Origin of the sequence: Paenibacillus sp. FSL R7-0652, assembly GCF_038595045.1 — a bacterium.
In the GTDB taxonomy this organism is placed as follows: Bacteria; Bacillota; Bacilli; order Paenibacillales; family Paenibacillaceae; genus Paenibacillus.
This window is the reverse complement of record NZ_CP152001.1, coordinates 748,701-806,371: the sequence shown is the minus strand read 5'-3', so window position 1 is coordinate 806,371 and position 57,671 is coordinate 748,701. Positions and strand designations below refer to the sequence as shown.

At 48.5% G+C, this 57,671-nt stretch carries 43 protein-coding genes, 3 rRNA genes, 2 riboswitches and 1 other annotated feature (2 of these 49 cut by a window edge); of the genes, 15 read left to right on the top strand and 31 right to left on the bottom strand.

The window, feature by feature from the left end:
- The 7 genes from purB to MKY97_RS03710 all read right to left on the bottom strand — a co-directional run.
- Nucleotides 1-456: the 5' end (the start) of an adenylosuccinate lyase gene (gene purB / locus MKY97_RS03740; protein WP_342554178.1), read on the bottom strand. It extends 843 nt beyond the left edge of the window; only the first 456 of its 1,299 coding nucleotides appear in the window; the start codon lies at nt 454-456; its stop codon lies off the left edge, out of view.
- Nucleotides 453-1,658 carry a 5-(carboxyamino)imidazole ribonucleotide synthase gene (gene purK, locus MKY97_RS03735; protein WP_342554177.1) on the bottom strand — a complete coding sequence of 402 codons (1,206 nt, stop codon included), beginning with the start codon at nt 1,656-1,658 and terminating at the stop codon, nt 453-455. Before purK ends, purB begins: the two co-directional genes overlap by 4 nt.
- Nucleotides 1,655-2,140 carry a 5-(carboxyamino)imidazole ribonucleotide mutase gene (gene purE, locus MKY97_RS03730; RefSeq protein WP_342554176.1) on the bottom strand — a complete coding sequence of 162 codons (486 nt, stop codon included), beginning with the start codon at nt 2,138-2,140 and terminating at the stop codon, nt 1,655-1,657. Before purE ends, purK begins: the two co-directional genes overlap by 4 nt.
- A gap of 154 nt (nt 2,141-2,294) precedes the next feature.
- Nucleotides 2,295-2,396: riboswitch (purine riboswitch) on the bottom strand.
- 292 nt (nt 2,397-2,688) lie between these two features.
- Nucleotides 2,689-3,123: a universal stress protein gene (locus MKY97_RS03725; RefSeq protein ID WP_342554175.1), complete on the bottom strand. Its 435-nt coding sequence runs from the start codon at nt 3,121-3,123 to the stop codon at nt 2,689-2,691.
- Nucleotides 3,124-3,339: 216 nt separating this feature from the next.
- Nucleotides 3,340-3,603, bottom strand: coding sequence for a DUF1294 domain-containing protein (locus MKY97_RS03720; protein ID WP_342554174.1), 264 nt, complete (start codon nt 3,601-3,603; stop codon nt 3,340-3,342).
- Nucleotides 3,604-3,811: 208 nt separating this feature from the next.
- Nucleotides 3,812-3,949 (bottom strand): hypothetical protein, encoded by a 138-nt coding sequence (locus MKY97_RS03715; RefSeq protein WP_342554173.1) that lies wholly within the window; start codon nt 3,947-3,949, stop codon nt 3,812-3,814.
- Nucleotides 3,950-3,970: 21 nt separating this feature from the next.
- Nucleotides 3,971-4,930 carry an ROK family protein gene (locus MKY97_RS03710; protein WP_342554172.1) on the bottom strand — a complete coding sequence of 320 codons (960 nt, stop codon included), beginning with the start codon at nt 4,928-4,930 and terminating at the stop codon, nt 3,971-3,973.
- 131 nt (nt 4,931-5,061) lie between these two features.
- Here MKY97_RS03710 and MKY97_RS03705 point away from each other — a divergent pair, with 131 nt between their 5' ends.
- A complete protein-coding gene (locus tag MKY97_RS03705; protein WP_342554171.1) occupies nt 5,062-6,258 on the top strand; it encodes an AraC family transcriptional regulator in 1,197 nt (398 codons plus the stop codon).
- Nucleotides 6,259-6,385: 127 nt separating this feature from the next.
- Here the strand turns inward: MKY97_RS03705 and MKY97_RS03700 are convergent, their stop codons facing one another.
- Nucleotides 6,386-8,518: a DNA topoisomerase III gene (locus MKY97_RS03700; RefSeq protein WP_342554170.1), complete on the bottom strand. Its 2,133-nt coding sequence runs from the start codon at nt 8,516-8,518 to the stop codon at nt 6,386-6,388.
- 436 nt (nt 8,519-8,954) lie between these two features.
- Here MKY97_RS03700 and MKY97_RS03695 point away from each other — a divergent pair, with 436 nt between their 5' ends.
- Nucleotides 8,955-10,895, top strand: coding sequence for an amidase family protein (locus MKY97_RS03695; RefSeq protein ID WP_342554169.1), 1,941 nt, complete (start codon nt 8,955-8,957; stop codon nt 10,893-10,895).
- 253 nt (nt 10,896-11,148) lie between these two features.
- Here MKY97_RS03695 and MKY97_RS03690 read toward each other — a convergent pair whose 3' ends face one another.
- The 13 genes from MKY97_RS03690 to MKY97_RS03630 all read right to left on the bottom strand — a co-directional run bounded on the left by MKY97_RS03690 (nt 11,149) and on the right by MKY97_RS03630 (nt 32,341).
- On the bottom strand, nt 11,149-12,147 hold the full coding sequence (locus MKY97_RS03690; protein WP_342554168.1) for a ketoacyl-ACP synthase III: 999 nt from the start codon (nt 12,145-12,147) through the stop codon (nt 11,149-11,151).
- Between the two features lie 309 nt (nt 12,148-12,456).
- Nucleotides 12,457-12,573 (bottom strand): 5S ribosomal RNA (gene rrf / locus MKY97_RS03685).
- Between the two features lie 152 nt (nt 12,574-12,725).
- Nucleotides 12,726-15,651 (bottom strand): 23S ribosomal RNA (locus MKY97_RS03680).
- Nucleotides 15,652-16,095: 444 nt separating this feature from the next.
- Nucleotides 16,096-17,650: ribosomal RNA gene (locus MKY97_RS03675) — 16S ribosomal RNA — on the bottom strand.
- The 16S, 23S and 5S rRNA genes sit together here, the layout of an rRNA operon.
- Before the next feature lie 640 nt (nt 17,651-18,290).
- On the bottom strand, nt 18,291-18,560 hold the full coding sequence (locus MKY97_RS03670; RefSeq protein ID WP_342554167.1) for a hypothetical protein: 270 nt from the start codon (nt 18,558-18,560) through the stop codon (nt 18,291-18,293).
- Between the two features lie 414 nt (nt 18,561-18,974).
- On the bottom strand, nt 18,975-20,351 hold the full coding sequence (locus MKY97_RS03665) for an NCS2 family permease (RefSeq protein ID WP_342554166.1): 1,377 nt from the start codon (nt 20,349-20,351) through the stop codon (nt 18,975-18,977).
- Between the two features lie 180 nt (nt 20,352-20,531).
- Nucleotides 20,532-20,632: riboswitch (purine riboswitch) on the bottom strand.
- 422 nt (nt 20,633-21,054) lie between these two features.
- On the bottom strand, nt 21,055-21,573 hold the full coding sequence (locus MKY97_RS03660) for a GNAT family N-acetyltransferase (protein ID WP_342554165.1): 519 nt from the start codon (nt 21,571-21,573) through the stop codon (nt 21,055-21,057).
- 194 nt (nt 21,574-21,767) lie between these two features.
- Nucleotides 21,768-22,850 carry a nucleotidyltransferase domain-containing protein gene (locus MKY97_RS03655; RefSeq protein WP_342554164.1) on the bottom strand — a complete coding sequence of 361 codons (1,083 nt, stop codon included), beginning with the start codon at nt 22,848-22,850 and terminating at the stop codon, nt 21,768-21,770.
- Between the two features lie 503 nt (nt 22,851-23,353).
- Nucleotides 23,354-24,892 (bottom strand): glutamine-hydrolyzing GMP synthase, encoded by a 1,539-nt coding sequence (gene guaA, locus MKY97_RS03650; protein WP_342554163.1) that lies wholly within the window; start codon nt 24,890-24,892, stop codon nt 23,354-23,356.
- An 862-nt stretch (nt 24,893-25,754) separates the two neighbouring features.
- Entirely contained in the window at nt 25,755-28,469 is a 2,715-nt protein-coding gene (locus tag MKY97_RS03645; RefSeq protein ID WP_342554162.1) for a transglutaminase domain-containing protein, read from the bottom strand.
- Nucleotides 28,456-29,937 (bottom strand): DUF58 domain-containing protein, encoded by a 1,482-nt coding sequence (locus tag MKY97_RS03640; protein ID WP_342554161.1) that lies wholly within the window; start codon nt 29,935-29,937, stop codon nt 28,456-28,458. Before MKY97_RS03640 ends, MKY97_RS03645 begins: the two co-directional genes overlap by 14 nt.
- Complete coding sequence (locus MKY97_RS03635) at nt 29,934-30,926, bottom strand: MoxR family ATPase (RefSeq protein ID WP_342554160.1); 993 nt, start codon at nt 30,924-30,926, stop codon at nt 29,934-29,936. Before MKY97_RS03635 ends, MKY97_RS03640 begins: the two co-directional genes overlap by 4 nt.
- Nucleotides 30,927-31,030: 104 nt before the next feature.
- Entirely contained in the window at nt 31,031-32,341 is a 1,311-nt protein-coding gene (locus MKY97_RS03630; RefSeq protein WP_342554159.1) for a polysaccharide deacetylase family protein, read from the bottom strand.
- Between the two features lie 250 nt (nt 32,342-32,591).
- Here MKY97_RS03630 and MKY97_RS03625 point away from each other — a divergent pair, with 250 nt between their 5' ends.
- The 6 genes from MKY97_RS03625 (at nt 32,592) to MKY97_RS03600 (ending at nt 38,660) form a co-directional block, all read left to right on the top strand.
- Nucleotides 32,592-33,248, top strand: coding sequence for a DedA family protein (locus MKY97_RS03625; RefSeq protein WP_342554158.1), 657 nt, complete (start codon nt 32,592-32,594; stop codon nt 33,246-33,248).
- Nucleotides 33,249-33,414: 166 nt separating this feature from the next.
- On the top strand, nt 33,415-34,929 hold the full coding sequence (locus tag MKY97_RS03620; protein ID WP_342554157.1) for a spore germination protein: 1,515 nt from the start codon (nt 33,415-33,417) through the stop codon (nt 34,927-34,929).
- 20 nt (nt 34,930-34,949) lie between these two features.
- Nucleotides 34,950-36,155: a Ger(x)C family spore germination protein gene (locus tag MKY97_RS03615; RefSeq protein WP_342554156.1), complete on the top strand. Its 1,206-nt coding sequence runs from the start codon at nt 34,950-34,952 to the stop codon at nt 36,153-36,155.
- 4 nt (nt 36,156-36,159) lie between these two features.
- Nucleotides 36,160-36,396: a hypothetical protein gene (locus MKY97_RS03610; RefSeq protein ID WP_342554155.1), complete on the top strand. Its 237-nt coding sequence runs from the start codon at nt 36,160-36,162 to the stop codon at nt 36,394-36,396.
- A 17-nt stretch (nt 36,397-36,413) separates the two neighbouring features.
- Nucleotides 36,414-37,511, top strand: a complete 1,098-nt coding sequence (locus MKY97_RS03605; protein WP_342554154.1) for an endospore germination permease — start codon at nt 36,414-36,416, stop codon at nt 37,509-37,511.
- Nucleotides 37,512-37,535: 24 nt separating this feature from the next.
- Nucleotides 37,536-38,660 (top strand): endospore germination permease, encoded by a 1,125-nt coding sequence (locus tag MKY97_RS03600; RefSeq protein WP_342554153.1) that lies wholly within the window; start codon nt 37,536-37,538, stop codon nt 38,658-38,660.
- 71 nt (nt 38,661-38,731) lie between these two features.
- On the opposite strand, the gene bcp is transcribed toward MKY97_RS03600, so the two are convergent.
- The 4 genes from bcp to MKY97_RS03580 form a co-directional block, all read right to left on the bottom strand.
- Entirely contained in the window at nt 38,732-39,196 is a 465-nt protein-coding gene (gene bcp, locus MKY97_RS03595) for a thioredoxin-dependent thiol peroxidase (RefSeq protein ID WP_342554152.1), read from the bottom strand.
- 106 nt (nt 39,197-39,302) lie between these two features.
- Nucleotides 39,303-40,088, bottom strand: coding sequence for an ABC-2 family transporter protein (locus tag MKY97_RS03590; protein ID WP_342554151.1), 786 nt, complete (start codon nt 40,086-40,088; stop codon nt 39,303-39,305).
- Between the two features lie 4 nt (nt 40,089-40,092).
- Nucleotides 40,093-40,887: an ABC-2 family transporter protein gene (locus tag MKY97_RS03585; protein WP_342554150.1), complete on the bottom strand. Its 795-nt coding sequence runs from the start codon at nt 40,885-40,887 to the stop codon at nt 40,093-40,095.
- A complete protein-coding gene (locus MKY97_RS03580) occupies nt 40,888-41,934 on the bottom strand; it encodes an ABC transporter ATP-binding protein (RefSeq protein WP_342554149.1) in 1,047 nt (348 codons plus the stop codon).
- Nucleotides 41,935-42,161: 227 nt separating this feature from the next.
- On the opposite strand from MKY97_RS03580, the gene MKY97_RS03575 reads away from it, so the two are divergent.
- On the top strand, nt 42,162-43,202 hold the full coding sequence (locus MKY97_RS03575) for an LCP family protein (RefSeq protein ID WP_342554148.1): 1,041 nt from the start codon (nt 42,162-42,164) through the stop codon (nt 43,200-43,202).
- Nucleotides 43,203-43,400: 198 nt separating this feature from the next.
- A complete protein-coding gene (locus MKY97_RS03570) occupies nt 43,401-44,717 on the top strand; it encodes a glutamate-1-semialdehyde 2,1-aminomutase (RefSeq protein ID WP_342554147.1) in 1,317 nt (438 codons plus the stop codon).
- A gap of 114 nt (nt 44,718-44,831) precedes the next feature.
- Here MKY97_RS03570 and MKY97_RS03565 read toward each other — a convergent pair whose 3' ends face one another.
- Nucleotides 44,832-46,226 carry a PLP-dependent aminotransferase family protein gene (locus tag MKY97_RS03565; protein WP_342554146.1) on the bottom strand — a complete coding sequence of 465 codons (1,395 nt, stop codon included), beginning with the start codon at nt 46,224-46,226 and terminating at the stop codon, nt 44,832-44,834.
- Between the two features lie 303 nt (nt 46,227-46,529).
- On the opposite strand from MKY97_RS03565, the gene MKY97_RS03560 reads away from it, so the two are divergent.
- The 5 genes from MKY97_RS03560 (at nt 46,530) to MKY97_RS03540 (ending at nt 52,930) form a co-directional block, all read left to right on the top strand.
- Nucleotides 46,530-47,465, top strand: coding sequence for a DMT family transporter (locus MKY97_RS03560; RefSeq protein ID WP_342554145.1), 936 nt, complete (start codon nt 46,530-46,532; stop codon nt 47,463-47,465).
- Nucleotides 47,466-47,492: 27 nt separating this feature from the next.
- Nucleotides 47,493-47,843: a binding site (T-box leader), on the top strand.
- A gap of 226 nt (nt 47,844-48,069) precedes the next feature.
- Complete coding sequence (gene trpS, locus MKY97_RS03555) at nt 48,070-49,065, top strand: tryptophan--tRNA ligase (protein WP_342554144.1); 996 nt, start codon at nt 48,070-48,072, stop codon at nt 49,063-49,065.
- A 151-nt stretch (nt 49,066-49,216) separates the two neighbouring features.
- A complete protein-coding gene (locus tag MKY97_RS03550) occupies nt 49,217-50,326 on the top strand; it encodes an endospore germination permease (protein ID WP_342554143.1) in 1,110 nt (369 codons plus the stop codon).
- A complete protein-coding gene (locus MKY97_RS03545; protein WP_342554142.1) occupies nt 50,307-51,776 on the top strand; it encodes a spore germination protein in 1,470 nt (489 codons plus the stop codon). Before MKY97_RS03550 ends, MKY97_RS03545 begins: the two co-directional genes overlap by 20 nt.
- Nucleotides 51,776-52,930, top strand: coding sequence for a Ger(x)C family spore germination protein (locus MKY97_RS03540; RefSeq protein WP_342554141.1), 1,155 nt, complete (start codon nt 51,776-51,778; stop codon nt 52,928-52,930). Before MKY97_RS03545 ends, MKY97_RS03540 begins: the two co-directional genes overlap by 1 nt.
- 133 nt (nt 52,931-53,063) lie before the next feature.
- Here the strand turns inward: MKY97_RS03540 and MKY97_RS03535 are convergent, their stop codons facing one another.
- The 5 genes from MKY97_RS03535 to MKY97_RS03515 form a co-directional block, all read right to left on the bottom strand.
- The gene (locus MKY97_RS03535) at nt 53,064-53,462 is read right to left on the bottom strand and encodes a sensory rhodopsin transducer (RefSeq protein WP_342554140.1); all 399 of its coding nucleotides are present in this window, start codon (nt 53,460-53,462) and stop codon (nt 53,064-53,066) included.
- 884 nt (nt 53,463-54,346) lie between these two features.
- Nucleotides 54,347-55,456: a rhamnogalacturonan acetylesterase gene (locus MKY97_RS03530; RefSeq protein WP_342556220.1), complete on the bottom strand. Its 1,110-nt coding sequence runs from the start codon at nt 55,454-55,456 to the stop codon at nt 54,347-54,349.
- Nucleotides 55,457-55,729: 273 nt separating this feature from the next.
- Nucleotides 55,730-56,569: a carbohydrate ABC transporter permease gene (locus tag MKY97_RS03525; RefSeq protein WP_342554139.1), complete on the bottom strand. Its 840-nt coding sequence runs from the start codon at nt 56,567-56,569 to the stop codon at nt 55,730-55,732.
- A 2-nt stretch (nt 56,570-56,571) separates the two neighbouring features.
- Entirely contained in the window at nt 56,572-57,474 is a 903-nt protein-coding gene (locus tag MKY97_RS03520) for a sugar ABC transporter permease (RefSeq protein WP_342554138.1), read from the bottom strand.
- A 142-nt stretch (nt 57,475-57,616) separates the two neighbouring features.
- Nucleotides 57,617-57,671, bottom strand: the 3' portion of a protein-coding gene (locus MKY97_RS03515) for a sugar ABC transporter substrate-binding protein (protein WP_342554137.1). Its footprint extends 1,235 nt past the window's final position; 55 of the gene's 1,290 nt are visible here — the last part of the coding sequence; the start codon falls outside the window, past its right edge — the gene reads right to left on this strand; the stop codon is at nt 57,617-57,619.

Here is a 57,671-nt window from a genome sequence, read left to right as displayed (position 1 = left end):
CAATCCGAATGTTGTCGGCTCGGCATGCACACCATGTGTACGTCCCATCATAGGCGTATGCTGGTACGTCAGTGCTTTTTCACGCAAAATTTCGATGAAATTAATGATGTCCTTTTCCAGAATCTCGTTTGCTTGACGCAATACATAACCCAGTGCCGTATCCACCACGTCCGTGGAAGTCAGACCGTAGTGTACCCATTTCCGCTCTGCACCCAGGCTCTCGGATACTGTACGTGTGAACGCAATAACGTCATGACGTGTTTCCTTTTCAATCTCATAGATACGATCAATGTCAAAAGAAGCGTTCTGGCGAAGCAAAGCTGCGTCTTCCTTCGGAATAACACCAAGCTCGGCCCATGCCTCGCATGCACAAATTTCAACTTCCAGCCACGATTGGAATTTGTTCTCTTCCGTCCAGATGGCTCTCATTTCGGGTCTGCTGTAACGTTCAATCATGAATTTGTATGCCTCCATAGATTAGTTTGTTCGATCCATTGCAATGCTTCTTCTACATCCTGACAGAGCAGGTTCACATGCCCCATCTTCCGTCCTGTCTTCGCTTCGCTCTTGCCATATATATGAAGCTTAGGGATAACACCAAGTTCCATCGCTTCTTCATCAGGCTGCCCTGTTCTAGCGATGATGCCTTCCAGATGCTCACCAAGCACATTGACCATAACAACAGGGCTTAACAACGTTGTATCCCCCAGCGGTAATCCGCAGATGGCACGAATATGCTGCTCAAACTGTGATGTAGCGCAGGCCTCCATCGTATAGTGTCCGGAATTATGCGGCCTTGGGGCCAGCTCGTTCACATAAAGTCTGCCGTCAGCAGCAGCAAATAACTCTACCGCCAGCAGCCCCACGGCCTTCATCGATTCAGCGACAGCTGCGGCCAGCTTCTGTGCTTCAAGCTGGATATCTGCAGCCACTCGCGCAGGTACGATCGACGCATGCAAAATGTTGTTTACGTGAATGTTCTCCGCAGGCGGGAACGTTTTGATTTCTCCATTCGTGCTGCGAGCAACAATAACGGAAATTTCGCACTCAAACTTGATAAATTGCTCCAGCACCAGCTCTGCTCCTGTCGATGCAAGCTCTTGATACGCCTCTTCAGCTTCCGATGCGACCCGGATCACACGCTGCCCTTTGCCGTCATATCCACCTGTCACTGTTTTCAGAACACATGGAACACCGAGTTCGCTCACCGCAGCATTCATCGTATCCAGACTTGTAATCTCGCGGTATGGAGCAACCCTTACACCCGCTGCTTCAATCGCACGTTTCTCACGCAAGCGATGCTGGGTCGTGTATAAAAGAGAACTCCCTTGCGGCACGGATGACTCACGCTCAAGTAAAGCCGCCACTTCTGCATCCACATTCTCGAATTCATACGTGATCACATCGCACTGCCGCGCGAGTTCTCTTGCTGCCTGTACATCATCGTATCCAGCTTCAATCTGCTTCGCAATCTGACCACAAGGTGAATCCGGTGTTGGATCAAGAGTCACGAATCGATACCCCATCGCCGTTCCGGCCAGCGTCATCATTCGTCCGAGCTGTCCGCCGCCAAGAATACCGATTGTAGTATGTCCAGGTAATAAGATAGGTTGTCCCTGCCCTGTTCCATTATCCTGTCTGGTTGCCTTGTTACTCATAGCTCATCACTGCTTTCCAGTACTTCTTGTTTGATCCGTTCTCTGCGGGCTTCGGAGCGGCGCTGCACCTCCGGGTCAAATGCGCCAATGATCTGTGCCGCGAGCAGACCTGCATTTGTCGCGCCCGCTTTGCCAATGGCAACTGTGGCTACTGGGATGCCGCCAGGCATCTGCACAATGGACAGCAGGGAATCGAGGCCGTTCAATGCTTTGGATTGAACCGGAACACCGATGACTGGAAGCATCGTTTTGGATGCCACCATACCTGGAAGATGAGCCGCTCCGCCTGCACCAGCGATAATGACCTTGAATCCGCGGTCCGTCGCCTGTTCTGCATATTCAAACATCAAATCCGGAGTACGATGTGCAGAGACGACCTTTTTTTCATACCCAATCTCCAGCTCGTCCAGCACCTCGCACGCATGTTTCATCGTTTCCCAATCCGACTTGCTGCCCATAATTACAGCGACTTGCACTGACATGAATACATCCCACTCCCATCTGAGCATTTTAAAAACGAAAAAGTCCGCTACCCGCGAAAATATCACATTTTCTCCGGACACCGGACTACAAGAAATACGTATCCCTCATTTGGGCATGCCAAAAGGGGCTTGCTGTCCGCATTCATGCATGCGACTCTCAGCCGTATCTCCTCGTAGTCCGGAAATTTACGGTTTCCGGGTAGATACTTCCGGGCCCTATTCCCGGCGTTATACGAGCAAATATCTATTCAACACATTTCGTTACTATGTTCCATGAACCTACAGCTTTCGTTCCTACTCGACCATATTTTTTGACCTGATCGACACATCTAACATTTTAACAATCCCCTACAGCGAATGTCAACTTAAAGACGAACATTTAACATCTTGACAAAACTAATGTTCGGGAATCGGCATAATAATTTCAATTTAATCCCAAATCCAATTCAAACATCCTATCCTGCTGCTGCAAAATAAAAAAAGCCGGCTCCTCTTCAATCTCTCGAAGACAGCCGGCTTGTTTGTCACGGGAATGGAGTAATCCCCATTTATTTTACGATCAACACAGGAACCTGAGCATGCTGTACCACATTGTGGCTGACACTGCCCAGCACAAATTCACGGATTCCACCCAATCCACGGGAACCAATCACAATAATATCTGAACCGTTCTCTTTGGCATAGTCCAGCAGCACCTCAGCCGCAGCGCCTTGAATCAGATCCACATTTGCCGTAACACCGGCAGTCTGAATCCGTTCTTTGGCTTCATCCGTCGTCTGCACCGCAAGATTGTAATAATCATTGTTGAGTGAAGGCGGCAGCGGTGCCAGACCTTCCCCAATAAATACGCGCGGAAAATCAAAGGCATGAATCACATCCAGTACAGCCCCTGGTGATGCTTTGGCCAGCTCAATTGCACGATCCAGTGCTTTATTCGATGCTTTCGACCCATCATAAGCTACCAAAATTTTGGAAAATAACATGTAAATCCCCGTCCCTTCCTTATATATGTAGAATCCGAAGCAAGCCTCGGTCTGACATCTAGAGCCGTCAACGAGCCTTGAAACATGTACCTCTTTAACCCTTCGTGAATAACAATGAACCATTTATTAAGAAACAATTTACATACCAGATGAAATGGAACAGTCAAAACAGGCTCTCCGCGAAGCAGAATCGTTTTTTCGTCATATAGTTATAACCTACTGCAAAAAGTAACCATACAGCACTGCATTTAGAAACACCAGCAGTGGAATGCCAATTGTAAAGCTGGGGTGTTTCGTTTTATGCCTTTTCCGGTACATTGCAATCCAGACACCCAGCGCACCTCCAATGAACGCCAGCAAAAACAACGTTCGTTCAGGTGTGCGATCACGCCGCTGCTGTGCGCGCCTCTTGTCATCTGACATAACCAGATAGGTAACAATGTTGATAAAAATAAACCATGCGATAAGTCCAGTTTGCATATGCGTTTAGCGGTCCCCCTATCCCGGGACATTTCCCTGACTCCATTATAATCCTAAGGCAGGCAGATGATCAACGCGGATGGAGAACCGCAATACGTTCATATCAAACAAACGCTGAATCAAGCTCAGATTAAACTGAACGAAGGAGCTGCCGTTCTCACTGCTCTTCGTTCCATTACTGAGATTTTAGTTCCATAATCATTCCAATCTACGACTCTTGTTTTGGAATACCGTTCAGACTCGGCACTCGCTTAGCTGCTTTCTCTGGACGCACTGCGATATTCTCTTCTCGAATGCTGTCCTTGTTCTGCTGATTATGGCGTTTTTCCGATTTGTTATGCGGCATCTGAGGCTCACCTCCTCCGCCTTACGTTGCCTGAAAACGAGTCATCTTATACGAAGATGCACCTGTATTTAGTGCTGAACATGCGTCAAAACACCTCGACTGTTCAAGGAAGTGGTATAACGCTCCGTAAAGATTTGCATCATTACCGAATGTACATGCAGTGATCCTCGGGTTCGCTTTATGCAGAGGGTTAATTCGCCTCAGTTCACCAATCGCCCATTCGATTCGTTCCAGCACAACAGGCTGTGCACTGATGCCTCCTCCAATCGCAAACAATTCAGGGTCCAAAATGTACTGCAGATTCATAATTTGAACTGCGATCTGTGTGCAGTAGGTGTCAAATACGCTGTACGCGTCGGGATCATGCTGATTAATTAATTCAAAAACAGCTTCTCCATCCGCAGGGTTATCCAGTCCCTTCATCTCGCCGATTCGTCTGACCATCTCCACTGCCGAGCTTTCCAGCCCGAAATAAGCAGCTTCTTTGGTTACCGGATCAATTCGGCTCATCACATAACTGACTTCGCCAGCGGACAAATTTTTTCCGCGCTGCAGTTTGCCATCCATGATGATTCCACCCGCAATGCCGCTGCCCAGCACCAAAACCACCGAATCCTTGGCATGCTTCACACTGCCGAGCCACAGTTCAGCCAGCGCCGCACATTTACCATCATTCTCAATGGATACATCCATATCATATCGATCCGCCAGAAGTCTGGCTAAATTAATCTCATGTAAAAATGGAAAAGAACCACCATGATATACCATGCCTGTATCCACATCAACCGTCCCCGGGCAGCTCAAGGCTATTCCCTGAATTTGTTCCAGATCCTGTGCGTCGACGATGGTATAGAGCACGTCCTGCAGCTCTTGCAGATTGTTTCGCTGAACACCACGTTTCCCTTTGGACAAAAGCTCCCCGCTTTCGCTCATCACTCCATATTTTACAAAAGTTCCACCAATATCAATGACCAAATACATTTGTCCGCCCCCTGCTTGTAAATCAGTTCGTCGTATCCTAATTGAAATATAGAGCGTTTCCAATTATATTTATGGTATTCATTTGTGATTAATCGTAATTAATCATCACTCATAAGGGGGATGGAATAACTATGTCAATCGTTTCGGAAAACAAGCTTCAATGGATGATGCAGACGCTCTATGATGCTGCTTCCATCCCGGTGTTTTACATTATGAAAGATTGCAGCAGCCATACTTCTTTTAACCATGACCTTATAGAACAAATGCTCTCCATCCCTGTCCTTCAGAAAATCCAAGTCGTCCAGTATCTCATACCACATCACAAACAGGACCATAAACAAGCGGATAATATGATTCTGATGCCAGTGTTAACCGAAGAAGGGCAGGGGCTGCTTGTTCTTTGGCCCAACGCACAGCAATATGTAACGAACAGTCCATTCACAATGGATCCCATTCCTGCACAGACAATAAATTCTGCGTCATTTGATCTGAATCAGCTGCTTAGTACAGCCCTCCTGGCTCATTATCTGCTGCATAATGAAATGCTTGACCGGAATCAGGTGCTGGAGGAGAACGACCATGTCCTAAACGGTCATACGGAAGGTGTACTGGAACTGTCTCTCCTGGAACAAAGAGAGCGGAGCTTGTATCACAAATCGTATCTCTCCGAGAAGAAGGTATTTGATCAGGTTCGTCTGGGAAACAAAAACAAGCTGCAGTTATACTTGAAACAGCATATGGAACTGAACGGTGTTTACGGCACTCTGTCCAAACATGACACGTTGCGGAGCAGAAAGAATCTGATCATCGCAGCGATCACGATGGGAACTCGTGCTGCCATTGAAGGCGGACTATACTCTGAATCAGCCCTGACACTTAGCGACACCTACATCCGACAGATCGAAACGCTGTCTCGAATAGATTCGATACACCCTATGCTGCAGCATATTCTTGGTGATTTCACCGAACGAGTATCCAAAGTCCATCGGGCCCATTTCTCCAGAGATATTCTGTTATGTCAGGAATATATCTTCAATCATTTGTACGATGACCTGAGCTTGTCTGTGCTTTCAAATCATTTGCAAATAAGCCCCTCCTATCTTTCCCGTAAATTCAAGGAAGAGACTGGAGAGGCGCTTCGCATTTTTATTCAGAAGCAGCGGATTGAAGAAGCCAGAACTCTTCTTGTTTTCTCAGACTACCGCCTGAGTGAGATCTACCCGCTGTTAAACTTTAACGATCAGAGTTATTTCATCAAGGTATTTCGGAAGCATACAAGCTTTACACCCAAGGAGTACCGTAACCGCTTTGTCGTTAAGCCATCTTGAGAATACACGTTTTTTAATTTTAAACTAACCTCTTTCCAAAGCCCAACTCTTTGCCAATCTGGCTCGTGAAACAAGCTTAGAATATTGTGCCCATGTAGATTCATTTCATAACATAGAATTCATGCGATTATGATTTCCCCTGTTTCTCCATAGCCGCCTTCAGCAAGTCTCCCAGATTGGAGCCGATCGATTCCTGCTTCGCATACTGCTTGACCAGCTTTTGCTGCTCGCGTTTGTTCACATGCTGCTTGTCCTTGTTGAGCGTCTCTGTGATCCCACAAGGCAGACACTGAACATACAGTCCAGCTTTGCCCTCTTTGATCTCCATCTTTTTGTGACACTGCGCGCAGCGGCGATTCGACAACCGCTTCTCATTGGAACGGCGATAACCACAATCCTCCGTAGGACATACAAGGAACTTGCCGCGTTTCCCCTTTTTCTCCAGCAGCTTTGCATTGCAGTCCGGGCAGTGGCTGTTTGTAACATTATGCGGCTTATACTCGGCTTTACTGCTTTTTACGGTAGATACAAGCTCCTTCGCCATAGAGCGAATACCGTCCAGGAACGGGCCTGGTTTACCCTGTCCACGGGCGATGCGCTCCAGTTCGGCTTCCCAGCGGGCTGTCAGTTCCGGTGTACGCAGCTGCGGTGCAGCAAGCTCAATCAGCTGTTTGCCTTTGCCGGTCGGATGCAGGCTGCTGCCTTGACGATCAATCGTATCCGAGCTGACCAGTTTCTCAATAATATCCGCACGTGTAGCAGGTGTACCGAGTCCATGCTTTTCCATCTGCGACAGCAGAGCTGCCTCTGTATAACGTTTCGGAGGCATGGTCCGTCCACTTTTGATCTGACAGCGATGCAGAGTTACAGACTGTCCTTGCTGCAGGTCCGGCAGCAGTGCACGTTCATGGTCGCCCGCGTCATCTGCGCGATCATCGTCTTCATCGGTGTAATCACCACCATATACTTCGCGCCAGCCGCTGTCTTTGACCGTTGTGCCCTTCACGTGGAAGGAGTCCTTACCTACCTGAACCGCAACAGCAACGGAATCATACTTGGCCGCCGGATAGAACAGACTTATAAAACGGCGAACAATCAGATCATACAGTTTACGTTCCTCCGGGCTCAGCTGATTAAGCAGTACAGTCTGTTCGGTTGGGATGATGGCATGGTGATCCGTAACTTTACTGTCGGCGACAATCCGCTTGGTAATGTTCAGATTTTTGCGCAGCAGAGGACGTGCAAGTGATGCATAAGGACCTACCGCAACACTTTCCAGCCGCTCTTTTAACGTTCCCGTCATATCGGAAGTAAGGTAACGGCTGTCTGTACGCGGATAGGTGACAAGTTTGTGCTGCTCATACAGACGCTGCAGCACGTTTGATGTCTGTTTTGCGGAGAAGCCATGTTTACGGTTCGCATCCCGCTGCAGTTCCGTAAGGTCGTATGCCAGCGGATGCGGCTCGACTTTCTCGCTTTTTTTCACCTGTGAAATCGTGCCTTTACGCCCTTCCACCCGCTGTTTCAACTGCTGCATATCCTGTTTTTCAAACACTCTTGAGTCTCCGCCAGCTGCCCGCCATACTGCCTGAAAATCGCCAAAATCCCCTGTTAACGTCTCATATTCCTGCGAGCGGAATCCGTTAATTTCATTTTCCCGATCCATAATCATGCCCAAGGTTGGAGTCTGTACACGACCTGCTGACAATTGGGCATTGAACCGCACCGTTAGGGCACGTGTTACATTAAGCCCAATCATCCAGTCTGCTTCCGCTCGGCAGCGTGCAGATTCATAGAGACGGTCGAACTGGCTGCCTGGTTTCAATGAGGCAAATCCATCCTTGATCGCTTTATCCGTCTGGGATGAGATCCACAGCCGTTTGAACGGTTTTTTCCACTGAGCCATCTGCATAATCCACCTTGCAAGCAGTTCTCCTTCACGGGCTGCATCGGTTGCAATGATAAGCTCGCCCACATCCTGACGTTTCATGAGCTGCTGCACCGCTTTATACTGGTGGTTTGTCTCTTTGAGCACCTTCAATTTTGTCCGTTCTGGTAAGATCGGCAGGTCTTCGAGATTCCAGGTGGCATACTTCTTGTCGTAATCCTCCGGTTCAGCCAGGCCCACCAAATGTCCCAGCGCCCACGTTACAATGTATTTTGGACCTTCCATATAACTTTTATGTTTATCACGCGCACCCATTACACGGGCAATCTCCCGCGCTACGGATGGTTTCTCTGCGAGTACCAATGTCTTCACTTCGTATCTCATCCTTTCTTTCAAACGCTAATCATCTGCGGCTAACATCTGTCTATTATATCATTTCAACAGGAAGCGTGTTTTTCGATAATACATCTTTACCAAGATTCCAAGTCCATTTCAGGTACATCTCCTTTTGGCGATGCAGTTTACCAACCACTCCATATTCCAAGTTTCTCAGACACAATACGTCATGTATATGTTATGTATTTTTACAATTTTTATATTTTTTCAAATAACCATCGTTTTGTAGTTTAAAGATTCAACGAGTAAATGTGACATAAGATTACACAAAACCAATTTGTATGCGTTTTTTTGGATAAATATTAGGATTGTAAGATTACCTCACATAAATATAAGATGTGCAAAAGCATATACAAAAAATCCTACAACTCACACACACATCATTTTAGACACAGGAAGGGAGCGTGGATGCATGACTTATCATGGATCTATATTAAAAAAAGGCGGGGCCTTATTACTTGCGGGAACAGTGGTTACCGCAGCATGGGGAGGAACTGCTTTACCTACGGCTTTCGCCGCCACATCAGCTGCTCCTTCAAACCAAACCTCCACCGCCCCTGCCCTTGCAGGGAAAGCACCGGTTAACGCCGCATCCTTCGTTCAGGCCATGGAAGAAACCGCTGCCCTTGCAGGTGTACCTTTCACCATGGACCAACTCTCTGGCGCGACAATATCACGCAAAGATGCTGCATTGGCCCTGCATCAGTGGCTCCAGCTGGACGCTGCTCCGCAATCCTTCAAGGATGTACCGGACCGGTCCGAGTATGCCAGTGCCGTCGGCGCTCTGAATGCCGCCGGACTGATGAAAGGTTATACGGATTCTCTTTTCCTGCCGAATGCTGTACTTACAGCGAGCGACGTCTCTATTTTAAAAGACCGCATCTATAACTACATAAAACCGTTTGTGCTTGAAGAAGCCACCATTATGGATATGCAAACTGCCATGACTCAAGGTAAACTGACATCCAAAGAGCTGGTGCAGCAGTATCTGGACCGTATCGCCAAATATGATGATCAGGGCGTCAGCATCAACGCTGTCCTGAATTTGAACCCGGATGCACTCAAGATAGCGGAACAACTCGATGAAGAGCGCGCAGCTCAAGGACCTCGCGGGCAGCTTCACGGGATTCCGATTCTGGTGAAGGATAACTTTGATACCAAAGACATGCCAACAACAGCTGGCTGCATCTGTCTGAAAGACTCCATCCCGGCCCATGATGCAGAGCAGGTAAAAAAGCTAAAAGCAGCAGGTGCTATTATTCTTGGCAAAACCAACCTGCACGAGTTTGCTTTTGGCATTACGACATCCAGCTCACTAGGAGGACAAACGCTCAATCCTTATGCCCTTGATCATTATCCAGGCGGATCGAGCGGCGGAACAGGTGCAGCCATCGCCGCCAACTTTGCTGCGGCAGGCATGGGTACCGACACGGGCGGCTCCATCCGCATACCTTCCAGCTTCAACAGCCTTGTCGGCATTCGCCCAACGATTGGGCTCTCCAGTCGTGAGGGCATCATTCCACTCGCACTTACACAGGACGTTGGCGGACCGATGGCTCGTACCGTAAGCGATGCAGCAATTATGCTGGATGCTACCGTTGGTTATGACAAAAAAGATACAGCCACTGCTTACGCTGTAGGCAAAATTCCATCCAGCTACACGGACTTTCTCGATATAAACGGACTGAAAGGTGCCCGGATCGGTGTAGCCCCAGAGCTTATTCCAAGTACCAAAGCGGAAGAAAAGGCTGTGGCAGACGTTATCAATGCTGCTGTCGAGGAGCTTAAATCCCTCGGCGCAACTGCTGTACCGATCTCTATCCCGAACTTTGCTGAAATTAATAAATATCCGAGTCTCAGCGGCTACGAATTCAAATTCCAGTTGAATGACTATCTGGATTCTCTGGGTGACAAAGCACCATATCACAGCTTGTCCGAGATCATCGCATCCGGTCAGTTTGATAAAACCCAAGAACAAGCCATGAAAGCACGGGATGCAAGAGATACGTTGGAAACATCGGAATATAAGGATATTGTTCTGAAGCGCACTCAAATTACTCGTGATTCCTTACTGAAAGTGATGGCAGATAATCATCTGGATGCAATTATCTATCCAACATCGACACAAGCTGCTGGCGTTATTGGTAAGGGTCAAACCTCTGGTGCCAACAATCGTTTAAGTCCGTTCTCCGGGTTCCCGTCTATCACTGTACCAGCTGGTTTCACAACAGATGGCCTGCCAGTAGGCATGGAATTTCTGGGCCGCGCCTTTGACGAAGGCACCCTGATCAAGCTCGCTTACAGCTACGAACAAGGTACTCACCACCGTCAGGCACCCAAGTTAACACCTTAAAGTGTTAATTCCATTAACTAATCGTTTACTAATTATATGAACTTATTAATACTCATATCATTTGCGGATGCAGCTCCGTTCCAATGAGACAATCTAAATAGCTTTCAAAACAAGTACACCTGTCACGATTGCGCGGCAGGTGTACTTGTTTCATGTTCCGATTTTGATGTATTACACTATCCTGTTTATTCAAACGTCAGCACAATACTGCAGTGCTAAATTTAAACTGAGCGTACAGATTCGTTTCTAGCGATTAATTTGTATCCGGCACGCTCCAGTGAACGATGAGACCGGAGTAAGTCAGTCCGCCCCCAAAACCAAACAATGCAATATGCTGTCCATATCTTAATTTGCCCTCATCCACCGCAATCTGCAGTGCAAGCGGAATGGAAGCCGCAGATGTATTCCCACAGTATTCCATGCTCGTCAGCGTACGCTCTAACGGAACAGGCCCACGCTCACATACCGCTTCAATCATACGCATATTAGCGCTGTGTGGAACAAACCAGTCGATCTGTTCCGGAGACATCTCGGCTCTCTTTATGAGTTGACCAAGCTGTTCTGGGACCATACGAACCGCCCATTTGTATACCTCTCTCCCGTTCTGAACCAGCTTGCCCTCGATATTCAGAGGCAGACCGTTCATCTCTGTAGAAAGACCGCTTTTATATAAATGCATTCCGCCTTCTCCCTGTGTCCCGGAAACGATAGATTTAAAGTCACCTTGACCCACAGCACGCTCCACTAAAAAAGCACCCGCTCCATCTCCGAACAACACGCAGGTTGTACGATCCGTATAATCTGTTATCTTAGATAACGTCTCTGCTCCAATCACCAGTACCTTACGATACATACCACTGGTAACCAGACTGTCTGCCAGCTGCATGCCGTATGTGAAACCTGCACAAGCCGCATTCAGATCAAGTACTCCTGTGTGCGGAATACGCAAATTAGCCTGAAGACGAGATGCCGAACTCGGAAAGGAATACTCGGGAGTACTTGTTGCAAAAAGAATCATATCTACATCGGAGACATTCACTTGGTAACGACGTATCATATCCTCCACAGCTTTTGTGGCCAAATCTGATACAAACTCGTGTTCCGCTGCAATCCGGCGTTCTCTCATCCCTGTTCGCTGCACAATCCAATCGTCACTTGTATCAACCATTTTTTCTAAATCTGCATTACTTAAAATACGCTCCGGCACATACGTCCCCATAGCTGTTATTGCTGCTTTAGATTGATGATTCATAGCAGAGATCACCTCGTTCTTTTTTTACATTATAGCACTAAGTCTTAGTACTTGGTACTAATTTTTAAAATATTGTTTTTTTATTTTTTTTTAAAACCTCCCTCTGCCCCGCGGATCAACATTACTATTACCCTATACGGCTTTATTTTATAGACGAAAAAACAAGGTCCGTCTTGTCATCTGAGTGAAGTTTGTCCGTAAGTTATAGAAATAGCCAAGAACAGCTCAACAAATCTGAGCTGTTCTTGGCTATAAAAAGTGCAGCATAAAATAAAAACCACCACCGAGTTACATCGGCAGTGGTTCTTTGCTTGGCGGCGTCCTACTCTCCCAGGACCCTGCGGTCCAAGTACCATCGGCGCTAGAGGGCTTAACGGTCGTGTTCGGGATGGGTACGTGTGGAACCCCTCCGCCATCGCCACCAAACGCGATTGGATCGAAGCTGTGCTTCTTCCATTCAGTTGAAACTGAAAATCAACCACACCTTAAGGGATGTACCGATTTTCATTTCACTATTCAGAGTGTTGTTCTCTGAAAACTAGATTCGAAACGAAACTTACGCGACTCAAAACCTGCTATTGGATAAGCCCTCGACCGATTAGTACTGGTCAGCTCCATGCATTGCTGCACTTCCACCCCCAGCCTATCTACCTCGTCGTCTTCAAGGGGTCTTACATACTGGGAAATCTCATCTTGAGGGGGGCTTCACGCTTAGATGCTTTCAGCGCTTATCCCGTCCGTACATAGCTACCCAGCGGTGCTCCTGGCGGAACAACTGGTACACCAGCGGTACGTCCATCCCGGTCCTCTCGTACTAAGGACAGCTCCTCTCAAATTTCCTACGCCCACGACAGATAGGGACCGAACTGTCTCACGACGTTCTGAACCCAGCTCGCGTACCGCTTTAATGGGCGAACAGCCCAACCCTTGGGACCTACTTCAGCCCCAGGATGCGATGAGCCGACATCGAGGTGCCAAACCTCCCCGTCGATGTGGACTCTTGGGGGAGATAAGCCTGTTATCCCCAGGGTAGCTTTTATCCGTTGAGCGATGGCCCTTCCATGCGGTACCACCGGATCACTAAGCCCGACTTTCGTCCCTGCTCGACTTGTAGGTCTCGCAGTCAAGCTCCCTTATGCCTTTGCACTCTTCGAATGATTTCCAACCATTCTGAGGGAACCTTTGGGCGCCTCCGTTACTCTTTAGGAGGCGACCGCCCCAGTCAAACTGCCCACCTGACACTGTCCCCGTACCCGCTAAGGGCACCAGGTTAGAACCTAGATACGATCAGGGTGGTATCCCAACGGTGCCTCCACACAAGCTGGCGCTCATGCTTCAAAGGCTCCCACCTATCCTGTACAGATCGTACCCAAATTCAATATCAAGCTGCAGTAAAGCTCCATGGGGTCTTTCCGTCTTGTCGCGGGTAACCTGCATCTTCACAGGTATTAAAATTTCACCGGATCTCTCGTTGAGACAGCGCCCAAGTCGTTACGCCATTCGTGCGGGTCAGAATTTACCTGACAAGGAATTTCGCTACCTTAGGACCGTTATAGTTACGGCCGCCGTTTACTGGGGCTTCGGTTCACAGCTTCGGATTGCTCCTAACCACTCCCCTTAACCTTCCAGCACCGGGCAGGCGTCAGCCCGTATACTTCGCCTTACGGCTTCGCACAGACCTGTGTTTTTGCTAAACAGTCGCTTGGGCCTTTTCACTGCGGCCCCCTCGTGCTATTCACACTACCGGGGCACCCCTTCTCCCGAAGTTACGGGGTCATTTTGCCGAGTTCCTTAACGAGAGTTCTTCCGCGCGCCTTAGAATTCTCTTCTCGCCTACCTGTGTCGGTTTGCGGTACGGGCACCTTCATCTGGCTAGAGGCTTTTCTTGGCAGTGTGAGATCATGACCTTCGCTACTGTAATTTTCACTCCCCATCACAGCTCAGCCTTACGATGTGCGGATTTGCCTACACATCAGCCTTACTGCTTGGACAGACATCCATCCGTCTGCGTCACTACCCTACTGCGTCCCCCCATCGCTCGTAACGATTTACGGTGGTACAGGAATTTCGACCTGTTGTCCTTCGACTACGCCTTTCGGCCTCGCCTTAGGTCCCGACTTACCCTGAGCGGACGAGCCTTCCTCAGGAACCCTTAGGCTTTCGGCGGATCAGATTCTCACTGATCTTTTCGTTACTCATACCGGCATTCTCACTTGTATGCTCTCCAGCGCTCCTTACGGTACACCTTCAACGTACATACAACGCTCCCCTACCCCTGATGCAAAGCATCAAGCCATAGCTTCGGTGGTGTGTTTAGCCCCGTTACATTTTCGGCGCAGAGTCACTCGACCAGTGAGCTATTACGCACTCTTTCAATGATGGCTGCTTCTAAGCCAACATCCTGGTTGTCTGTGCAACTCCACATCCTTTCCCACTTAACACACACTTGGGGACCTTAGCTGATGGTCTGGGCTGTTTCCCTTTTGACAATGGATCTTAGCACTCACTGTCTGACTCCCGGAAGTAAGTCTATGGCATTCGGAGTTTGACTGAGCTTGGTAACCCTTGCGGGCCCCGCACCCAATCAGTGCTCTACCTCCACGACTCTGTTTTCCGAGGCTAGCCCTAAAGCTATTTCGGGGAGAACCAGCTATCTCCGAGTTCGATTGGAATTTCTCCGCTACCCCCACCTCATCCCCGCACTTTTCAACGTGCGTGGGTTCGGGCCTCCAGTGCGTGTTACCGCACCTTCACCCTGGACAGGGGTAGATCACCCGGTTTCGGGTCTACGTCCACGTACTCATTCGCCCTATTCAGACTCGCTTTCGCTGCGGCTCCGGCTCTTCACCTTAACCTTGCACGGGAACGTAACTCGCCGGTTCATTCTACAAAAGGCACGCCATCACCCCTAAAACGGGCTCTGACTTTTTGTAAGCACACGGTTTCAGGTTCTATTTCACTCCCCTTCCGGGGTGCTTTTCACCTTTCCCTCACGGTACTGCTTCACTATCGGTCGCTAGGAAGTATTTAGCCTTGGCAGATGGTCCTGCCGGATTCATACGGGGTTTCACGTGCCCCGCACTACTCGGGATCCGTCTCGGAGAGAATCAACTTTCAATTACAGGGCTTTTACCTTCTTTGGCGGGCCTTTCCAGACCTCTTCGTTTAACTGACTCCTTTGTAACTCCATGTGAGACGTCCCACAACCCCAAAGAGCAAGCTCTTTGGTTTGGGCTTCTCCGCGTTCGCTCGCCGCTACTGACGGAATCACTATTGTTTTCTCTTCCTCAGGGTACTTAGATGTTTCAGTTCCCCTGGTATGCCTCTGCACAACCTATGTATTCAGTTGTGAGTAACTGGATATTACCCCAGCTGGGTTTCCCCATTCGGACATCCCCGGATCAAAGCTTGCTTACAGCTCCCCGAGGCAGTATCGTTGTTCGCCACGTCCTTCATCGGCTCCTAGCGCCTAGGCATCCTCCGTGTGCTCTTAGCAGCTTAACCAAGTCGCTCGTGTTCGAGCTGTCGCTTCCCTTGTTTTGAACTTCGTTCAAAGCCAAAAGTCGCTCCATTTCGATCACTCGCTCCAGCAATCTACCTTATAAAACACTTTCACTTGTTGACACAAGTTCAGCTTGGATGATTGTTGTTCGGTTACTTGAACCGAGCCAGCATTCATCCCTAAAAGGAATGTTCTAATTCGCGTTTGTTTCGTTTCGATATCTAGTTTTCAAAGAACAAATCGGTTTCTTCGGTCCGTTCACCATCGGTGTCCGTCGAACAAACGAGAAGTTTTGAGAGTTTGAGCTCTCAAAACTGAGCAACGAGTGAGTAGTTTGCTCTTCATTTCATCCACACCTGAAGTGATGGACCGAAATGAATCGCTGTTGCAGGTTCAAAGAACCTGCTTATTTGAATGTCTTCATTGCAGAAGACGATTCTCCATAGAAAGGAGGTGATCCAGCCGCACCTTCCGATACGGCTACCTTGTTACGACTTCACCCCAATCATCTATCCCACCTTCGGCGGCTGGCTCCTTGCGGTTACCCCACCGACTTCGGGTGTTATAAACTCTCGTGGTGTGACGGGCGGTGTGTACAAGACCCGGGAACGTATTCACCGCGGCATGCTGATCCGCGATTACTAGCAATTCCGACTTCATGCAGGCGAGTTGCAGCCTGCAATCCGAACTGAGACCGGCTTTTTAGGATTGGTTCCACCTCGCGGCTTCACTGCCCGTTGTACCGGCCATTGTAGTACGTGTGTAGCCCAGGTCATAAGGGGCATGATGATTTGACGTCATCCCCACCTTCCTCCGGTTTGTCACCGGCAGTCACCTTAGAGTGCCCACCCGAAGTGCTGGCAACTAAGATCAAGGGTTGCGCTCGTTGCGGGACTTAACCCAACATCTCACGACACGAGCTGACGACAACCATGCACCACCTGTCTCAACTTTCCCCGAAGGGCACCTAACGCATCTCTGCCTCGTTAGTTGGATGTCAAGACCTGGTAAGGTTCTTCGCGTTGCTTCGAATTAAACCACATACTCCACTGCTTGTGCGGGTCCCCGTCAATTCCTTTGAGTTTCAGTCTTGCGACCGTACTCCCCAGGCGGAATGCTTAATGTGTTAACTTCGGCACCAAGGGTATCGAAACCCCTAACACCTAGCATTCATCGTTTACGGCGTGGACTACCAGGGTATCTAATCCTGTTTGCTCCCCACGCTTTCGCGCCTCAGCGTCAGTTACAGCCCAGAGAGTCGCCTTCGCCACTGGTGTTCCTCCACATCTCTACGCATTTCACCGCTACACGTGGAATTCCACTCTCCTCTTCTGCACTCAAGTCACGCAGTTTCCAGTGCGATCCGGGGTTGAGCCCCGGGATTAAACACCAGACTTACATGACCGCCTGCGCGCGCTTTACGCCCAATAATTCCGGACAACGCTTGCCCCCTACGTATTACCGCGGCTGCTGGCACGTAGTTAGCCGGGGCTTTCTTCTCAGGTACCGTCACCTTGAGAGCAGTTACTCTCCCAAGCGTTCTTCCCTGGCAACAGAGCTTTACGATCCGAAAACCTTCATCACTCACGCGGCATTGCTCCGTCAGGCTTTCGCCCATTGCGGAAGATTCCCTACTGCTGCCTCCCGTAGGAGTCTGGGCCGTGTCTCAGTCCCAGTGTGGCCGATCACCCTCTCAGGTCGGCTACGCATCGTCGCCTTGGTGAGCCGTTACCTCACCAACTAGCTAATGCGCCGCAGGCCCATCCCCAAGTGACAGATTGCTCCGTCTTTCCAGTTTCCTTCAGGCGAAGAAAACAAGTATTCGGTATTAGCTACCGTTTCCGGTAGTTGTCCCAAGCTTGAGGGCAGGTTGCCTACGTGTTACTCACCCGTCCGCCGCTAACCATCCGAGAAGCAAGCTTCTCTTCAAGTCCGCTCGACTTGCATGTATTAGGCATGCCGCCAGCGTTCGTCCTGAGCCAGGATCAAACTCTCCAATAAAGATGAATTTCGCCAGCGTAGTTAAACGCTGTGAAACTCATCGGGGTATTGAAAAGAGCGAATAGCTCATTTTGAATCTGACGAGATTAAAAATCTCATTTTGCTTTCGAAATCATACAGTCCGAAGACGTGTACCGATTCCTCAGCGTTGATCTTGCAAGCAAGATCGTTACTCACTCGTTGTTCAGTTTTCAAAGATCAAACTTGTTTCGCCGCTGAATCTCTTTCGCTTCAGCAACTTTTATATCATATCATTTCCGAACCAACTTTGCAAGCTCTTTTTTCAAGTTTCTTTCGAAGCTTGTTTTTCATTTGCTTGCCGCACCGTGTAAACTGTGTTTTCTTGGCCGGAATTAGAATATACCATGTACGCATTTGTAATGCAAGTATTTTTTTATATCCATTTTCACAGGGCATACGACTAAAAGCAAAGGAGTAATACCTTGGTTTTGTGCATCCATATTCTGTTCATTAATTAAAAGTTTTATACAACAATAATTATATCATCATAAACTTAGCTGTTTTTCTACGCTCCCGCTGCTCTGGAGTTCATCTCTCAAAACTGAATTTCAATCTTTTAAATGTAATCATACGATTATCTGATTCATCCTAACCTTTGATATCATTAATGTGCTCAATCTTAAGGCCTGACGGTCTCCCCACCCATACCACTCACATCAAAAAAGCCTACCTTATGCTTCTTGGCCAACTCACGCATTATGCTATATGCGTCCTCGGAAGCAGACCATGCAAACGCAGCATAGATTACTTCTTTTCCAATGGTACATTCGGTTAATCGGTTATCTGTTCCGGCTTCCTCCATTGCTTCAAAAACTTCATTGCTCACATCCATAGAAGGGAATATCTGAATGAACTCTTCATAGAAGCGCTGAAGGGGCTCTGAAGTCACCTCAATATCCGAGTAGGAATGCTTTTCCGATCACCCGGTTTCCTCTACATACCATTTCATAAATAACTCTCGATCTATTGGCGCCTGAAGCGGTTCAAAAACCATCAAATCATAACTCATTTTAATTTCCTCCTTTATATACTTCGAAGAAATCAGATTTTATTATATATAGTAGATATCCATTGCTGGTAGTCCTTATAAACAGTAACTTCCAGAACTTAATATGTTTAAAATAACACCTGTTATTTCACTCACTTAAGTAATTACTTAAATAAAACAGCAAAAGAAAAAAGCGGATGCTCGATTGGATATCGAAGCTCCGCTTCATTCAAATGCTCATGTTTATTATTTTCTATATCCCTATCTCACCAGTCGCATTATTCGGACCGTGCTTTTAAGCTGGAAAACCCATCCTTACTCCCCACCAATCAATACGTAACGGCAAATGACGATAATGGCCAGTACCCACATCAGCCAGTGCACTTTCACTTTGCGCTCTGTAACGAGATTGCTGAACACAGCCAGAATGACGTAGGATACGATACCTGCGGAAATCCCGTTTGCAATCCCGCCTGTAAATGGCATGAGTACAATCGTAAGAAATGCAGGGAAAGCTTGAAGAAAATCATCCCACTCAATGCTGCGAACCTGACTCATCATAAGCACACCCACAATGATCAATGCCGGTGCTGTTGCAGCGGATGGAACAACCAATGCGAGCGGTGCAATAAACAAAGCCAGAATGAACAGCAGACCTGTTGTTACCGAGGTTAAGCCTGTACGTCCGCCAGCTTCTACACCAGAAGCACTTTCAACATAAGCTGTAATCGTACTTGTACCCAGTGCCGCACCCGCGCTGACGCCGACTGCATCGACGAGCATAGCTTTACCAATCGTTTTCTCACCTTTTGCTTTATCCTTCATGATGCCCATACGTGTCGCCGTACCAACCATCGTACCGAACGTATCAAACAACTCAACGAATGTGAAAATGAAGATGATTTCGAACAAGCCAAGGCTGATAGCGCCTTTCAGATCAAGCTGTCCAACAGCCAGATCACTGAAGTTAGGCAGCCAGCTGGCACTGGACAGGCCGCTCAGATTGGTCACTCCCATTGGAATACCGATCAGCGTTGTAGCTACGATACCGATCAGCAGTGCACCTTTCACACGCATCACCATGAGAACAGCAATCAGCAGCAGCCCAATCAGAGCCAAGAGTGCGTCATGATGTGTAACAAAGTTTCCTAAAGACAGGTTAAAGCTGCTTCCCGGAATCGGCTTGCTCAAATCTGCATCCGGCGCAACATTCACCGTTACCGCCACAAGGTTGGCGAGTTTAAAACCAATAATCGTAATAAAAAGACCAATCCCTACGGTAATTGCCATTTTAATGGACTGTGGAACCGCAACGAGCAGCATCTGCCGAACCCGAGTCACGGTCAAAATAATGAACACGATACCTGAAAGGAATACAGCACCGAGTGCTGCCTGCCAGCTGATCGCGCCGTTCGAACTCAGGACGACGGTCATAAAGTATGCATTCAATCCCATACCCGGAGCGAGTGCGATCGGAACGTTCACGAACAATCCCATAATAATTGTCATTAATCCAGCGCCGACGGCTGTCGCAAAAAATACTGCATTATCAGACATACCTGCCCCAGCTGAACCCAGGAACAATGTGTTTACAAAAAGAATGTAAGCCATTGTCATAAAGGTGGTCAGACCCGCAACAATCTCCGTTCTAACGTTTGTTCCGTTTTCTTTGAGTTTAAAGAAACGATCCATAATTCACTAACTCCTCCTTAGAGATGTTGAAGCTATATTGAAAAACGACAAATGACCCTGAGAAGTATTTTCCCCAGAGTTCAGCTTGACCAGAAGCAGGCACATTGCCTGTGAACCAAGAACAAAAAAAATTCTAATGTGCGCGGGTGATGTTCCACCGCAGTCATGTAGAATTCATGTGCTTAGCCTGCTCCTCTTCGTAGCCAGATCATTAGGGTGATCTCGTAGAGACTCCCGGGCCATATCCCCAGGATTATACGAATTAGTATGCGCTATTTGTTTGCTTTCCATCACCCATTTTAGAAGGACAGCCTTTACTTTGTCAATGAAAAAAACGAATGTTTATGGCACACCCTCTGAATAACGTTCGTATTATTTAACAAATCAAACCAGTTCAGCGATTTACATCCCAGTTACTGGCATGTTTAATAGCAAAGCATAACGACAATATATCCATATTTTCATCACTTTTTTCTGATGGATAAGGGTAAGATTTCATAAATTCAGACAAGAAGATAAGCTGTTTAATGATTTAGGAAATTTAATTACTTAGGCTGTGTTAATTCTAAATGCTGATTTTCTGCCAAAAATATAACCACCCTGTAGAGAGCGGTTAATTAAGCTATATTTCCTATTAGTTGCAGGGTTTTAACGGGTTAAAAGACAAAGCAGCGGTCGGCTTCATCCAAGGAACCTTTTGAAATCAGCTGCAAATAGACTCGCAGGATACCGTAAATTTCATACCCGTCGTCTGCACTACATTTCCTGCAATTTCAGTGAAGCCATCTTCTACTATGGCCGAAATTTCTAGTGTTGATATCAATTTTGTCCAGAACTTAACGGCTTTTAAATTCAATTTGAACATCCCCACCTCGTATCGACCCGAATGAAGTTTGAAGATCTGCATGACTGCATCTTTGGCTATGCTCGTGCCTCTATATTTGGGCAATACGAATAGCTCCTGTACCGAATAGTCCACTCCGTCTGCTGCATAAGGAGGGGAAGTAACCAGAATAAACCCTGCAATCTTTTCATTAAACATGATGAAGTAAGGATATAAGCGTTCATCCCTATAATATGGCGAGATATCTTCCATTTCGAATGTTCCTTCTGTTCCAATATCCTCCCGTGAGTATGCAGAAAGCTCATAGAGATAATAATTAAATAAGTTTTCAAACTGTTCTTTGTTTGTATCCGTTATTTGTTGAATTGTCGCCTTCATCGTCGTAACCCCCGTGAATAATCTCTATTCAGTGCACTCTTCCTGCGTATATCGTATTGTGTATTTTCCGAAAATACACCATGCGGTGCGGACAAACCAGCCCGTCTTTATGTCATTGCACTTTAATTTCATCAATTACTCGGTTTTTTGCTGCTGAAGGAACCGGTCAGAATGTTTTACTCCAAGATATAAGACTACTGATGCATATAGTGGTCATACAGCTGCTCGAAAGTTGTAAAACGTTTGACTTCTCTGCCAACCTGATCATACTCTTCTAGATATTCATCCATTACTTTAAGGAAATTCTCACTCATAACTTGTAAATCCCCTGCATCAAAGTACTGCATGAGATCAAATTTTTTGGTCCCCTTCTCCACAGTCATATAGTCAAGGTACTCTTGTGCACCAAAGGCCGAAAGAAAGGCGTAGGAAGCATCGTTATCTATAACACTATTCAACATTTTATTGCGATAGTTGCTCCACAATTCTTCATATGTTCCCTTCAGATTCTCATAGGTCGGAGCAGGCTTAGCAGTGAAATTATCACACATTGTGCCGTGTAACCTCGCAACACTTTTTAACATATTCAAAGATGCCGTTCGGATCTCTTCAATGCTGGGAGCTTCGATGATTGACATGTATAAGGTTTTGATATCGTCCGGTACATAGCGAAACGAGCATGTCTCCTGCAAATATCGCTTGATTCCTCGCTTGATGCATGTATTATTCATACTGGCTAACGCATTGACCAGATTGTAGAGAACACCGGCGGATGCCTGCCGCACTGCGCCAATATCATCACCCAACATCGTATCGCTGTATGCCTGCTTAGCCAGATCAATCCATTTAATCGCCCGGTTAAGACAATCTTCTCCTATCGGCTTCGCAAGTGCATCCAGAGCTTTTCGCCGGAAGTCATTGAATTTTTCCAAATCTTCAGGGTTTGCATAATAGAGTATCTTGAGTTCGGTTAGACTCGATACGTGGGGACTCTCCAAAGTGGACTGCTCTTGTATTTTTGAATTCCATGGCGTGCAGTAGATATCATAACCAACGTCGTCCAGGATGAAGCAATCGGATATTCCCCAGCCCTTATCTGTATTATTAATGATAACTAGATCAAGATCGCTCTTCTCGTGGAAGTCTCCGGTATTAAATGAACCCGTAAGCCCGATAATTGCGATATCGTCAAGAAAGTCTCTTTTTACGCGTTCGATGACCATATTAATGAGCCGTTCATTTTTGTCCAGTAACTTCTTCTTTATCATTTCGTTCATTCATTATCCCCCTTCCTATGACCCTGTCTTCATTCAACACAACAGCCTTAACTTGAGTCTATCGATTTAAATCTGCAGTTACTATGTATAAATTGATTTAAATCATCTTTGAACAAAATTGAACCGCCAAAACGACGATTTAGCGGATTTTCATTAGTTTTATATCAGGGATTATTTCTCAATTGTTAATCATGTTACTTGAAGACACGAAGCCAAATTTTAAAATCACAATCCATCCTGATACCTTTACATTCACAATAAGTAAGAGTCGATTTATGTCTTTGCTCTGAGAAAGGTCTCTTGGTCCACTATAAAATCCTCAACTAGATTCTTCATTCTGGTCACAAAAAAAACTCCCTTCAATTTGCGAAACAACGCAAATAAAAGGGAGTAACTTGTACAATGTATTGCTGCAGGTGTGACCGTACTGCCAGCGGAGCAAGTGCCACAAACCCTATCTTATCAAGGCTCCAGAACGATTAATATTGTGAATAACTAACGACCTATTCCCACTCAATCGTTGCAGGTGGTTTGGAAGTTACGTCATAGACGATCCGGTTTACGTTATCCACCTCGTTAACGATCCGCACGGAGATTTTCTCGAGTACGTCCCAAGGGATACGTGCCCAGTCTGCTGTCATACCGTCGATCGAAGTCACCGCACGAATACCTACCGTGTAGGAATACGTACGTGCGTCACCCATAACGCCAACACTCTTCATGTTAGGCAGGGCGGTGAAATACTGCCAGATTTCGCGGTCCAGACCGGCCTTAATGATTTCTTCACGCAGGATATAGTCGGAATCACGAACGATTTTCAGTTTTTCTTCCGTCACTTCACCAAGCACACGGATCGCAAGACCCGGACCAGGGAAAGGTTGACGGTGTACGATTTCGTCCGGCAGGCCGCATTCTGTACCTACTTTACGTACTTCATCCTTGAACAGTGTGTTCAAAGGTTCGATCAGTTTGAAATTCATGTCTTCCGGCAGACCGCCCACGTTGTGGTGGGATTTGATCGTCTGTGCCGTAGCTGTACCGCTCTCTACGATGTCCGTGTACAGTGTACCTTGAGCCAGGAATTCGAAATCGTCGAACTGTTTGGACTCTTCATCAAACACATAAATAAACTCGTTACCGATAATTTTACGTTTTTGCTCCGGATCATCCACGCCAGCCAGCTTGGACATGAAACGTTCCTGCGCATCGATTTTGACAACCTTCATATCAAACTTGCCAACAAACGTCTCCATTACGCTCTCTGCTTCACCTTTACGCAGCAGGCCGTGGTCGATAAACATACATGTCAGCTGATCGCCAATCGCTTTGTGCAGCAGGGCTGCCACAACGGAAGAATCCACGCCGCCGCTGAGCGCACACAGCACTTTGCCGTCGCCTACTTTTGCACGAATATCTTTGATGGTGTCATCAATAAAGGTTTCCATCGTCCAATTGCCTTCGCAACCGCAGATTTCGAACAGGAAATTGCGAATCATGTCGTTACCGCGAACGGAGTGACGTACTTCCGGGTGGAACTGAACTGCATACAATTTGCGCTCGTCGTTACTCATTGCAGCGATTGGCGCACTTTCCGTACCTGCATCCAGTTTGAAGCCCGGAGGCAATGTGACAACATGGTCACCGTGACTCATCCATACGGTATGCTCGCCTTCGATGCCTTTTGCAAGTGCGGCACCTGCGGCAAACGCCAGGTCAGCTTTGCCGTACTCACGCTTCTCGGAGCGCTCGACTTTACCTTCAAGCTGCTGTGCCATCAATTGCATTCCGTAACAAATACCGAAGATTGGCAAGCCCAGGTCATAAACGCCCGGATCAACGTGCGGTGCATTCTCGGCGTATACGCTGGATGGACCTCCAGAGAACACGATCCCTTTTGGTGCAAGTTCTGCAATTTTCTCCGCTGGTGTGTTATACGGCAAAAGCTCGCTGTATACGCCAAGATCCCGGATTCTTCTGGCGATTAACTGGTTGTATTGGCCCCCGAAGTCAAGGACAACCACAATTTCATTCTGCTTATTCATTACCGTGCCTCCCTCAATTAATGAAACTAATTATACGCAACGACAAAACCTACCGTCAAGGAAAGACGAAACTCCATTTTCGGGCAGGCAACGAGGAATTGCGACATTGAGCGACATCCGCTGCCATTCCCCGGCCCGGGTTTCGTGATGCACTTTGGTTCAATACGATCTGCACATATGCTCTATCTTTTCTGTCCTTTTAGAATTGGATTAAAGCACCGATTTCATCCATTGGATTCGAAGCATATCTCAGCCGTGGGGTAGAATAGGCAGGCTTTGATAAGGCAGCTTTGTTTAGGAAAGCAGGTACGGGCCATGCTGCAAGAAATATGCCGAGCCGCAGCCGTAATAGCAATGATACGTGTAATTCAAAGTGCTAACGATTCCACAGAACCTTATTTTGAACATTGGAGGCTGTTTGGAGACCTAACGATTTTCAGGAGTCCTATTTGAACTAAAACACCTGAAAGCCGGCGAAAAACGCGGTATTTCAGGTAAATAAGGTTACTAGGGATCGTTAGGTTTTCCAAGTGACCAAAATGGGTCAAATAGCGTCACTGGGGATCGTTAAAGAGGGTAAGTTCCGTTTAGTCCCGTCCACATTGAGGTTGAAAACTGAAAGGAATTACAGCAATTGGGTTAGGCCCCCGAGAGATGACCCAGAATTCCTATTGTAAAAAACAAAAGAAGTCTCCTTCACCCTTGGGCAAACGAGACTTTATGGGAAGCGAGATAGTTCATATTTCTATCCAGCTTCAATAAAGCACGGAGCAGGATGCTCCACCGTGTTTAATACTTTAAGTAGGCGGAGCAGGCTTGTACCTGCATCGGACTTGCTCCTGTTCCTGCGCTGGCGCAGGCATTAGCGCTGGCGTCTTGGGGTACGCCGGGCCAGGCGAAGTGCCCGGCGCAGGAAATCGAGACTGTCCGCGCGCAGCGGACGGTCTGGCCCATACAGCAGCCGCTCCCAATCGGCTGCAAAGCGCGCGATGTCCGCGCCGTCCGTGCCTGCGGCTACGGCGGGTGACGCTGCGTACTCCCGCAGCGTCATGCCCGGCGGCCGCGGGCCGTACTGCCGCGCAAGCGCGTGCCAGACCGGAGCGGCAGCCTGCAGCAGCCGCTCGCGGTCCGGGAAGCTGCTGCGCGGCCACGCCAGCAGCAGCCCAAGCCGCAGCGCGGGGCGAAGCCTCCGCACGCAGGCCCACGCAGCGGCGCACAGCAGCGCCGCTGCCGCAAGTGCTGCCGCGGCTGGCCATGGCGCTGCGGCCAAATTCCGTGCGCGCGCAGCCAGCCACGCGCCTGCACGGGCAAGCCCGCTGCTCATTCCCGGCAGCAGGGCCCCATCGCCAGGCTGTGCCGCGGCGACAACCGCAGCGCTGGCATCTTCAGCCTGCGCAGAGCCAAACCCCGGCGTAGCTTCAAACGGTATCCAGCCTACGCCGGGAAAATATACCTCTACCCAGGAATGGGCATCTCCCTGGGTGACAACAACACGCCCGGGAACCTGGGGGTCTGCCTCTCCCGGGGCGTAACCCTTCACCCAGCGTGCCGGTATGCCTTCGGCACGCAGCAGTACGACCATGGCGGTGGAGAAATGGTTGCAATATCCCGCCCGGGTCACAAACAGAAAATCATCCACAAAATCCGTGCCGCGTGTCGGCATCCGGGTATCCAGCGAGTAGCGGGCATTGGCCTGCAGATAACTGCGTACGGCCTGAACCGCATCGTACCTCGATGCACTCGTACCGACAATTTCGGCAGCCAGATCTCTTACGCGCTGCGGAAGCGTACCCGGGAGCTGCAGATCCTTTCTGCGTATGGAGGCCGGATCAACTGGATTATCTCTGCTCCCGGCAAGATTCTCCTGTGTCTTCACGCCAGTGCTCGTTGTTTCATTCAAACGATTCTTCTTGTGATCCAGACCAGCACTTTTCTGTTCATCCACGCCAAAGCGCTTCTTCTCATCTTCACTAACGCTCTTCTTTTCCATACCAGCACTCTGCCGGAGTTCCTCAGGTGTCACATTCGGTACCATGACATCCACAGTATAGTTCCGAACACGTTCCGTTCGATCCCTTCCTGCAGCAAGCCATAAAGTGCCTGTATCATCACTGGACAGCAGTGACTTTTCATTTTTTCCATTCATTTTGCTGCCATCTTGAAAAGACAAGCTTACCGGCAGCCCTCCTGTAAACAGTGGATTAGGCCCTCGCCACTCCTTCTCCATGGTGATGATCTGACGAACCCGCTGCCAATGCGGATGGTCCTCCCATCCATCGGCACGCAGTAAACCCGAAGCGTCCGCGTAACGAAAGCGCTGCTCCACATCACTCCACGCACTTCCATTGTAATAAGAACGTGTTTCTCCTCTCCAATATGTAGACACTGGAGTGTTTGCCGTGAATACAGGATCATTTCCCTGTACCAGGGGTGCTCCCATAGGCGCATCGACTGTACTGTACCCTGTTACACTGAAGGCGGCCGGCACACTGCGAGAAGGAGTATACCCCGCCCATTTGGCCAATCGTTCGACCGTATCCATAACAGAGATGTGCCCGGCAGGTGACACGAAGGTCATACGGGCAGGAACCACAGACAGCAGTACCAAACTGACAGCAGCTCCTAACGACACAGCTATCCAGGAGAGAAAAACGCTTCTCCGCATTGGACGAGAGCTGTTCTTTCTGCAGCTCATCCTAGTTTGAAGTGTACTTTGGTTTGTACGCTGCTGCGTGCTTTGAATTGTGCCCGGGTCTGTACTTTGATATCCACTTCGGCTTGCGTATACATTTTGATGTGTACTTCTACCTATCCTTTGATGCGCAATTCCATCTGTATGCCGATGTACTCTTCGATGTTTACTTTGAGGTTCATTGGGCTGATCCGGTCCAGATTCTACATGACCTGTTCCTTCATACAGACGCAAAAGGTACAGCATACCCTGAATACACAGCATCCAGCATACTGAACGGACCACCGAGCCATAAGCATCATATTCCGCAAAACTCTCCAGCATAATCAGGTACACTAACGTTCCGACCCCAAACAGAGAGATGCTGCGGCGAAGCATCACCAGATACTGCACCGAAGCAAGCAGCATACTCCAGCCGCACAGCATGAACAACCCTCTGGTTTCTCTGCTCATCACACGAAAGTGCCCTTTGTCGATCCATTCCCCCAGATCAGCATTAAGCAGTGAGGGATAGGATACACCCCACTCGATTGGATGACCGGCTCCGTACATCATACATAATGCAGCATATATAATAGGCACGCGCAGTACGATACTGGCAGCCCAGCCTGTTCGAATCATTCCAGCGGATAAGAGAACGGCCGAATAACACGCCATAACCGCAGCAAAGCGCTCACTGCCCGTTTGACCGGCAGCAGTCACAGGATATATCCATTCCATACACAATACGAGCAGCCCTGCTGTGATCAACCATAGATAAAGCGAAGGCGCAGTTAATGGGCCATCAACCGATAACGGCGGCACCTCTCTTGAACTGCGATTCTTAACCGCCTGATCAGGTGAAACAGAAAATGCCGTGCGAAGCTTTGTTTTACGCTCCCACATCGACAATCCCCGCCTTCCCGCCAAACGAACCCCCGTTTGCAGCAGCCTCCTGACAGACTACCCGTATCCCTTTCGATATAAGGCGCCCCGTCCACTCTTCCGTACGCTTGGTATTTACGGACGGGATGGACGCCGCAGGTGCTCCAGCAGCTGCATTCCCGCCTGTAGCCTTCCGTACCTGATCCAGTGTTTTATCCTGCTTTCCTTCCAGTCGATGCTGCTTTTCTTCAAATGGACCAACGTGAGAATCAGCTGAGGAATATCCGCTGTTCTCTGTATATCCGCCTATTGCTGCAGGAGCATTGGCTAAATGCACAACTGCCTGAAAGTCCAAGGCAGCCGCATACTCAAGCCAGACCACAAGGCGTTCATCCAGCTGTCCCGTAAATACGAGGATACTTGAACCGTAAGGAAGCTGTTCCAGCCTGCTAACATCCAGCTGGACTTCAGACGGTACGATCTCCTTACGTAAACGAGCGTAAGCCAGCCGTTTCAACGCATAGGCTAATCTTTCCTCTGAATCAATATCGGTCCCCTGCACCTCTCCAGCAGCGCCGCTTCGATTTATCTGTACTTCATGCCGTGACACAGCTCCCAAAGGCATGTCCGCTTTACCGGCCAGCTCTTCCCCGCTCAGCCAGAGCTGACAGGGCATCTGTGCATCTGCCGCTTCCCGAACCCAATCAGCAGCGCCAATCACTGCTCGTTCAAACGCTTCATGCGTCTGATCTTCAGCACCATGCTTCTCGTAACCGGAATGTTCCTCGTATACTACAACCGCCAGCGAGGTACGCTGCGGCATTTCAGGAATCAATGTGTGGAGCTTTCCGGTTCGGGCCGTGCTTTTCCAATGAATCTGATTAAAAGAATCTCCCAGCTGATATTCACGAATCTCCGTTCCGGGAGCACCCTCTACATGTCGATGCAAGCCCATACCTTCCCCGCTGTTCGTACACGCTTCCGGCCAAATGGACGACCCGGCATGTCCGGCGGAGGCTGGTACCACCACAATCGGCTGCTCACCTTCAAGCACGGTGTACGCCTTGTTCCATCCAAAAACATCTCCCCAGTACGCTCGCCCCTGCTCCCACGCATGCACTCCCCGGGCAAGACCAGTTATCTCATATTGATAAGACCACTGCCTCTTCATACCCGGAAAAAATAATTTACGATGTACACCTGCAGGGGTGTTGTCGCAGACTACAAGCCACAGCAGCGGAAGCACACAGCGAATCTCCAGCTGCACATGAACACGTATTCGTTCTCCTGCCGCAATCTGATCTTTTCGGATATGTCTGCGTATATGAATGTGACGAGGACCGAAGATTTGAAGCAGTATTCCATAACTCAAGATCAGCATGGAGACAGCCGCCAGAAACAACGCTGATTTTCCGCCATGCCAGAAATAGAGAGAGGCCAGAAGAACAGCAGCCATCACTTGAGGCCAGTTTCCGCGAAACCCTCTCATGCGCGCCGCCCTCTGCCTTGACCGCTCATCTGAACGGGTACAGGCACAGTCGATAACACTTCATGGATCACCTGCTCCTGCACTGCACTTCCGTCTGTCCTGTTCATTGATTTCAGCTGAATCCGGTGGGAGAGGACCGGTACGGCAAGTGATTTCACATCATCCGGTACAGCGTAACTGCGTCCCTGCAAATAGGCATACGCCTGCACAGCTGTCATCCAGGCCAGCGTTCCACGAGGACTGATTCCCAATCTCACCGCATCGTGACTTCTCGTCGCCACGGCAACCGCTACGAGATACTGCTTGATCACGGCATCCACATGCACCCGTCTGACTTCACGCTGCATTGCAGTAACTTCCTCAGCCAGCAGAATAGGACGCATGTTCTCCAGCACATCGTTACTCCGCTCACGAGACAGCAGCTCTACCTCCTGCTCAGGTGCAGGATACCCCAGCGTAATTCGCATCATAAACCGATCCAGCTGCGCTTCAGGCAGGCGGTACGTACCTTCAAATTGCAGCGGATTCTGTGTTGCAAGCAGCAGAAAGGGTCTTGGCAGCGCATAGGTCGTGCCGTCCACCGTCACGCTGCGTTCTTCCATGGCCTCTAATAACGAAGATTGCGTCCGGGGCGATGCACGGTTAATTTCATCGGCAAGCACAATATTGTTCATCAGCGGCCCCGGTCTAAACCTGAACTCTCCTGCAGGCGCATGGTAAATGGATACACCGGTTACATCTGCCGGCATCACATCCGGCGTACACTGAATACGCCCCATTGCACAGCTTAACGAGGAAGCTGCCGTGCGGATAAGCATGGTTTTCCCTGTACCCGGCACATCTTCCAGCAGCACATGTCCTTCACTAAGCATCGCAGTAAGTATATATTGAATTTCCCGCTTCTTGCCGATGATCACCTCGGCTATTCGACTGCTGACCCTGTTCAACAGCTCGACGGCATGTTCATGTTCAATTCGTTTCTTGGTCATCGGACTAACCTCTCCTTCCCTGTCACTTAAATCCTGATTATCGTAATCTATGATTCATTCTTACCAGGAAGTAGAGAGAATAGTCAGATGATCCTCCATTTCTTTTAAATCATGCTGTAGGAATGTTTCAAATTCATCGAAGTCCACGGCGGGTCCACGGTGATTATCCACGCATTGTCCCTTGATTGCACAGCGTACTGCTCTGCCCCAAACTGCTCCATTAATTCACCCGCATCCGCCCAGATCGTACCTCCACTGCTTTCTATAACGCCCCGTACTGTCCTGCCCTCCTGGTTATGTAAACGTTTGGACGTCAATGTTCCCTTGACCGGGTTAATCTGCACAATACGGTCTTTCCACCAGGTTGTTGCTGTACCAGAGGTTTGATCCCAGCTTATGCTGCCTCCCAGTTTGGTCATATAACTGCGCAGTGGAACAAGGATTTTCTGATCTTTGAACCGGTATTCGCCAGGCCTAAGTTCAATCGTTGTGTATCCCAATTGAATCTGAAGTGGTTTGGCTGCGAGCCATTGGTTTGCATTCGTGTCTACATGTTTGGCAATCCAGCCAGCACTCGGGGACGGACGGTTTTTATATTTAACCGCAGGTTTAACCTGAAACTGCACAGGTTTGTCTGATGCCTGCATCAATTCAAAACGGTAGCCCTGCTGTTTGTAATAGTGAATAATGTCTGGCAGTGCCTTCACCGTCTCGGCATGTGCTCCTCCGTCATGCATCAGCACAATGGCAGAAGATGTTCCTGCCGGGACGTTTACAGCATGAGCTTTAATTTCACTGGCGGGCACATTCCGCCGCTTGGAATCGCCGCTGTCCACGTTCCAGTCCATGACAGCGTATCCTCCCTTTTTCAACAGGTCAAAATAAGTCTGGTCAAAATGTCCGTATGTTCCGCCAGGTGCTCTTACAAGTGCAGGGCGAACGCCTGCAATGCGGTTAAGGATATCTTCCGTGCGTTTGATTTGCTGCCAGAACGTTTGAAAATTGCGGTAAAGCTCGTTATATTCATGGTTATATGTATGATTGCCAAGGGTATGCCCTTCACGTATCATGCGTTTGATCATTCCAGGCATGCGCTCAGCGTGTTCTCCCAGCACAAAAAAAGTAGCTGGAACCTCTTCATCGCGCAAAATATCCAGAACTTCCGGTGTATGTTTGCCTGGCCCATCGTCAAAGCTCAGGTAGACTACCTTGTCTGGCTTATCACTTTTCGCTGCCGCTTCAGCTGACATTGCACCTGCTCCAAGCACCCCTGCCAGCAGCAGTATAACAAATGAGCACCACATGGACAGATGCCGCCGCAATCGCCATCTCTCAGCGGAATGATATGAAGTTTGCTGTTCAGCAAGCTGCCCGTTTTGTTTTTGTTCCGTCCATCTTCCCGATTTCTGTGCCATTGGTGAATCAACCTCCACACTCTAGTGAATTTGCTGATAGACTTCAGCAGATTTGTTAGAATTATATGGGGACGGATCACAAAAAAGACGTCATTTGATCTATTATTTTACTGCAATTGTCACAGGCTTCTGCAATGGGGTCATTGATTCTTGATCTGCAATTCGGTAGCATTAGAAAATAATGAATATGAACGGGCATACAGCTGTCGGAACAGCCTGATTCATATGAATCACCAGGAGTGTGAACCTATTGGAAATACTTGAGAAGGTCCAGCAGTTATTCGGCTCTTACGGATACAGCGTATTGTTTTTCGGTCTGCTGCTGGAGTTTATTGCACTTCCCTTCCCAGGAGAAACGACCATGGCATATGCGGGTTACCTGTCCTACAGAGGGCAGCTGGATTTCGGTACGCTTGTGATATTGGCGTTTCTCGGAACGACGATCGGCATGACCATAACGTATTTCATTGGTGCCCGAGCCGGCCTTCCCTTTATCATGCGATATGGAAAATGGTTTTTCCTCAAACCGGACAAGCTGGATAAAACACAGAAGTGGTTTGCCAAGTACGGCAACGCCTTAATTTTCATCGGATACTTTATTCCGGGAGTCCGTCACTTCACGGGTTACTTCTCAGGCATTGCTGCGATTCCATTCCGCAAGTTTGCTCTATATGCCTATTCGGGCGCACTGTTCTGGGTAGTGCTGTTCCTTGGAATTGGTAAGCTGTTCGGACCTGGCTGGAACGCGATTTTCACGCTCGCTCATAAATATACAGCTGTCATTCTGGCAGTCATCGGGCTTGTGCTGCTGATTGCCGTGATCTATCGGTATCGTAAAAGCTGGACAAACCGCAGAGCCCACAAGGCAGTGCCTGTTCCTCAAAGACAAAAGCAAAATGCAGACTGATCGCTGTCTGGTGATCTAGGTTTAAAGTCGTGCGACTGCACGGCTTTTTTTTGCGTTCGCTTCTATTCGTTATGAAATAAAACGTAAATTATCTTTTTTTCATAAATTGAAAAACTCCCGGTCATACTACTTGCAAATAAAGGGATGTATAGATAGGGGGGACAGCATGGCTTCAGAAACACAGACACCGCAGGAATCACAGTCAATTCATCCCAACCTGCATGAGAATATTACGTACTGCAAGGACGCCATGGGTAACAGTAATGACCTGATGATCCGTCCGCTGCAGACCCTGCATAAATGGCCATCTGTTTTGCTGTATATTGACGGACTGATTGACGTCCAGATTCTGAATAATGCCATCCTGCAGTCTCTGCTGCAGGAACGAAGTTTGCCTGACTTTTCTGCAGACGACGAACATCTGTCCTACCTGCAGAATGATGTTCTTACTGCCGGTGAAGTACTCTGGGTCAACGATATGGATGATGTAATGAATTCCATGCTGGCAGGGGATATCATTCTGCTGCTGGAGGGATCCTCTCGCGGATTGAAAATCGGCGCGGCAGGCTGGGAGGATCGTCCCGTTGGTGAGCCTGTCTCCCAAACGGTTGTACGGGGTCCCATGGAAGGTTTCACAGAAAATATGCGGACAAATACCGCATTAATCCGCAAACGAATTCGTGATCCCCATCTGTGGATTGAAGAGCGTGAGATTGGACGAGTCACCAAAACCCGCGTAGCTGTCGTATATCTGGAGCACATTGTAAACGAGGACGTCGTTCAGGAACTTCGCAGGAGACTGGATGAGATCGATATCGACAGTATTCTGGAGAGCGGGTACATCGAGGAACTTGTGCAGGACAAAACAAAAACGATCTTTCCGACCGTATATAACAGTGAACGTCCAGATACCATTTCGGCTGCCTTACTGGAAGGTCGCGTAGCCATTATCGTCGATGGCACCCCCTTTGTTCTGCTTGTTCCCGCTCTGTTCGTTCATTTTTTCCAGTCTCCCGAGGACTATTATCAGCGAGCAGATATCAGCACACTGATTCGTATGATTCGATATCTGTCCTTCTTTATCGCCATGCTGGCACCGGCCTTCTATATCGCTATTTCAACATTTCATCAGGAAATGCTGCCAACCAACCTGCTGATCAGCCTGGCTGCTCAGCGGGAAGGTGTACCCTTTCCTGCTTTTATTGAGGCCCTCCTCATGGAATTGACCTATGAAATTTTGCGCGAAGCCGGTATCCGGATTCCCAAAACAGTCGGGCAGGCTGTATCCATCGTAGGTACGCTGGTCATTGGGCAAGCAGCGGTAGACGCAGGTGTCGTATCTGCCGCTATGGTTATTATCGTATCGATTACGGCAATATCCAGTTACGTAATCCCGGAGAACGGCCTTTCAATTTCCGTGCGAATTCTTCGCTTTGTATTAATGATATTGGCCGCAGCCTTCGGTTTCTACGGTATTCTGATCGTGCTGCTGATTACGGTAACTCATCTATGCAGCCTTCGCTCATTCGGTATTTCGTATATGACTCCGTTTGCACCATATATCCAGAAAGACCTCAAAGATACGATCTTCCGCGTACCTTGGTCCCGGATGAAAACAAGGCCATTATCCACAGGAACACCTAATGTAAAGAGACAAAAACCCGGAAAAATGAAACGTTAACTTAGTCAGGAGATCATCATATGAGAAGAGGTTTATGCCTGCTGTTATCCCTTGCCATGCTGCTTCCCCTGCTGACCGGCTGCTGGGATCGCCATGAACTTAATGAACTTGGCATCATGCTCGGCCTTGGGGTCGATAAGGAAGGGGACCAGATTCGGGTAAGTGCCCAGATTGTCGTACCGAATGAAATATCAGCCAAAGCTGTGGGCGGGAAAGGTACACCTGTGACCCAGTATCAGGCAACGGGAAAGTCACTGTTCGAGGCCATTCAAAGTCTCACCCAAACCAGCCCGCGGAGAATATTTATGTCTCATATTCGGGTTCTCATATTCGGAGAGGATTTTGCCCGCAATGAGGGGATCTACGACGTGATGGAGGCACTTATGAGAGAACCCTCGGTTCGGCCAGATTATTACGTTATGGTAGCGCGTAAAACGACAGCTGCTGAAGTACTTAACCTGCTTACGCCTCTGGATAACATTCCGGCTGATAAATTGTTCAATTCTTTGGATGTCTCAGCCAAAACGTGGTCCCCCACAACGACGGTAACAGGGGATCAACTTATGGACTTTATGCTTACACCTGGTATCAATCCGGTTATTACCGGTGTTGAAATTATAGGGAATCAGAACAAAAAGAGCAGTCTGGAGAACATATCCACCATCCGTACAGGTGCGAAACTGAATACAACAGGCCTGAGTGTATTTAAAGGTGACAAGCTGATTGGCTGGCTGAATGAAGATGAGTCTAAGGGATACAATTACATCCGGGGGAATGTGAAATCTACGATGGGTCATGTGGACTGCCCAAGTGGAGAAGGAGTCGTTACGATGAAAACCCTTCGGGCTTCAACGGATCGTAAAGCCAAAGTTGTCAACGGAGAACCTCAAGTGAAGATCAAACTTCATATTGTATCTTCTGTTGCATCAGTTGACTGCAGTATGCAGATTGGTTCCATGACAGCCATTCGTGAGTTGGAAAAGGTGTCCGAAGATCGTCTCAAGGAGCTTATGCAGAAATCCGTTAATGCGGTACGCCGCAAGTATCATGTAGACATCTTCGGCTTTGGCCAGGAGATTTACCAGAATGATCCTAAATTCTTCAAAAAAGTAGAGAATGATTGGGATAAATACTTTGAAAATCTTGACGTAGTTTATGAAACAAAAGCCCAAATCAGGCGTGTGGGCGCCCTCGACAACTCTTTCAAAAATCAAATAAAGGATTGAGGATATGCTGCTCTCTATCACAGCTGTTGTAATCGGATGTTTGATTGGATTAATCGATCTGCCCAAGCTCATTCGGGGCAAGCAGTGGAAAGAAACCGCTGTGTACAGCGGTATGCTGCTCACAGCTACAGTGTTCAGTGTGATTGCTGTTAATTTGTGGGAATTCCCCAGCCCCTTGTACATCATCATCTGGATCTATGAACCCGTTAATCAATTACTGGCTTACCTCACTGGAACTTAGCCAAAGGAGTGAAATCGATGCTCGAAAAGGGACGCCTGGGTACCCGCGCACTGGCAGCCTTGACCTTTATGATGGTCGTAGGCGATATGATGCTGATCTATCCTTCAGTCATCACGTCGTATGCCAAACAGAATTCCTGGATTTGTGCCCTGATCGGTGTTCCAATCAGCATGCTTCTTATGGCGATGTTCCTCAAACTGGGTAAAGCATACCCGGATCAGAACCTGGTCTCCATAGCTCGGAGCATCCTTGGGTTCTGGCCCGGAACGCTGGTGGCTGTATTTTACTTGTACTTTTTTGTTATGGGTGCATCTACCCATACCCGGGAAGTAGGTGATTTTATGGTCTCACAAATCTTCCCTTATACCCCCATTCGTGTGCTTATCCTTTTATTTGTCATTGCTGTTTGCTGGAGCGTACACAACGGAATTGAAACCATCGGAAGAACTAGTGAGCTGTTGCTGCCGATTATTGTCATATTCATCCTTACCCTTTCCTTCTGTCTACTGCCCGAAGTAGATGCCCGCAACCTGAAACCAGTTCAAGACACCGACATTGTTACTTTGGCTCAGGGTATTTTGGTAAGTATCATCTATCCTGTGGGCGAAGCTATTCCCATCCTCATGCTGCTTCCCTATACCGTCAGCCAGCTCCACCGGAATCGGGATGTTATTATCGCTGCCGGCCTGGGCAATCTGATGCTTGCCATGCTGGTTATCATTTCTCTGCTTGTACTGGGTGCCTTTTTGTCACAGCACAGCATCTATGCCTCTTTTATACTGGCTCAGAAAATTAATGTCGCCGACTTTTTTCAGAGAATTGAGGCGTTTATGGCATCTGCCTGGCTCATCTCAACATACTTCAAAGCTGTAATCTATATGTATGCTTTCACGATAGGCATTGCTGAACTGTTTAAGCTGCAGCAGTATCGTTCTTTAATTCTGCCTACCTCCATGCTTGTATTCGGTTTATCTAACGTCATTGCTCCTGGTGTGATCTTCATCGTTATTACCGTGGTCCCCTACTGGGTCGATTGGGACACAACGATAGGTATTATATTGCCTGGTATGCTGCTGCTCATCCACTTAACCAAGACCCGTTTTAGCAAAGCCTGACTTGAATTGAAAGGAGTGCACGCCATGCTGGTTCAGGAGCGATTGACGATTCGCCAGTTCACAGTCCTGGCACTCATGACAATGATTGGGGACATGATTTTGATCTATCCCACGATGGTCACTTATTCAGGTAATCAAGATGCCTGGATCTGTTCCATCATATCTCAGCCGATCGGATTATGTATATTGTGGTTGCTCTATAAGCTGCATCAAACATATCCGACCCTATCATTAATTGAAATCTGTCCCAAAATACTCGGGGTATGGATCGGTTCTATTCTGTCCGTAGGTTATTTGTTCTATTTTATGATGGGAGCTTCCATATGTATTCGAGAAGTCGGGGATTTTATGACGACGCAAATTTATCTATATACCCCAATAAGAGCTATACTTCTGCTTTTTGTTGCAGCACTCACCTGGGGAATGGTGAAAGGCCTGGGGTCTATCGGAAAAAGCGCTGAAGTTTGGGTCCCTTTTGTTATTGTCGGACTGCTCATCCTCATTATATTTTTGCTCCCAAAGGCAGAGCTCTCCCGGATAAAACCCTATTTAAGCACACCCTTTTTCCCTATGGTATCAGGCAGTATCCGCGGTGCTACAGCCTCGTATGGAGAGCTTATTATTCTGTCAATGATTCTCCCATACATTAAACATGATTCGCATGTTCGCCGGGATATGATGCTTTCTACCCTGTTTGGAGGTGCGCTGCTAACCTCTCTTCTGTTTATTGCCCTGCTTGTGATGGGCCCTATGCTCACACAGCACAATATTTATATATCTTATGTTTTGGCACAGAAAATCAATGTCGGAAACTTTTTTCAACGGATCGAAGCCCTAACGGCTACGGCGTGGCTGGTGTCCACGTACTTCAAAACCATCATATATATCTTCGGGTTCGTACTGGGTACTGCTCAATTATTTCGATTAAAAAGTTATAAACCTCTGGTTTTGCCATCGATGATGCTGTTCTTTGCAATGTCTGTCGTCCTTGCTCCAAATATTGTTTTCTATACCACAACCATTATCTATGCTTGGTTTGATTGGGATTTTACGATATGCCTGATTATTCCGTCACTGCTTATCTTGATCCATCGGGTCAAACAAGGCTTCAAGAAGCGCCGCGGCAGATCGGCCGCTGAAGCAGAATAAACAGGCTGCATCCGGAACTTTTCAGTCCATGGATACAGCCTGTTTTTAATTTTATTCAAAATGTGGACGTCCTACAGAGCCTTGACTGTCTCCAGCGCCTCTTCAATATGCCCCTTCACTCGTACCTTCGCCCACTGCTTGATCAGCCTGCCCTCTTCATCCAGCAGGAAGGTTGAACGCACGATTCCCATGTACTCTTTGCCGTACATTTTCTTCAGCTGCCACACACCGAACTGCTCCGCAACAGCATGCTCCTCATCCGATAACAGGATAAAGGGCAGTCCGTATTTGGCAATAAATTTGTCATGCTGTTTCATCTGGTCGGTACTGATCCCCAGAATAACGGTATTCAGCCCCTGAAACTCCTCATGCCGATCACGGAAATCACAGGCTTGCTGGGTACAGGAAGAGGTCATATCTTTCGGATAAAAGTAAATCAAGACACGTTTACCCCGATAATCAGACAGCTTCACCGACTCACCCGAGCTGGATGGCAGCTCGAAATCCGGGACTTGTACACCTTCTGTTAAAGTCATCTTCATGTCCTCCTTGTAATTCACGTTAAATACATGTTACCCCATCCTTGGACTCCCTTACGAACTTCTTGAAAATGGACGCTATACACTCGTGCTGGAGTCCCGGTTATGATCCCGCTCCCCGGTACCTCTTTACACCAAAGTTCCACAAGGTAAGTCCAATGGCTGCAAACACCAGTCCCATGACCGGAGTGAGCAAAGCCATACGATGCATTTCAGCTCGATCAAGGAATAGTGCTGCAGGATAGATGCCGACAAAGGCAAACGGGATGATCCAAGTGAGCAGCACCTGAATCGCTCTGTTATAGATCGTTACCGGATAACGTCCATACCCTTGAATATTGTACATTAGCGGTAGTATGCCTGTCGGCGCATCCGAGTAAAAGGACAATGATGTCAAGGTGGTATAGATGCCCGCATAGATTAGAACTGAACTAATCGCCAGAATAATCAAGGCAGGGATATGCCACCATTCCAGCACCAGACCCATCTCTGCTCCGCTGCTGATCATGATGATCAACCCGATGAATGAGCCTACGAGAGAGGGCGGATCAACATTTTCAAGCAGGATCTGGAACAGATTATGTGCCGGTCGTGTCAGAATACGGTCCATTTCGCCTTTGACAATATACCGTTCGCTGAACCCCCACAGATTGATAAAACAGCTAAAGATGCCGTATGGCACCATAAAGTACCCGTATACAAACAAAACTTCCGCCTCACTCCAGCCGCCGAGGTTATCCGTATGCCGGAACACCACAAAGATAAAGATCAGATTCGTTGCCTGAAACAGCAGATCCGAGATAATCTCCACCCAGAAGTCGGCGCGGTACGTCAGACGTGTCTTCATATAATTTTTCAAATATTCCCAGATCAGACCGATATAGTACATTCGCTTATCCCCCTTGCACGAACAGACGCTTGCGCGCCTGCCGCCAGATCAGCACCATCGGCAGCAGCAGCAGCATGAACCACAGTACCTGAATGCCGAGTACATTCCAGATGCCTGTACCCTCTACTCTGCCCGTGAAGACCGAGCCGGGAAGATACGTAATCGCCTGAAAAGGCAGTACCTTCATGATGGCGGACAACCAGCCCGGATACAGACTGATTGGAATAATCAAGCCTGAGAACAAATCAACTACGACACGTTTCATGCGCATCATACCTTCGTTGTTCTCCACAAAAAATGCCGCCAGTCCCGTAATGACATTAATCTGGGAATTAATAACGAAACTGAAGAACAGCATGACGAGAAAACCGATCCAAGCCGATGGCGCTGTGGGAAGTTCCACCGGGAACAGCAGAATGGCAATCAGCATGCCCGGAATCATGAGCAGCAGGAAGCGGAAAATACCTTCGCCAAGCCCCTGCATCATTTTGACCATCACATAGTTAATCGGCCTTATGAACTGAATCGCAATGGAGCCATCCCGAATATCAGCAGCGATCTCCCGATCCAGGTTGTTAAAATAAAACGCGCGCGCCATCCACGAGACCGCAACATACGTTGTCATCTGCGCTGCCGTAAAACCGCCAATCTCTCCGCTGCCTCCGTAAATAGCTTGCCACGTAAAGTAATACACGCCGATATTCAGCGTATATATCAAAATGCCGGAATAATAATTAACTCGATATGCGAGCATCGTCAGAAAACGAATGCGCATGAAATCGATAAACGCACTATTCATTCAGGAAGCACCTGCCGCTTCATTTCCTGCTGACACGATCTCCGGACGCTCCGCAGAACCAGACTGATAGATGCTCCGGACAATCTCATCCGTATTGGTTTCAATAATCTGGATATCCGTAATATCCGCCTGTCCCACAACACGACCGAGCACATCCGACACGTTCAGTTCCAGCGGAATCCACACGGAAGCGGACAGCTCATTCTCTACGGTCCAGCGCACAGGCATCGCAGCCGTCCATTCCTGCATCTGGGTTATCGTGTGACCTGTACCAAACTTAAAGCGAACCTCCCGCTCCGTGCCCCACTGGGACTTGAGGTGATCCAGACCCCCATCATAGATAATACTGCCTGCATCCAGCATAATGACGCGCGAGCACAGGGCTTCGATATCCTGCAGATCATGGGTTGTAAGCAGAATGGTTGTGCCATGCTCCTCATTCATGTCTTTCAAAAACTCGCGAATCTCCGACTTCACCACGATATCCAGACCAATCGTCGGCTCATCCAAAAAGACGATGCTTGGATTGTGCAGCAGCGCCGCCACCAGTTCACATCGCATCCGCTGACCAAGACTGAGCTTGCGTACCGGACGACTCAACAATTCCTGCAGCTGCAGACGCTCGACCAGCTCGTCCAGTCGTTTACGGAAGTCCTGTTCCCCTACGCGGTACACTTTGCGAAGCAGATGAAAGGATTCAATAACGCCGATATCCCACCACAGCTGGCTTCGCTGACCAAATACTACGCCAATATTTTTGACAAACTTCTCACGTTCCTGATACGGAACATACCCGCCAACGGATATATGTCCGGATGTAGGCACCAAAATGCCGGTCAACATCTTGATCGTTGTTGATTTGCCGGCACCATTCTCCCCAATGTATCCGCATATTTCGCCCTGAGGAATCTGAAACGAAATATCGTTAACTGCCAATACTTCTTGGTATTGACGTGCAAACAGATCCTGGAATGCGCCCTTCAGGCCGCCACGGCTTTTCTGGACATTAAACGTCTTGCGCAAATCTTTGACATCAATCGCCAGCATGTTTATACCTCACTTGGATTATGTTGAAATTGCTTGTAGCCCAAAAAGAAATTATAATAGGAACAGTCAAAATTCAGCAAGCTTTAAAAAAAGTTCGAAGCGGCCTCCTCTTTCTTGAATTCTGCAGGGGAAGCGAACGGAAAGCTTTGACTTGAATACAGCTCTAACGCAACTTTACATGTACTGAAATCGTTTATTTTTTATCTCAAATACAAAGGAGCGCTAGCATGACCAGAAAGACGAAGAGGACCCTATGGATTTCTCTTGCCGCCTTCGTGTTAATTGTTGGAGGGGCAGCGGCCTATTATTTTGGTTCTATTCTTAATCAGTTGGATGGTTTGCAGAAAAAAGGCGAGGACTCGCCATTTGCCAATATTGAAAATGTGCAGAAAGTAAACACACCTGACCCTCCGAAATGGGAAGGTACCGAGACTGTGAACATTTTGGTTATGGGTGTCGATGCCCGCGGTCTGAAGAAGGGTGAAGTTCCTCGTTCAGACAGCATGATGGTAGTGTCACTTGATCCGCTTACTAAAAAAATTAATCTCTTCTCCATCCTGCGTGATACTTACGTGACTATTGACGGTTACGGTAAAGACCGGATTAACACAGCAATCACCCACGGCCCGAACGCAGCCATGGAAGCAGCCAGCGATCTGCTGGGTATCCCTGTTCAGTATTATGTGTATACCGATTTCCAGGGATTCATCAAACTGGTGGATGCCGTTGGCGGTGTGGACTTTGATGTGGAGAAGGACATGCATTATACAAGTAAAGCCGACAATAACGAATATGATATCGATCTGAAAAAAGGTTACCAGCATCTCGACGGGAAAACAGCTTTGATGTATGTGCGTTTCCGTCACGACGCCATGTCTGACTTCGCACGCTCTGAACGGCAGCGCGAGCTGCTCAAAGCTGTGACGGCGAAGATGCAGTCTACAACTACGATCGCCAAACTGCCTTCCATTCTGGAAGAAGTCAGCCCGTATGTGGATACCAATCTTACCCTCTCCGATATGTGGAAGCTGGGAGGACTTGGCTATCAAAGCAGCATGAATGGCAGTGAGCAGATTCCGCCGATGAATCTGTTAAAAGAAGAACGTACTCCAGGCGGGGCACAAGTCTTGTCCGTCACGAGTGAAGAAAAGCTGAAACAGCATATTCAGGACATTATTCACCCGCCAGCCAAGACAGAGGATGAAAAAGCCAAGGAAGACAAAACGGCCAGTGCCGATGAGAAAAACACGCAGCAGCCTTCGCAGTAACTTCCAGCTGAAAGTTACTCACAGCGCCTATGACTGCACCGTTTATAACATATTGATGATTGATCCATTCTTGAAAGGGCAGCCCCGATGCTGCCCTTTCGCTATGCCTGAGCGAAAAAGTATGCGAAAATAATCATATCCTTCCATGGTGATGATCGTATACACTTTGGAACTACGAAAGGAAAGGAAGTTATCAAAATGAATTCACGTACAAACTCTGAGTTGTTATATACGGAAGCCCTGGAGCATATTGTGGGCGGAGTCAACAGCCCATCCCGCTCGTTCAAAGCGGTAGGCGGCGGTGCACCCGTTTTTATGAAAAAAGCGCAGGGTGCACACTTTTGGGATGTGGATGACAACAAATATATCGACTATCTTGCTGCTTACGGTCCGATTGTGACTGGACATGCCCACCCTCATATTACAAAGGCCATTGCGGAAGCTGCTGCGAATGGTGTTTTGTACGGCACACCGACCGAACTTGAAATCAAGCTTGCGAAAATGCTAAAAGAAGCGATTCCTTCCATGGACAAGGTTCGCTTTGTTAACTCGGGTACAGAAGCCGTGATGACTACCATCCGGGTGGCTCGTGCATATACGAAACGAAATAAAATCGTGAAATTTGCCGGTTGTTATCATGGTCACTCTGATCTGGTATTGGTGGCGGCTGGTTCCGGTCCATCGACTCTCGGCATCCCTGATAGTGCCGGTATCCCGACCAGCATCGCTCACGAAGTCATTACTGTTCCTTATAACGATCTGGATTCTCTGAAGGAAGCACTCGAGCGCTGGGGTGACGATGTAGCTGCTGTTATGGTAGAGCCGATTGTCGGTAACTTCGGCATGGTTATGCCAGAGCCTGGCTTCCTGGAAGGCCTCTGTGCGATGACACGTGCGAACGGCTCTCTTGTCATTTATGACGAGGTGATCACCGCTTTCCGCTTCCACTACGGCTCCACCCAGACGTATGCGGGATTGGACAACCATGCGGAGATCGAGCCGGATCTTACAGCGCTCGGTAAAATTATCGGGGGCGGCCTGCCGATCGGTGCCTACGGCGGCCGTAAACATGTGATGGAGCAGGTTGCTCCGCTTGGCCCGGCATACCAAGCCGGAACGATGGCAGGCAATCCCGCATCCATCTCGGCGGGTATCGCTTGTCTTGAAGTGCTGCAGGGTGCTGGCGTATACGAAGAGATGGAACGTCTCGCCATCGATCTGACCGCTGGCCTTCAAGCATCTGCTGATCGCCATGGCATTGATCTGACGATCAACCGGATTCGCGGGGCATTCTCTACGCATTTCTGCAGCCATCCGGTAACCAACTATGATCACGCTCAAGATACCGATGGCGAACGCTTTGCATCCTTCTTCCGCCACATGCTGAATCGCGGCATCAATCTCGCTCCATCAAAGTATGAAGCCTGGTTCCTCACCACGGCTCATACGGATGAAGATATCGCTGCTACACTGGAAGCTGCAGATGCCTCATTCAAAGCGATGGCCCAGGAGTAAGCACAGATGCTATCTGGCGGCATCTAGAAAACCAGAGAGTCCAGCCCTTAGGGCCGGGCTCTTTGTGCTGAAAAGGGCTGACTGGTTCACGATGAGAGCTGCGCAGCATCTGAACTAACTTGTTGTGGATCTGATCTGCAATTTCATAATCTCCTCCCGAATGATCTGCATTGCATCTGCAATACGCTGTTTTGGAACGTTGGATATATTCAACCGCAGCATCTGGTCCGTATAAGTTCGGTAAGTTCCTTCGGGATAATACCGTTCTGTTGTATCTGCAATAATTCCGCGGTTCTGCAGACGGGAGAGCAGCATACGGACAGGCATATCTCCTGGTAAAGGCAGCACTGTATGCTCTGCTCCAGTTCGCGGCGCAGAGCGGAATGGTCCAAACTCGGGATGAGCTGCCAACTGCTCCTTTACAACATCCATACGCGTGGCATAACGGCTGCGGATCGTTTTGCGATGATGGGCAAACATGCCGCTATGAATGTAAACCTCCAGTGCAGCTTGAGATAGAACGGAAGTGTCGATATCAAGCATTTTTTTATACGTCCCAAAGCCGGGCACCAGCGCAGTTGGCAGAACGGCCACGCCTATACGCAGTCCGGGGAACAGAATTTTAGAATAACTTTTCAGATAAATAACCCGGTCATACATATCATAGGCCCACAAGGGATCTTGTCTTGTACTGTCCTCCAAATCAGCCAGGTAATCGTCTTCCACTAGGTATACGCCGTATCGATGTGCTAGTCGGAGAAGTCTCTTCTTCTCCGCTGCCGTCAGTGATGTTCCGATGGGGTTATGAAACCGCGGCATGACGTAAAAAAACTTGATATCTCCCTCCGCAAATTGACGTTCAAGCGAGTCCCAGTCCAGTCCTTCCTCCACCGTTCTTCGTACACCTGCAATCGGCACGTTCAGGCTCTTCAGCAGGATTGGCATGTTGTGATACGTTGGCAGCTCCACCATCACTTTAGTTCTCCCGCCCGGAAAAGGCATTAAAACAAGTGTCGCCAGTGCCTGCTGCACCCCCGATGTGATGAAAAACTGCTCCGTCCCCGCAAATACCTGATAATCGGTAAACTGTTTCTTTAAGAGCTCAATCAGCGAAGGCAGTCCCTGATCTGTCCCATATAAAAATAGTTCATCCTGTTTCTCTCTCATTGCCAGATCTACACAGTGCCGAAAATCGGCATACGGAAACACTCTCGGGTCCGGAGCGGCCGATGCAAAATCAAGAGGTTCCTGCCAGTCTACATCCTGTGCTTCTACACCATTCTGTACGGCATAATAGCCGGATTGAGGGATCGCATATACCAGATGTCTGTGCTCAAGCCATTCGTAAGCTCGAATCGCTGTACTCACACTGCATTGATACTGTGCTGCGACGGTGCGGACGGCGGGAAGTCTGATTCCTTTTTCCTCCCAATATCGGCCCTCCCGGCTCACCATCTGTTCCTGTATCCACTGCTGCAAATCTTGAGCGATCATCTCATATTTTTTCACTGTGTCTCCTCCTCTTCTAGAACTGTACCGATACAATACTGTATTTTCTCTATTGTAGCATGGGGTACGCCGAAGTATATTAAATAAGGCTCATATGTCCCATTGCTTGACAGCTAAGGGTGAGAATTAGGCAGATCAAAGATTATTAAGTTCCGCAGATATTGGACTGGGAGAGATTCATTACATCCATTCGTTTCGGTTTTGCTGACTTATAATTCAAGCCGACTTCGTTCGCTTACGTATAGAGCCTGTATTTTGCCAATTGAGTTTAGAGTCTGTATCGCATTACTGGAGGGAAAACGAATGAATACTGCACGAAGCCGAACCTATGCTTATATCGCAGCTGTTGTTTACGCCGCTATTATCGGGTTATCTTTTTTATTTGTGAAAATGACGGTCACCATCGCTCATCCCATAGATGTGCTTGCCCATCGCTTCGCCCTGTCGCTTATTGTGGTCAGCATTCCTGTGCTGTTTGGCTGGATCAAGATCCGTCTTCGACTGGCCGACCTGTGGAGAATTGTCCCGCTTGGACTGCTCTCACCCGTTCTGTTCTTTGCCTTTCAAGCCTTTGGACTGGTGACTTCCAATTCTTCGGAAGCGGGCATCATTCAGGCGATGGTACCTGTGTTCACCCTCGTCTTGGCTTCTGTCTTTCTGAAGGAACGGACATCTATTGTACAAAAGATGTCTCTGCTCCTGTCTGTCGCTGGCGTGATCTTTATCTTTGCCATGAAAGGCAGCGGCATGTCGATGAGCAATCTGCAGGGCATTGTACTGCTGCTGCTCTCGGCGATCAGTTTTGCAGGATACGGGGTACTGGCAAGACCGCTCACTCGGAAATATAAACCTCTGGAGCTGACTTGGGTTACCTTGATGGTAGGCTGCGTGGTATTTAATATCGCTGCATTCGTTCGCCATGCATACACCGGATCGATGGCCGAATACATCCAGCCGCTCGGCGATCTATCTTACCTGGGTGCGCTCGCTTATCTGGCGATTCTGTCTACCATGGTATCTACCCTGCTGTCCAGCTACGCCCTGACTCATCTGGAAGCTTCACGTGTCAGTGTATTCAGTAATTTGTCTACTCTCATCTCCATCGCAGGTGGGGCCTTACTTCTGCATGAGCCTGTATTCGGATACCACTACATTGGAGCTGTGCTGATTATCATCGGTGTACTTGGAACCAACATGAGCAATCGCAAACATGGGCTGGTCAGTCATTTAAAAGCATGATACAATGTGAAAAATTGTAAACGAACGTTATCAACGATGATGAAGAGAAGTACGCATGTCACGTTACTCCAGAGAGCCGGCGGATGGTGCGAGCCGGTGTGTCGGACATGCGGAAATGGGCTTCGGAGTTCCGAGTTGAACCAAGTTTTAGCCCGTTTAAGCCGGGAAAGGACTTTCAGTAGGCAAGGCGGCATGTCCTGCCGTTATCCATGGACAGGATATCGATCTAGATCATGTACGAAGTACGATCTGAGTTAGGCTAGCCTGACTTTATTTCACTTGACTGCAATGATTCAACTGCTGCATCCGTATCCCGTAAGTGAGCCGCGTACCAGCGGCTAATGAAGGTGGCACCGCGAGCACAGCCTCGTCCTTCTGTTCCATTTCCTTAGGGAATTGGAACGGAGGACGAGGCCTTTTTCATTTTTCAGGCGATTCTGGCAGCAGAGTATCCGCGTACATTAACTTTATTTTAAAACGAAATAAATCGCAGGCTGAAAGGAGGTGATGGTCGTGGAAGATGGCTGGTGGCGACAGCTCAAGCTCAACATCAACAACATTCATAACATGAACACCAAAACAACTATTCAAAGGAGAATGAATCATGCATACAACCCAAGAACGGATTTTGACCGGAGATCGAACAACTGGACAGCTTCACCTCGGCCATTACGTCGGCAGCCTGCGCAGCCGGGTGGAATTACAGGAAACGTACAAGTCTTATATTTTACTGGCAGATGTTCAGGCACTGACAACCCACTATGATCAGCCTGAACTGATTGCAAACAGTGTACATCAAGTGACCCTGGACTATTTGTCAGTAGGCATAGATCCAAACCAAGCCACCCTCTTCATCCAGTCCATGATTCCCGAAATTGCGGAGCTGACTGTGCTCTTCTCCATGTTTGTCACCGTAAACACACTCCGGCACAATCCAACCATTAAAACGGAAGCGCGAGACCGGGGATACATGGACCTGTATTATGGCTTTTTGGGATATCCGGTCAGTCAGGCTGCCGATATTGCTTTCTGTAAAGCAACACTTATCCCCGCAGGCGAAGATCAGATCCCCCATGTCGAGATGGCACGAAAGCTGGTTCGACGATTTAATGAGCTGTATGCACCTGTTTTCCCGGAACCGCGGATATTGACCGGAGAACGTTTGGGAGGTTTGGACGGTATCGGAAAAATGAGTAAAAGCATGGGCAATGCCATCTCCTTAAACGCAGCACCGGACGATGTCACAGCAAAACTGACCAAAGCCAAAACCGACCCAGCTCGCGTTCACCGTTCTGATCCAGGCCACCCGGATATCTGTCCCGTGTACGCTTATCATCAGTTGTTTCGAGAAAGCCATGCAGATGACATTTATGCTGCCTGCAGTCAGGGAAGAATAGGCTGTACGGAGTGCAAACGATTCGCTGCCGGTGCCATCAACGAGTTACTTGCTCCTTTTCGGGAACGACGCAGTTATTACGAACAGCGGGGAAATGAAGTCGAGGAAATGCTAATGGAGGGCACACGTCAAGCCAGGAATATCGCTAAAGAAACGATGCTTGAAGTACGCGAAGCGATGGGTATTCGTTATTTCGATCTCTGATAAGCATGAAGGGCAGGCCGCTATAACTATCTAGGCTCAGGTGAAAAAGGAAAGGTTCGGAGAGCCGAGTGTGATTCCCTCTCCGGTATGAAGTTCCACAAACACGTTAACACTGCTGAGGACAGTCTATCCAGAAAAGGAGATCCTCAGCATGAAGCGTACGCAGCCTTCTTTTTTGCAAGCCATGATGTTAATCATGTTGTCCGTTGGTCTGATCAGCCATGTATTAATTATACCTGCACTTCTCAGCGCGGCTAAAAGGGATTCCTGGATCTCCGTTCTATTATCCGCAGGGCCGTTCGTCATCTTTGTTCTGATGCTTGCCTATGTGTCTAAGTTCCTGCAGCATCAAACTTTACATGATTGGCTGTCTTCCCATCTTGGCAGACCCGTAGGCCTACTCCTGCGGGTGGGGAACAGTCTCTTTTTTCTATCTGTCATCTACTTTACGCTGCGGGACACAACAACCTGGGCCAAGACTAACTATCTGACGGAAACACCTGTCATGGCAACCACGATTGCACTCATGGCCTTATGTGGGTATGCTGCCTATAAAGGCATGCGCTCCCTTGCCTTCACAGCGGGACTGATTCTGCCGCTCGTCGTGCTGCTCGGTTTCTACGTAGCGATTGTCAATTCCCAGTATAAAGATTACAGCCGTCTTTTGCCTGTGTTGGAGCATGGATGGTCACCTGTATTTCACGGGATGGTGTACAGTCTCGCAGGCATGTTTGAGCTGCTCTTCCTCTGGTACATTCAGCCTCACCTCAGCAAACGCATAAAGTTATGGCAGTATCTGATGCTTGCTTTCATCATAATTGGTTTAACGACAGGACCGCTAATTGGGGCTATTGTAGAATTCGATCCTTACGAAGCCGCTAAAATGAGATATCCTGCCTTTGAGGAATGGCGTATCGCTTCCCTCGGCAAATATATTGCCCAGACTGATTTTTTTTCTATCTATCAATGGCTTGCCGGTTCATTTACCCGCATCAGTCTGGCTATGTATATTGTGGTAGAAATTTGGAATATTAAAAAAACCTCCAGAAGGATGATCTCCTGCGCCTCGTTAGCTGTATTTTTTATTCTATCCATGCTCTATCCTCTGGACGACATTACCTTTTCGAAGATTCTGGTCGATTACATCTTTCCATTCAATCTCGTGTATCTGAGTGGATTTGCGGTTCTGGCTGCGGCCGTTGCCCTTATCCATTCACGTCATCAGAGGAGGAAACAACACCATGGAGAAACACCGGATTGACAAGGCATCCTATGAGACCCTGCTTGTCTCCCTAAGAAAAAATTTTGAATCCTGTGCAGATGTGGTCATTCAGACGTTTTCTGCCCAAGATGAGACCGTTCGTTCTGTCATGCTGCTCTACTGTGACGGGCTGGTAGATAACAAACAGATCAATCAATTTATCATCCCGCGTCTGGAACAGCATACATTGATCATGGAAGAGGCTGTGCCCAAGGAGCTTGGCCTAACCCTGAAGCCTATAGATGACATTGCTGATCTCCAAAACATAAACATGCTCCTGTTTAGCGGGCAGCTGCTTCTTATTTTTGAAAATGGTGTACAGGCCTGCAGTCTGGATATTGCCAATATTCCGGGGCGTGCACCAGAAGAGTCAGCCATCGAGACGTCCGTAAAAGGACCACGCGACGGATTCACCGAAGAGCTGTCCACGAACATCGCCTTGGTTCGCAAACGATTGAAAACGTCATCCATGTGTTATGAGAAAATCATAAAAGGGGATCGCACACAGACAACGATCGGCCTCTTATATGTCAGAGATATTATTAACCCCGAAATTCTAGAGACTGCTCGCAGCAATCTGAATCAGATTAACGTTGACGGCATCATGGGCACGTCCATTATGGAACGTGCCGTTATGGGAGGCGTGCGAAGCATCTTCCCGCTCACGGATAATTCTGAACGTCCAGACTACGTCGCGGATTCCTTAATCAATGGACGCTTCGCTGTACTTACGGACGGATCACCCATAGCCGTCATTGCACCGACAACGCTGTTTAACCAGTTGAAATCACCCGAAGATGAGAGCACTCCCTTTTTCATCGTGACCTTTGAACGGATACTACGGATTGCCGGGCTGCTCATTGCCTGTTTCTTTCCCGCCTTCTACATCGGTTTGACCAGCTTTAATCTGGAACAGATTCCGCTTCCGCTGCTTGCAACCATTGCTGGAACGCGGATGGGATTACCTATGCCGGTTACCCTTGAAGCTTTCCTCATGATCTTTATGTTTGAACTGTTCAATGAAGCTGGACGCAGGCTGCCTCGTGCATTGGGACAGACCGTCAGTGTGGTTGGCGGCTTAATCATCGGAGATGCAGCCATTCGAGCCGGAATTACATCTCCCACAATTATTGTCACCGTAGCGATCTCCGTCATCTCCAGCTACATTCTGGTGAACACGGTTCTTGGAGGGGCCACATCGCAAATCCGTATCGGGATGCTGATCGCTTCTTCGATCTTGGGATTATTCGGCTTTATGGTTGCTCTGTTTGCCTTGTTAGTTCATCTCGTATCCTTGGAGTGTTACGGCGTATCCTACCTCTCCCCTGTATCACCATACATTCCGGGAGATTTCACACAGGCCGTATCGATGCCTCCTTCCATGACACGCACCAAACGGCCAGCTGTATTACGCACGCAGGACTCTACCCGTCATAAGGAAAAACCTTAATGAGATGGGCTTGCGTAAGCAGCATCGTGGCGGTTTGTGTCATGCTGCTGACAGGATGCTGGGATTCCAAGGAAGTGCAGAGCATTAACTTTATTACAGCCATCGGCATCGATTATGCGGATAATCAATATACGACATACGCCCAGTTAATTGATTTTTCCAGCATTGCAAAACAGGAAGGTCCGACACCAAGAGAAGGCAGTCAAATATGGATCGGAAAAGGCACGGGCACAACGTTAAGTATGGCGATCAACAATCTGTATCAGACCTCGCAGCAGCAAACGCTGTGGACTCATGTGAAAGCAATTGTGCTGTCCAAAAATGCATTGGAAGGGCGACTAGAGGATATTTTCAACACGTTGCTTCATTCCGGACAGCTGCGATACACACCATGGATCTATGCGACGGAACAAGATATGTCCACTTTACTCTCTCCCTCCGCGATTCTGAACCAGTCGGCTCAAACGATTGAGTTGTTTGAACCGATGCGACTGTATAGACAGCATTCCGGGTATGAGCCCATACGCCTGCATCAGCTGCTTGATAGTTTGAGAGAACCCGCATCCGTCGTGCTGCTGCCTTCTGTTTCCACTAAAAATCAGACGTGGCATAACGGTGAAGAGACCCCGCCGCTGATCCGAATGGATGGATTTTACGTGGTGAGCAATGGAAAAAGTCAGGGGAAAGTCTCTGGTGCCGAAGCAGACGGCGCCCGTTACGTAAATTATGATCATGTGTACCAATATCCGCTGTACGTCTATGGGAAGCATGGCAGTACTCCTGATCTTACATTGACTCTTCACAAACCCAAAACGCGTATAAAGGCAAAAAAAAGTGCTAACGGTATCTCCTTTGATCTGTTCACTTCTGTGAAGGCTGCAATTGCCGAGGATCACGGCTCTTATCCTTCTCCTCGTTTAATGGAGCAGGAGGCAAGCCGCCAGATCGAGGCTCAAATTCGTAAGTCGTTTGCCACAACCAAAGCACGCAAAGTAGATTCATTGGGTCTTGTCGAACATCTCTACCGGCATCATCCCGATTGGTGGAGAGTTGAGGCTGCCCGGCGGGCAGAACCCCTTGCACGTATTCATCTCGGCAAAGTTGAAGTAAACGTGAAGATTCTGAATGCCAGTACGTATAAATATGGGGAGTAATTGGATGAGCAAAGACCTGTAATCTGCATCGAAACCGTCGCAGATTACAGGTCTTTCTGTGTTTGGTGAGTGCTTGTTAGCGTGGCTGGATTGGTAAGACAACGTATAATGTTCATTTGTCAGTTCTCTTCGTTTATGCCACAGGGTACGCCATGACACTCATTAGAGCCAGTTCCGGCTGGGTTGTGTCCAGACGGCTATACTGGACAATGACTGGCACATTACTTGATATCGTAATGGCATACGGTACGCCAGGAGGAATAACTTCGCCTTCAGAACGCAGCGATGCGGTACGGATATGCTTTGTTCTTCGGGCCGGAACTTCGGCTCTGATCTGTTCGAGCGGTTCGCGGTCTTCAAAGTAAATCGTGATGTCCAGTGCCGCATCTGTACCGCCTGTATTTAATACGCAAATACTCTCGTGACTCTCCAGTGCACCTGAGCTATCCGGGGGAATATAGCCATCCGGAATAACCCAATAGGTATGACCGTGGGAGTTCGGATTTTTTTGAACGTTGGCGTGATTTGTCATGGAATGCTCCTCCTTTATTTGTACTGCGAAGGTGATTTGAGTTAAAGCCTGTAGGGAGCGCGGGCGGACTCTCGGTGGGCAGATCGGCTTCGGGCCGCTGTTGGTCCGGGATTTCTTTTATTCCCCTCTATGGGGGAAATCCCGGACCAAACGCGGGCGCTTCGCTCCCTTTTCCCGATTCCTCCCTCCTCGCTGCTTCGCTCACCCTAAACTGCTTTTAAAAGGCATGGCCTTCGCTTCGTTGGGCCACTTTTTTTCGCTCCCTGCTTCGCTCGACTCGCGTTTCACTTAAAGTCTGTAGGGAGCGCGGGCGGACTCTCGGTGGGCGGATCGGCTTCGGGCCGCTGTTGGTCCGAGATTTCTTTTATCTCCCTCCATGGGGGAAATCCCGTACCAAACGCGGACGCTTCGCTCCCTTTTCCCGATTCCGCCCTCCTCGCTGCTTCGCTCACCCTCAACTGCTTTTAAAAGGCATGGCCTTCGCTTCGTTGGGCCACTTTTTTCGCTCCCTGCTTCGCTGAACTCGCGTTTCACTTAAAGTCTGTAGGGAGCGCGGGCGGACTCTCGGTGGGCAGATCGGCTTCGGGCCGCTGTTGGTCCGGGATTTCTTTTATTCCCCTCTATGGGGGAAATCCCGGACCAAACGCGGACGCTTCGCTCCCTTTTACCGATTCCGCCCTCCTCGCTGCTTCGCTCACCCTCAACTGCTTTTAAAAGGCATGGCCTTCGCTTCGTTGGGCCACTTTCGCGTTTCATTTTTAACAGCTGCAGTTCAACTTAACTCTCAGACGCACAGGACTTAAAATCCTGTGGTATTAAATCTCAGTAACTTGTAAATTAGATCCTTACCACAACAATTTGTTCCTTATTCACTGCATTCGCTCTTATCTGAGGTACATCTGCAGCGGCTGCAAACGCAGCTCACGGATAGCTTCGGCCACCTGCTCTGCCAGCCGGCGTGCGCCTCGCTCCTGAAAATGTGTGTTATCTTCCACACCCGTTGGGAAGTTGATATATTCGCCGGGCAGTACCCACATAAAATCATCCTTGGTGCCTTCTTCACCCGTCTGCTCAAACATCAGACGGCTGCGTTCAGCCAAATCGATTAGCGGCACCTCTTCATCTGCCGCAAGTTCACGCACGGCGGTAATATAATCGCCGTGTGTATCGGTCAATGTACCTTCATCCGCGAAATAGCGCCGATGCACAGGTGTAATCAGCACCGGGCGAGCTTTAGCCTCGCGTGCGGCATCGATGTATTTTTTCAAATACTGCTTATAGGTGGTGAAAGGATCTGTTCCCCGTTCAGGGTCAGGCTTCTCATCGTTATGTCCGAATTGAATCCATAGAAAATCATCAGGTTTGATTCGCTGCATGATGGCATCCAAGCGACCTTCATGAATGAAACTCCGAGAGCTTCTGCCTGACTGTGCATGGTTATCCACGGCCACGTCATGTTTGAACTGTGCGGGCAGCAGCTGTCCCCAGCCGCAATACGGGTATCCGCTCTCTGGCTGATCCGTTACCGTTGAATCTCCCGCGAGAAACACGGTCATGGTCTGATTCGCCAGCGTAATCTCCAGTGCATTTATACGAGGTGCAGCCCCCGAAAATGTAAGCCGAAGACGCCCTCCTCGAACAACAACTGCAAACCTCATTTCAGCACATTGTCCGGCCACCGTGCGAATTGTAGGCAGCATCAGCCGGCCTTCTCCGGCTTTGACACAAGTAACCGTATCCGCAAGAAGATCTCCTGCGATCAGCAGCACCTGGTACGTCCCGTCCGGCACATCGACGATAAATGAAGCCTTGAGCGGGATGCAGAAGCTGGAACGCAGGCGGGCAGACATTGCTGCCTGCCCCTGCGGAGGATAAACCCTTTTTGAAGAAAACCCTTCCGTTTCCTGCTCATCATAACGCTGCTTCTCATATACCAGTGAACCCGGTTCAAATCCATATCCACTGCTCTCGTCGTATATCGTTGTGGACGACACAGCCGCATAGCCATCTGCTTTTCCTACATTCGTATGGATGCCTTCTTTGCCAGCTTCCTTATCGGATTTTCTCACAGCTGCAGTGGATACCGATGAGATTTCGAATCTATGATCAGCTTGAGCAATCGGACCAAAACTAAACTTCCACGAGGAACTCTTTTGTTCGGCTTGTTCTATCTGTTCTACTTGTTCTCCATGTTCTGCGTTTTCCAAGTCTGCTGCATCCACTAATTTTTCTCCTCCATGTATTATTGGTTTGATGCGCTGGCCTCGTTAACCCTTCAAACCGCTCGTGCTCATGCCCTGTACAATCTGTTTCTGGAAGATAAAAAATACGGCTACAACCGGAATCAGACTGACGATCGACATTGCAAACATCGCGCCCCAGTTGGAGGCGGATTCACTGTCCAGGAACATTTTGAGTGCCATCGATACGGTGTATTTGTCAGGCGAGTTCAGGTACAGCACCGGTCCTAGCAGGTCCTCCCATCTCCAGTAAAAGGAGAAGATTGCCGCTGTCGCCAGCGAAGATTTGATCAACGGCATGATGATTTGCACATAAAGTCTGAATTTGTTACAGCCATCAATCGTCGCTGCCTCATCCAATTCTTTCGGAATGGTACGAATAAACTGCACCATCAGGAAGATAAAAAACGGCATCCCGAAGAAGGTCGGAACAACAATCGGCAGAATCGTGTTCAGCCAGCCCAGTTTGGTAAAAATGATATACTGCGGAACCAATACGACGTCATGCGGCAGCATGAGCGTAAGCATCATCAGAGAGAACCAGAAGGTGCGGCCTTTGAAGTTCAGTCTGGCAAAACCGAACGCGATCAGGGAAGATGACAGCACTGCCCCGATCGTGGAAATGACTACAATGATCAGTGAATTGGCGATGTAATCCATGAATGGCCGTCCCGCCGTCCCTTTCCAGCCATCCACATAGTTGGACCAGATCCATTCCGTAGGAAACAGGCTTTCTGCTGTTACAAAAATCGTCCGGCTTTCCTTAAATGAACTGAACAGCATCCACAGCACCGGGTACAGCATCAGGAGGGCAAGCGCAGCAACGAACAGATGGTAGATTGGCCATTTGACATTTCTCCACACCATGATCATTTCCCTCCTTCAGATTCGTAGAATACCCATAACTTGGATGTCAGGAACACAGCTGCCGTAAGCACACCAATCATGATTAACATGACCCAGGCCATCGCGGAAGCATAACCCATGTTGTTAAACATAAACGCCTGACGGAACAGATAGAGCGAGTACAGCATCGTACCGTCCATTGGACCGCCCTCGCCTTTTGAAATGATGTAAGCAGGCACAAAGGTCATAAATGCACCGATCGTCTGCATAATCAGATTGAACAGTACAATTGGACTGAGCAGCGGCAGCGTAATGCTGAAAAATTTGCGAACCGGATTCGCGCCGTCCACACCTGCAGCCTCATACATCTCAGGGGAAATATTTTTGAGTCCTGCCAGAAAGATCAGCATCGAAGAACCAAACTGCCACACCGACAACGAGATCAGCATGACTAGTGCCGCGTCCGGGTCGCCAAACCAGCTGATCGGCCCAATACCGATAGCTGTCATCGCACTGTTGATGACCCCTTCATTGCTGAACAGGTTACGCCACATAATAGATACGGCCACACTACCGCCGATGATGGAAGGCAGATAGTACAGTGTACGGTACGTTCCCACCATGCGAGAGCCCGTATTCAGAATCATCGCGACAAAGAGGGCAAAGATCAGCCTTAACGGCACCCCGATGAACACATATAAAAAGGTAACCTTGACCGAATTCCAATATTTCGGATCATCAAAAAACATCTTGGTATAATTGTCCAGCCCGATCCACCTTGGAGAGGTGAACAGGTTATAACTCGTAAACGACATATATAAGGAAACAAACATCGGAATGAGCGTAAATCCGAGGAACCCGATGATAAACGGGCTGATAAACGCATATCCTGTCAAGTTTCGGCGCAATGATGAATACTGCCTCAAGTGAAACGTACCTCCTTCATGGATCAGCCTGCTGCTGCACTTTTATGTCACAGACGGGACGGGGAAAGGCCCTCGCCGTTCAGCGAGCAGCCCCGTTCCCGTCCATCCCTGCATGCGGGACGAGCAAGCTATCTTTCAACTGTTATTTATTGTTTGCTAGCACGGCCTCTGCATTTTTGCGGAAAGTCTGTGCCGCC

What these genes read in the sequence shown, in the direction of transcription:
- purK (WP_342554177.1), bottom strand. Translation starts at nt 1,658, where the DNA reads ATGAGTAACAAGGCAACCAGACAGGATAATGGAACAGGGCAGGGACAA.
- purE (WP_342554176.1), bottom strand. Translation starts at nt 2,140, where the DNA reads ATGTCAGTGCAAGTCGCTGTAATTATGGGCAGCAAGTCGGATTGGGAA.
- MKY97_RS03725 (WP_342554175.1), bottom strand. Translation starts at nt 3,123, where the DNA reads ATGTTATTTTCCAAAATTTTGGTAGCTTATGATGGGTCGAAAGCATCG.
- MKY97_RS03720 (WP_342554174.1), bottom strand. Translation starts at nt 3,603, where the DNA reads ATGCAAACTGGACTTATCGCATGGTTTATTTTTATCAACATTGTTACC.
- MKY97_RS03715 (WP_342554173.1), bottom strand. Translation starts at nt 3,949, where the DNA reads ATGCCGCATAACAAATCGGAAAAACGCCATAATCAGCAGAACAAGGAC.
- MKY97_RS03710 (WP_342554172.1), bottom strand. Translation starts at nt 4,930, where the DNA reads ATGTATTTGGTCATTGATATTGGTGGAACTTTTGTAAAATATGGAGTG.
- MKY97_RS03705 (WP_342554171.1), top strand. Translation starts at nt 5,062, where the DNA reads ATGTCAATCGTTTCGGAAAACAAGCTTCAATGGATGATGCAGACGCTC.
- MKY97_RS03695 (WP_342554169.1), top strand. Translation starts at nt 8,955, where the DNA reads ATGACTTATCATGGATCTATATTAAAAAAAGGCGGGGCCTTATTACTT.
- MKY97_RS03690 (WP_342554168.1), bottom strand. Translation starts at nt 12,147, where the DNA reads ATGAATCATCAATCTAAAGCAGCAATAACAGCTATGGGGACGTATGTG.
- MKY97_RS03665 (WP_342554166.1), bottom strand. Translation starts at nt 20,351, where the DNA reads ATGGATCGTTTCTTTAAACTCAAAGAAAACGGAACAAACGTTAGAACG.
- MKY97_RS03660 (WP_342554165.1), bottom strand. Translation starts at nt 21,573, where the DNA reads ATGAAGGCGACAATTCAACAAATAACGGATACAAACAAAGAACAGTTT.
- MKY97_RS03655 (WP_342554164.1), bottom strand. Translation starts at nt 22,850, where the DNA reads ATGAACGAAATGATAAAGAAGAAGTTACTGGACAAAAATGAACGGCTC.
- guaA (WP_342554163.1), bottom strand. Translation starts at nt 24,892, where the DNA reads ATGAATAAGCAGAATGAAATTGTGGTTGTCCTTGACTTCGGGGGCCAA.
- MKY97_RS03645 (WP_342554162.1), bottom strand. Translation starts at nt 28,469, where the DNA reads ATGTGGGAGCGTAAAACAAAGCTTCGCACGGCATTTTCTGTTTCACCT.
- MKY97_RS03640 (WP_342554161.1), bottom strand. Translation starts at nt 29,937, where the DNA reads ATGAGAGGGTTTCGCGGAAACTGGCCTCAAGTGATGGCTGCTGTTCTT.
- MKY97_RS03635 (WP_342554160.1), bottom strand. Translation starts at nt 30,926, where the DNA reads ATGACCAAGAAACGAATTGAACATGAACATGCCGTCGAGCTGTTGAAC.
- MKY97_RS03630 (WP_342554159.1), bottom strand. Translation starts at nt 32,341, where the DNA reads ATGGCACAGAAATCGGGAAGATGGACGGAACAAAAACAAAACGGGCAG.
- MKY97_RS03620 (WP_342554157.1), top strand. Translation starts at nt 33,415, where the DNA reads ATGGCTTCAGAAACACAGACACCGCAGGAATCACAGTCAATTCATCCC.
- MKY97_RS03615 (WP_342554156.1), top strand. Translation starts at nt 34,950, where the DNA reads ATGAGAAGAGGTTTATGCCTGCTGTTATCCCTTGCCATGCTGCTTCCC.
- MKY97_RS03610 (WP_342554155.1), top strand. Translation starts at nt 36,160, where the DNA reads ATGCTGCTCTCTATCACAGCTGTTGTAATCGGATGTTTGATTGGATTA.
- MKY97_RS03605 (WP_342554154.1), top strand. Translation starts at nt 36,414, where the DNA reads ATGCTCGAAAAGGGACGCCTGGGTACCCGCGCACTGGCAGCCTTGACC.
- MKY97_RS03600 (WP_342554153.1), top strand. Translation starts at nt 37,536, where the DNA reads ATGCTGGTTCAGGAGCGATTGACGATTCGCCAGTTCACAGTCCTGGCA.
- bcp (WP_342554152.1), bottom strand. Translation starts at nt 39,196, where the DNA reads ATGACTTTAACAGAAGGTGTACAAGTCCCGGATTTCGAGCTGCCATCC.
- MKY97_RS03590 (WP_342554151.1), bottom strand. Translation starts at nt 40,088, where the DNA reads ATGTACTATATCGGTCTGATCTGGGAATATTTGAAAAATTATATGAAG.
- MKY97_RS03585 (WP_342554150.1), bottom strand. Translation starts at nt 40,887, where the DNA reads ATGAATAGTGCGTTTATCGATTTCATGCGCATTCGTTTTCTGACGATG.
- MKY97_RS03580 (WP_342554149.1), bottom strand. Translation starts at nt 41,934, where the DNA reads ATGCTGGCGATTGATGTCAAAGATTTGCGCAAGACGTTTAATGTCCAG.
- MKY97_RS03575 (WP_342554148.1), top strand. Translation starts at nt 42,162, where the DNA reads ATGACCAGAAAGACGAAGAGGACCCTATGGATTTCTCTTGCCGCCTTC.
- MKY97_RS03570 (WP_342554147.1), top strand. Translation starts at nt 43,401, where the DNA reads ATGAATTCACGTACAAACTCTGAGTTGTTATATACGGAAGCCCTGGAG.
- MKY97_RS03560 (WP_342554145.1), top strand. Translation starts at nt 46,530, where the DNA reads ATGAATACTGCACGAAGCCGAACCTATGCTTATATCGCAGCTGTTGTT.
- trpS (WP_342554144.1), top strand. Translation starts at nt 48,070, where the DNA reads ATGCATACAACCCAAGAACGGATTTTGACCGGAGATCGAACAACTGGA.
- MKY97_RS03550 (WP_342554143.1), top strand. Translation starts at nt 49,217, where the DNA reads ATGAAGCGTACGCAGCCTTCTTTTTTGCAAGCCATGATGTTAATCATG.
- MKY97_RS03545 (WP_342554142.1), top strand. Translation starts at nt 50,307, where the DNA reads ATGGAGAAACACCGGATTGACAAGGCATCCTATGAGACCCTGCTTGTC.
- MKY97_RS03540 (WP_342554141.1), top strand. Translation starts at nt 51,776, where the DNA reads ATGAGATGGGCTTGCGTAAGCAGCATCGTGGCGGTTTGTGTCATGCTG.
- MKY97_RS03535 (WP_342554140.1), bottom strand. Translation starts at nt 53,462, where the DNA reads ATGACAAATCACGCCAACGTTCAAAAAAATCCGAACTCCCACGGTCAT.
- MKY97_RS03525 (WP_342554139.1), bottom strand. Translation starts at nt 56,569, where the DNA reads ATGGTGTGGAGAAATGTCAAATGGCCAATCTACCATCTGTTCGTTGCT.